Annotated in this window: 57 protein-coding genes; 52 read left to right on the top strand and 5 right to left on the bottom strand. The window is 29.4% G+C overall.

Translation table 11 applies throughout. The features are described from left to right. Positions 1 to 197: 197 nt before the first annotated feature. Positions 198 to 1,064 carry a LysR family transcriptional regulator gene (locus tag L1S49_RS19595; RefSeq protein WP_073017253.1) on the bottom strand — a complete coding sequence of 289 codons (867 nt, stop codon included), beginning with the start codon at positions 1,062 to 1,064 and terminating at the stop codon, positions 198 to 200. 202 nt (positions 1,065 to 1,266) lie between these two features. On the opposite strand from L1S49_RS19595, the gene L1S49_RS19590 reads away from it, so the two are divergent. From L1S49_RS19590 to L1S49_RS19580, 3 genes are read left to right on the top strand one after another with little or no spacing between them, the layout of a single operon-like run. After that, positions 1,267 to 3,012 (top strand): ABC transporter ATP-binding protein, encoded by a 1,746-nt coding sequence (locus L1S49_RS19590; RefSeq protein ID WP_238907058.1) that lies wholly within the window; start codon positions 1,267 to 1,269, stop codon positions 3,010 to 3,012. Between the two features lie 5 nt (positions 3,013 to 3,017). Then, on the top strand, positions 3,018 to 4,781 hold the full coding sequence (locus tag L1S49_RS19585) for an ABC transporter ATP-binding protein (protein ID WP_238907057.1): 1,764 nt from the start codon (positions 3,018 to 3,020) through the stop codon (positions 4,779 to 4,781). A 26-nt stretch (positions 4,782 to 4,807) separates the two neighbouring features. Next, positions 4,808 to 5,617: an undecaprenyl-diphosphate phosphatase gene (locus L1S49_RS19580; RefSeq protein ID WP_238907056.1), complete on the top strand. Its 810-nt coding sequence runs from the start codon at positions 4,808 to 4,810 to the stop codon at positions 5,615 to 5,617. 49 nt (positions 5,618 to 5,666) lie between these two features. Here L1S49_RS19580 and L1S49_RS19575 read toward each other — a convergent pair whose 3' ends face one another. Beyond that, positions 5,667 to 6,407, bottom strand: a complete 741-nt coding sequence (locus L1S49_RS19575; RefSeq protein WP_238907055.1) for a hypothetical protein — start codon at positions 6,405 to 6,407, stop codon at positions 5,667 to 5,669. Between the two features lie 184 nt (positions 6,408 to 6,591). On the opposite strand from L1S49_RS19575, the gene L1S49_RS19570 reads away from it, so the two are divergent. The 25 genes from L1S49_RS19570 (at position 6,592) to L1S49_RS19450 (ending at position 28,881) form a co-directional block, all read left to right on the top strand. Next, positions 6,592 to 7,365, top strand: coding sequence for an alpha/beta hydrolase (locus tag L1S49_RS19570; RefSeq protein ID WP_238907054.1), 774 nt, complete (start codon positions 6,592 to 6,594; stop codon positions 7,363 to 7,365). A 1-nt stretch (position 7,366) separates the two neighbouring features. After that, positions 7,367 to 7,834 carry a pyridoxamine 5'-phosphate oxidase family protein gene (locus tag L1S49_RS19565; protein ID WP_238907053.1) on the top strand — a complete coding sequence of 156 codons (468 nt, stop codon included), beginning with the start codon at positions 7,367 to 7,369 and terminating at the stop codon, positions 7,832 to 7,834. Between the two features lie 17 nt (positions 7,835 to 7,851). Beyond that, entirely contained in the window at positions 7,852 to 8,328 is a 477-nt protein-coding gene (locus L1S49_RS19560; RefSeq protein WP_238907052.1) for a GNAT family N-acetyltransferase, read from the top strand. A 67-nt stretch (positions 8,329 to 8,395) separates the two neighbouring features. Continuing rightward, a complete protein-coding gene (locus L1S49_RS19555; protein ID WP_238907051.1) occupies positions 8,396 to 8,866 on the top strand; it encodes a DUF2691 family protein in 471 nt (156 codons plus the stop codon). Between the two features lie 42 nt (positions 8,867 to 8,908). Then, positions 8,909 to 9,496: a GNAT family N-acetyltransferase gene (locus L1S49_RS19550; protein WP_238907050.1), complete on the top strand. Its 588-nt coding sequence runs from the start codon at positions 8,909 to 8,911 to the stop codon at positions 9,494 to 9,496. Positions 9,497 to 9,567: 71 nt separating this feature from the next. Next, positions 9,568 to 9,828 (top strand): hypothetical protein, encoded by a 261-nt coding sequence (locus tag L1S49_RS19545; protein ID WP_238907049.1) that lies wholly within the window; start codon positions 9,568 to 9,570, stop codon positions 9,826 to 9,828. Positions 9,829 to 9,847: 19 nt separating this feature from the next. Next, positions 9,848 to 10,102 (top strand): hypothetical protein, encoded by a 255-nt coding sequence (locus tag L1S49_RS19540; protein WP_238907048.1) that lies wholly within the window; start codon positions 9,848 to 9,850, stop codon positions 10,100 to 10,102. Between the two features lie 20 nt (positions 10,103 to 10,122). After that, positions 10,123 to 10,926, top strand: a complete 804-nt coding sequence (locus tag L1S49_RS19535) for a CPBP family glutamic-type intramembrane protease (RefSeq protein ID WP_238907047.1) — start codon at positions 10,123 to 10,125, stop codon at positions 10,924 to 10,926. A 57-nt stretch (positions 10,927 to 10,983) separates the two neighbouring features. Next, positions 10,984 to 11,382, top strand: coding sequence for a cytidine deaminase (locus L1S49_RS19530; RefSeq protein WP_238907046.1), 399 nt, complete (start codon positions 10,984 to 10,986; stop codon positions 11,380 to 11,382). Between the two features lie 54 nt (positions 11,383 to 11,436). Beyond that, on the top strand, positions 11,437 to 11,655 hold the full coding sequence (locus tag L1S49_RS19525; RefSeq protein WP_238907045.1) for a hypothetical protein: 219 nt from the start codon (positions 11,437 to 11,439) through the stop codon (positions 11,653 to 11,655). Between the two features lie 58 nt (positions 11,656 to 11,713). Then, positions 11,714 to 11,857, top strand: a complete 144-nt coding sequence (locus L1S49_RS19520; RefSeq protein WP_238907044.1) for a hypothetical protein — start codon at positions 11,714 to 11,716, stop codon at positions 11,855 to 11,857. A 53-nt stretch (positions 11,858 to 11,910) separates the two neighbouring features. After that, positions 11,911 to 12,477 (top strand): GrpB family protein, encoded by a 567-nt coding sequence (locus tag L1S49_RS19515; protein WP_238907043.1) that lies wholly within the window; start codon positions 11,911 to 11,913, stop codon positions 12,475 to 12,477. Between the two features lie 21 nt (positions 12,478 to 12,498). Then, positions 12,499 to 13,107: a histidine phosphatase family protein gene (locus L1S49_RS19510; RefSeq protein ID WP_238907042.1), complete on the top strand. Its 609-nt coding sequence runs from the start codon at positions 12,499 to 12,501 to the stop codon at positions 13,105 to 13,107. An 82-nt stretch (positions 13,108 to 13,189) separates the two neighbouring features. After that, positions 13,190 to 13,537 (top strand): cupin domain-containing protein, encoded by a 348-nt coding sequence (locus L1S49_RS19505; protein WP_073017212.1) that lies wholly within the window; start codon positions 13,190 to 13,192, stop codon positions 13,535 to 13,537. A gap of 232 nt (positions 13,538 to 13,769) precedes the next feature. Then, positions 13,770 to 14,252 carry a GNAT family N-acetyltransferase gene (locus L1S49_RS19500; RefSeq protein WP_238907041.1) on the top strand — a complete coding sequence of 161 codons (483 nt, stop codon included), beginning with the start codon at positions 13,770 to 13,772 and terminating at the stop codon, positions 14,250 to 14,252. 138 nt (positions 14,253 to 14,390) lie between these two features. Beyond that, complete coding sequence (locus L1S49_RS19495; protein WP_238907040.1) at positions 14,391 to 14,981, top strand: hypothetical protein; 591 nt, start codon at positions 14,391 to 14,393, stop codon at positions 14,979 to 14,981. Between the two features lie 164 nt (positions 14,982 to 15,145). Continuing rightward, positions 15,146 to 16,009: a MerR family transcriptional regulator gene (locus L1S49_RS19490; protein WP_238907039.1), complete on the top strand. Its 864-nt coding sequence runs from the start codon at positions 15,146 to 15,148 to the stop codon at positions 16,007 to 16,009. A 344-nt stretch (positions 16,010 to 16,353) separates the two neighbouring features. Beyond that, on the top strand, positions 16,354 to 18,390 hold the full coding sequence (locus L1S49_RS19485; protein WP_238907038.1) for a PTS sugar transporter subunit IIA: 2,037 nt from the start codon (positions 16,354 to 16,356) through the stop codon (positions 18,388 to 18,390). Beyond that, positions 18,391 to 18,843, top strand: a complete 453-nt coding sequence (locus L1S49_RS19480) for a PTS sugar transporter subunit IIA (RefSeq protein ID WP_238907037.1) — start codon at positions 18,391 to 18,393, stop codon at positions 18,841 to 18,843. A 1-nt stretch (position 18,844) separates the two neighbouring features. Beyond that, a complete protein-coding gene (locus tag L1S49_RS19475) occupies positions 18,845 to 19,900 on the top strand; it encodes a PTS fructose transporter subunit EIIC (protein WP_238907036.1) in 1,056 nt (351 codons plus the stop codon). An 18-nt stretch (positions 19,901 to 19,918) separates the two neighbouring features. Continuing rightward, complete coding sequence (locus L1S49_RS19470; protein WP_238907035.1) at positions 19,919 to 20,227, top strand: PTS fructose-like transporter subunit IIB; 309 nt, start codon at positions 19,919 to 19,921, stop codon at positions 20,225 to 20,227. Between the two features lie 164 nt (positions 20,228 to 20,391). After that, positions 20,392 to 26,283, top strand: a complete 5,892-nt coding sequence (locus L1S49_RS19465; RefSeq protein WP_238907034.1) for a GH92 family glycosyl hydrolase — start codon at positions 20,392 to 20,394, stop codon at positions 26,281 to 26,283. Positions 26,284 to 26,497: 214 nt separating this feature from the next. After that, a complete protein-coding gene (locus L1S49_RS19460) occupies positions 26,498 to 27,361 on the top strand; it encodes a MerR family transcriptional regulator (RefSeq protein WP_238907033.1) in 864 nt (287 codons plus the stop codon). 163 nt (positions 27,362 to 27,524) lie between these two features. Beyond that, entirely contained in the window at positions 27,525 to 27,866 is a 342-nt protein-coding gene (locus tag L1S49_RS19455; protein WP_181603104.1) for a PadR family transcriptional regulator, read from the top strand. 1 nt (position 27,867) lies between these two features. After that, entirely contained in the window at positions 27,868 to 28,881 is a 1,014-nt protein-coding gene (locus L1S49_RS19450) for a hypothetical protein (RefSeq protein WP_238907032.1), read from the top strand. Positions 28,882 to 28,935: 54 nt separating this feature from the next. Here the strand turns inward: L1S49_RS19450 and L1S49_RS19445 are convergent, their stop codons facing one another. Continuing rightward, entirely contained in the window at positions 28,936 to 29,502 is a 567-nt protein-coding gene (locus tag L1S49_RS19445) for a TetR/AcrR family transcriptional regulator (protein ID WP_238907031.1), read from the bottom strand. A 141-nt stretch (positions 29,503 to 29,643) separates the two neighbouring features. Between L1S49_RS19445 and L1S49_RS19440 the strand changes: the two genes are divergently transcribed. The 5 genes from L1S49_RS19440 to L1S49_RS19420 all read left to right on the top strand — a co-directional run bounded on the left by L1S49_RS19440 (position 29,644) and on the right by L1S49_RS19420 (position 33,390). Further along, on the top strand, positions 29,644 to 31,044 hold the full coding sequence (locus L1S49_RS19440; protein ID WP_238907030.1) for an aldehyde dehydrogenase: 1,401 nt from the start codon (positions 29,644 to 29,646) through the stop codon (positions 31,042 to 31,044). Positions 31,045 to 31,103: 59 nt separating this feature from the next. Then, positions 31,104 to 31,673 (top strand): GNAT family N-acetyltransferase, encoded by a 570-nt coding sequence (locus L1S49_RS19435; protein ID WP_238907029.1) that lies wholly within the window; start codon positions 31,104 to 31,106, stop codon positions 31,671 to 31,673. Between the two features lie 80 nt (positions 31,674 to 31,753). Beyond that, entirely contained in the window at positions 31,754 to 32,215 is a 462-nt protein-coding gene (locus tag L1S49_RS19430) for a spore coat protein (protein ID WP_073017179.1), read from the top strand. A 155-nt stretch (positions 32,216 to 32,370) separates the two neighbouring features. Next, complete coding sequence (locus L1S49_RS19425; RefSeq protein WP_238907028.1) at positions 32,371 to 32,934, top strand: GNAT family N-acetyltransferase; 564 nt, start codon at positions 32,371 to 32,373, stop codon at positions 32,932 to 32,934. A 3-nt stretch (positions 32,935 to 32,937) separates the two neighbouring features. After that, positions 32,938 to 33,390, top strand: coding sequence for a GNAT family N-acetyltransferase (locus tag L1S49_RS19420; protein ID WP_238907027.1), 453 nt, complete (start codon positions 32,938 to 32,940; stop codon positions 33,388 to 33,390). Positions 33,391 to 33,683: 293 nt separating this feature from the next. Here L1S49_RS19420 and L1S49_RS19415 read toward each other — a convergent pair whose 3' ends face one another. Continuing rightward, positions 33,684 to 34,910: an MFS transporter gene (locus L1S49_RS19415; RefSeq protein ID WP_238907026.1), complete on the bottom strand. Its 1,227-nt coding sequence runs from the start codon at positions 34,908 to 34,910 to the stop codon at positions 33,684 to 33,686. An 89-nt stretch (positions 34,911 to 34,999) separates the two neighbouring features. Further along, on the bottom strand, positions 35,000 to 35,146 hold the full coding sequence (locus tag L1S49_RS19410; RefSeq protein ID WP_175550848.1) for a hypothetical protein: 147 nt from the start codon (positions 35,144 to 35,146) through the stop codon (positions 35,000 to 35,002). Between the two features lie 126 nt (positions 35,147 to 35,272). On the opposite strand from L1S49_RS19410, the gene L1S49_RS19405 reads away from it, so the two are divergent. The 19 genes from L1S49_RS19405 to L1S49_RS19320 all read left to right on the top strand — a co-directional run bounded on the left by L1S49_RS19405 (position 35,273) and on the right by L1S49_RS19320 (position 49,041). Next, a complete protein-coding gene (locus L1S49_RS19405; protein ID WP_238907025.1) occupies positions 35,273 to 35,512 on the top strand; it encodes a PF20097 family protein in 240 nt (79 codons plus the stop codon). Positions 35,513 to 35,527: 15 nt separating this feature from the next. Continuing rightward, entirely contained in the window at positions 35,528 to 35,662 is a 135-nt protein-coding gene (locus L1S49_RS23435; protein ID WP_343074061.1) for a hypothetical protein, read from the top strand. Continuing rightward, positions 35,656 to 35,874, top strand: a complete 219-nt coding sequence (locus L1S49_RS23430; protein WP_343074060.1) for a VOC family protein — start codon at positions 35,656 to 35,658, stop codon at positions 35,872 to 35,874. The genes L1S49_RS23435 and L1S49_RS23430 overlap by 7 nt, the downstream gene beginning before the upstream one ends. Before the next feature lie 6 nt (positions 35,875 to 35,880). Further along, complete coding sequence (locus tag L1S49_RS19395; protein WP_238907024.1) at positions 35,881 to 36,543, top strand: 4Fe-4S double cluster binding domain-containing protein; 663 nt, start codon at positions 35,881 to 35,883, stop codon at positions 36,541 to 36,543. A gap of 16 nt (positions 36,544 to 36,559) precedes the next feature. After that, positions 36,560 to 37,102, top strand: coding sequence for a GNAT family N-acetyltransferase (locus tag L1S49_RS19390; protein ID WP_238907023.1), 543 nt, complete (start codon positions 36,560 to 36,562; stop codon positions 37,100 to 37,102). 13 nt (positions 37,103 to 37,115) lie between these two features. Next, positions 37,116 to 37,646 (top strand): NUDIX domain-containing protein, encoded by a 531-nt coding sequence (locus L1S49_RS19385; protein ID WP_238907022.1) that lies wholly within the window; start codon positions 37,116 to 37,118, stop codon positions 37,644 to 37,646. A 22-nt stretch (positions 37,647 to 37,668) separates the two neighbouring features. Continuing rightward, on the top strand, positions 37,669 to 37,836 hold the full coding sequence (locus L1S49_RS19380) for a hypothetical protein (RefSeq protein WP_175550854.1): 168 nt from the start codon (positions 37,669 to 37,671) through the stop codon (positions 37,834 to 37,836). 547 nt (positions 37,837 to 38,383) lie between these two features. Then, positions 38,384 to 38,947, top strand: coding sequence for a GNAT family protein (locus tag L1S49_RS19375; RefSeq protein WP_238907021.1), 564 nt, complete (start codon positions 38,384 to 38,386; stop codon positions 38,945 to 38,947). Positions 38,948 to 38,977: 30 nt separating this feature from the next. After that, the gene (locus L1S49_RS19370) at positions 38,978 to 39,430 is read left to right on the top strand and encodes an HIT family protein (protein WP_238907020.1); all 453 of its coding nucleotides are present in this window, start codon (positions 38,978 to 38,980) and stop codon (positions 39,428 to 39,430) included. A gap of 49 nt (positions 39,431 to 39,479) precedes the next feature. Next, positions 39,480 to 40,037 (top strand): NUDIX hydrolase, encoded by a 558-nt coding sequence (locus L1S49_RS19365; RefSeq protein WP_238907019.1) that lies wholly within the window; start codon positions 39,480 to 39,482, stop codon positions 40,035 to 40,037. A 78-nt stretch (positions 40,038 to 40,115) separates the two neighbouring features. After that, positions 40,116 to 40,976 (top strand): diaminopimelate epimerase, encoded by an 861-nt coding sequence (gene dapF, locus L1S49_RS19360; protein WP_238907018.1) that lies wholly within the window; start codon positions 40,116 to 40,118, stop codon positions 40,974 to 40,976. 172 nt (positions 40,977 to 41,148) lie between these two features. Further along, a complete protein-coding gene (locus L1S49_RS19355; protein WP_238907017.1) occupies positions 41,149 to 43,065 on the top strand; it encodes an HAD-IB family phosphatase in 1,917 nt (638 codons plus the stop codon). A gap of 222 nt (positions 43,066 to 43,287) precedes the next feature. Then, entirely contained in the window at positions 43,288 to 44,151 is an 864-nt protein-coding gene (locus tag L1S49_RS19350; protein WP_238907016.1) for an MBL fold metallo-hydrolase, read from the top strand. Positions 44,152 to 44,635: 484 nt separating this feature from the next. After that, positions 44,636 to 45,154, top strand: a complete 519-nt coding sequence (locus L1S49_RS19345; RefSeq protein WP_238907015.1) for a hypothetical protein — start codon at positions 44,636 to 44,638, stop codon at positions 45,152 to 45,154. Positions 45,155 to 45,284: 130 nt separating this feature from the next. Next, positions 45,285 to 45,908 (top strand): CatB-related O-acetyltransferase, encoded by a 624-nt coding sequence (locus tag L1S49_RS19340; RefSeq protein ID WP_238907014.1) that lies wholly within the window; start codon positions 45,285 to 45,287, stop codon positions 45,906 to 45,908. An 18-nt stretch (positions 45,909 to 45,926) separates the two neighbouring features. Then, positions 45,927 to 46,670 carry a hypothetical protein gene (locus L1S49_RS19335; protein ID WP_238907013.1) on the top strand — a complete coding sequence of 248 codons (744 nt, stop codon included), beginning with the start codon at positions 45,927 to 45,929 and terminating at the stop codon, positions 46,668 to 46,670. 113 nt (positions 46,671 to 46,783) lie between these two features. Further along, the gene (locus L1S49_RS19330) at positions 46,784 to 47,407 is read left to right on the top strand and encodes a class I SAM-dependent methyltransferase (RefSeq protein ID WP_238907012.1); all 624 of its coding nucleotides are present in this window, start codon (positions 46,784 to 46,786) and stop codon (positions 47,405 to 47,407) included. A 19-nt stretch (positions 47,408 to 47,426) separates the two neighbouring features. Further along, positions 47,427 to 47,825 (top strand): GNAT family N-acetyltransferase, encoded by a 399-nt coding sequence (locus L1S49_RS19325; RefSeq protein ID WP_238907011.1) that lies wholly within the window; start codon positions 47,427 to 47,429, stop codon positions 47,823 to 47,825. Positions 47,826 to 48,408: 583 nt separating this feature from the next. Then, positions 48,409 to 49,041, top strand: a complete 633-nt coding sequence (locus tag L1S49_RS19320; RefSeq protein WP_238907010.1) for a hypothetical protein — start codon at positions 48,409 to 48,411, stop codon at positions 49,039 to 49,041. Positions 49,042 to 49,335: the final 294 nt, after the last annotated feature.

The raw sequence follows: 49,335 nt of genomic DNA, 5'->3' as shown, positions 1-49,335 counted from the left end.
TATAAAAAAAAGCAGGGCATGTATTTCTACATACTCTACTCTTTGAGTGTATCATCTTAACTTAATGACATTGGTGGATAACCCCACCTATTTTTTTGCTATATTTAATCCTACATTAAAACTTTCACTAAGAATATAAACTTCATATATATAATTTATATGAAAATATAATTAGATATACAATTAGCATATATAAATTACTCCTGAAATAATTCAATAAACCTTTCTGCAAGTGGAGATAAGGAGGAGTTTTTTAGCCAAGTAACTGCAATTCTTGTATGCATTTTATCGTGAAGTATATCTTTAACTATAAGTTCGGAACAATCCATAGTTAAAAGAGCTGATCTTGGAACTATTCCTATACCAAACCCTTCTTTAGCCCAATTTAGGGTGGTTCTTGCGTCATCATTTTTGCAGCAGATAAAGGGTTTTATTTCAAACTCTTTAAAAACATCATAAATAAGCTCTTCAAATCTCCTATAGATTATTAGAGGCTTGTCTTTAAGTTCTTCAATAGTTATAACATTTTGAGCTTCTCCACATATAAATTTCTCTTTCATAACAGCAACCATAGGTTCTAATGAAGCATAACGGCACTCTAGCATGTTGTGTTTAAAGGGAGTTCTTATTATTCCAAGCTCAATAATACGTTTTTCTAGCATTTCTATAACAGAAAAAGTATTTCCCTCATAAATTTCAAAACGGACATCTGGATAATGTTCAGTAAATTCAAGCATATTAAAATTAGGAATTATACCACCTGATGAAGATATAGCACCTATGGATAATACACCAGACAATCCTTTTCCGCAGTTTTCAACCTCACGTTTAGTTATTGCAGCTATATCAAGTAATTGTTCTGCACGTTTATAGAGAAGTCTGCCAGCATCAGTTAATTCTATGTTTCTAGGACCACGTTTTACTAAAGTTACACCTAGTTCTTGTTCTAAAAGATTCAGCTGATAACTTAGTGGAGGCTGAGCTATATGTAGTTTTTTTGCAGCGGCTGTAATCTGCCTTTCTTCAGCGATAGTTAAAAAATATTTTAGTTGTTTTAAATCCATATAATCACCCTAAATTAAGTATACCATATTATTTTTGTATGGATCATAGCTAAAATAAGTATTTTTTATATATATGAAAAAACTGTATACTATATTTTAGTAGATAAAAATTAAATTTGATTATCCTTAAAAATTAGAATAGAACACTAGCTTTTTTGTAAAAATCTATTTATACATGTTTAATATTATTAGGAGTGGTGAGATGAGGAAATTATTAATTCATTTAAAAGATTATAAAAAAGAATCTATATTAGCACCTTTATTTAAGATGTTAGAAGCTGCTTTTGAATTATTTATTCCAATAGTTATGAAATCAATCATAGATGTTGGTATTAAAAATGGAGATAAGATGTATATCTTTAAGATGTGCACCATTATGATAGCTCTTGGAATAATAGGATTAGTTTGTTCAATTACAGCACAATATTATTCAGCTAAAGCCGCAGTTGGTTTTTCAACAATTTTAAGACAAAGATTGTTTGATCATATTCAAGCTTTAGGTTTTTCAGAGATGGATAAGTTAGGTACATCAACAATGATTACTAGAATGACAAGTGATATAAACCAGATTCAAGCTGGGGTAAATATGGTACTAAGGTTATTTATGCGTTCGCCATTTATAGTTATAGGTGCAATGATAATGGCCTTTACAATTGATGTTCAATCAGCACTAATATTTCTTATATCAATTCCTGCTCTTTCAATAATTGTTTTTGGAGTAATGTTTGTAAGTATACCTCTTTATAAAAAGGTTCAGATAGCTCTTGATACTGTATTAAAAAATACAAGAGAAAATCTTATTGGAGCTCGTGTAATACGTGCTTTTCATAAAGAAGAGGAAGAAATAGAAACTTTTAAGAAAAATAATGAGATCTTAAAGAAGCTACAGCTTTTTGTAGGTAGAATACTTGCCTTCATGAATCCAGTAACCTACATTATTGTAAATGCAGCTATTGTAGGGATTTTATATATAGGAGCGATAAGAGTTAACAGCGGTGCATTAACAACAGGAGCAGTAATAGCACTTGTAAGTTATATGTCTCAAATATTGATTGAGCTTATAAAATTAGCAAATTTAATCATTTCAGTAACTAAAGCCTTTGCATGTGGAAACCGTGTACAGTCAATTTTTGAAATTCATCCTAAGATTAATAAGGAAGATAACAAGGTGATTAATGTAGAAGAAAAAAATACTAAGAGTGCATTTATTGAATTTAGAAATGTTGCATTAAAATATCACAATGAAGGAGAAAATGCTTTATCCGAAGTTAATCTTAAAGTTGAAAAGGGAGAAACCATTGGAATTATAGGTGGAACTGGTTCAGGAAAATCTTCTTTCGTAAGCTTACTTCCAAGATTTTATGATGCTACTGAAGGGGAACTTCTTATAGATGGAGTAAATGTCAAAGACTATAATATAGAAGATTTAAGAAGAAAAATAGGGATAGTAATGCAAAAAGCTATACTATTTAAAGGTACTATAAAAGAAAATCTTTATTGGGGTAAAAAGAATGCCTCTAATGAGGATATAGAGGAAGCTTTAGAGATTTCACAATCAAAAGAGTTTGTTTTGAAAAAAGATAAGAGAATAGATAGCTTTATTGAACAAGGTGGAAAAAACTTATCTGGTGGACAAAAGCAAAGACTTACAATAGCAAGAGCATTAGTTAGAAAACCAGAGATTTTAATATTAGATGATAGTGCATCTGCTTTAGATTTTGCAACAGATGCGAAGTTAAGAGCTGCTATAAGAAAAATGAAAAGTAAGCCAACAGTGTTTATTGTATCTCAAAGAACTTCTGCCATTGAACATGCAAATAAGATAGTTGTGTTAGATGAAGGAAAAGTAGTAGGAATTGGAACACATCAAGAATTACTAGAAACTTGCCAAGTATATCAAGAAATATATTATTCACAGTATTCTAAAGCAGAAAGTGGAAGAGGGTGAAAAAAATGAGTAAGGTAAAACAACTGAAACATCAAAAAGAAACAATGGCGAAGGTATTAATCTATGTTAAGAAATACTGGACATATATAACTTTATCAATAATACTTGCAGCAGTATCAGTAGCCTCAACACTTTATATATTAACCTTAATTGGTGATGGGATTGATTGTATAATAGGTGTAAATCAAGTTGATACTAACGGACTTATAAAAGTACTTAAGAGTATAGGCTTATATACTGCAATAACGGCTTTATCACAATGGGGTATGAATATATGTAACAATAAAGTTGTTTATAATGTTATAAATGACATAAGAAAAGATGCTTTTGAAAAGATTGAGATATTGACTTTAAAATATATCGACAGCAAGTCTTATGGGGAAATTGTAAGTAGGGTTATAGCTGATGTTGATCAATTTGCTGATGGACTTTTGATGGGCTTCACTCAGCTTTTTACAGGAGTAATCACTATTTTAGGAACTCTTTTCTTCATGTTTAGAGAAAATGTATCAATAGCTTTTATAGTTGTATGTTTAACTCCAGTTTCTATATTTGTTGCTAGTTATATTGCTAAAAAGACCTACAGCATGTTTAAGCTTCAATCAGAAATAAGAGGGGAACAGACTGCTTTTGTTGATGAAATGATAGGAAATCAAAAGGTAGTTCAAGCTTTTAGTTATGAAGAAGAAGCTGCTAAAAACTTTGGAGAAATAAACTCTAGATTAGAAAAGGCATCTTTACATGCTATATTTTATTCATCGATAACCAACCCAGCTACAAGATTTGTAAATGGATTAGTATATACTGGAGTTGGAATATTTGGAGCGATTTCTGTTATAAATGGAAACTTGACAGTTGGAGTTTTAACTAGCTTCTTAAATTATGCAAATCAATATACAAAACCTTTTAATGAGATATCAGGAGTTGTAACTGAACTTCAAAATGCATTAGCTTGTGCTAAACGTGTATTTGAACTTATAGAAGAAAAAGCAGAAGTTCCTGATGCACCTAATGCAATAGAATTAGGTGAAGTAAAGGGTAATGTTGTTTTAAATGATGTTGATTTTTCATATACCCAAGATAAAAAATTCATTGAAGATTTAAACATCAAAGTAAAATCAGGACAAAGAATTGCAATAGTAGGCCCAACAGGATGTGGAAAAACAACTATAATAAATTTGCTAATGCGCTTTTATGAAATAGATAAAGGAAGTATAATGGTAGATGGGTATGATATTCGTGAAATAAGTAGAAAGAGTTTAAGATCTAATTATGGAATGGTTCTTCAAGAAACTTGGCTCAAGTCTGGAACAATAAGAGAAAACTTAACTATGGGAAAACCAGATGCAACTGAGGAAGAAATAATAAATGCTGCAAAACTTGCTCATGTTCATGGTGTTATCAAAAGAATGCCTCATGGATATGATAGTGTAATATCAGATGATGGCGAAAGTTTATCTCAAGGAGAAAAGCAACTACTGTGTATAGCAAGAGTAATGCTTTGTCTACCACCAATATTGATTTTAGATGAAGCCACATCTTCAATAGATACAAGAACAGAAGTCAAGATTCAAAAAGCCTTTGCAACAATGATGAAAGATAGAACTAGTTTCGTAATAGCTCATAGATTGTCTACTATAAAAGATGCGGATATAATACTTGTTATGAAGGATGGAAAACTAATAGAACAAGGAAGTCATGAAAAACTACTTGAAGAAAAAGGATTTTACTACAACCTTTATAACAGCCAGTTTGTTAAACAGGCATAAAATATATTATTATACGGAGGAGTTTCATGGAATTTTTAAAAGCACTGATATTAGGGATAATACAGGGGATTACAGAATGGCTGCCTATTAGCAGTACTGGACACATGATTTTGGTAGATGAAATATTAAAATTAAACGTAAGTTCAAACTTTATGGATTTATTTTTAGTAATAATTCAGTTTGGATCAATATTAGCGGTTATAGTTATTTATTTTAAAGATCTAGTTCCTTTTGAAGTAAAGGGTGGCTTTAAATTAGATATGGAAAAAATAAATATGTGGGTTAAAATCGTCATAGCATCAATCCCAGCAGGAATAGTTGGTGTATTATGGTCAGATGAATTAAATTCTCTTTTCTTTAACAGTAAAGTTGTAGCAATAATGCTTATATTAGTGGGAGTTGCATTTTTAGTAATAGAAAAATGGAACAAAAATAAAAGTCCTAAAGTTAATTCAATTGCAGATATAACATATAAATCTGCTTTTATAATAGGAGTTTTTCAACTAGTAGCAGCAGTTTTCCCAGGAACCTCAAGATCAGGTTCAACTATAATAGGGGCTCTTTTACTTGGAATTGCAAGACCAGTTGCAGCACAATTTACTTTCTTTTTAGCAGTTCCAATAATGGCTGGAGCAAGCCTTTTAAAACTAATCAAGTTTGAAGGAAGTTTTACTAGCACAGAACTTGGAATACTAATAGTAGGAATGGTAAGTGCATTTGTAGTTTCTATAGTATGTATTAAATTCTTAATGAGTTACATTAGAAAACATAACTTCAATGTATTTGGATGGTATAGAATTGTCTTAGGAATATTAGTTTTATTCTTATTAAGATAAAATTTGTTAAACAAATGAATTGATTTAATTAACATAAAGAAGGTAGTCGCTAATGACTACCTTCTTTATGTTTATACTCTGATATCAACCTTAGAGAACGCTGTGCTTCAGATTTTATTATATGATTTTCATTGCTAGCTATAATTTGGTTTAATACATCAATACTAGCCTTTGTTCTAAAAGAAGAGAGACAACATACACACTTCCAAACTATCAAGTTATTATCTGAATACTTGTCTAGGGTATCAGTGATTGATTTGAAAAAATTATCATTAACATGGTCAGGGTTATAGAATAATAAAAAGCCAATAGCATCAATAACTTCTGAAATTTTAACCTCATCATTACTAATTAACACATCAAATAATACAGGTAAAATTCCAAAGTTCATTTTTCCTAAACTTCTTGCAATAATATCCCTTGGTAAGGGGTAACTCTTTTTTTGAGAGACCTTTTCTGGTAAACATAGGTGCTGATTTTTTCCTATACAGCCTAAATAAGCAACCATCTGCTCTGCAGTTTTAATATCGCCTTTTTCAAGAGCATTACAAATTTCAATTTTTGTATAAAGAGACTTTTCGATACAAAGTCTATCTAATAACATTTTAACAAAATCTAAATCCTCAGTATGAGGTCTACTCGATAACAAGCTTATAGCAATTGATCTTTCAACAGAAACTTGAGAGTTTATTAGTAGAAGTAGCTCACTATTAGTTAAGTGCTGAAATTTAAGAATATCTTCTTTTAAAATAAAACCTCTTTTACGTAAATCTTCATTACTGCTTTTCATAATCAATCTCCCTTGAATAACGTCAATAACTATTAATAAATTAAATACATTATATACCAAATAGTTTATAAAACAAAATTTAAGAAGTTTAAGTATTGAAAGAATAGATCAAAACTACATAAAATTGGAAGGTGATGATATAATATACATATGTGTATCAGAAATGATTTAAGGGGATGTAATAATGAAAGAATTTATTTTAAAAGATAAAAAAACACGTATGAGATATCATGATTTCCCAGGAAAAGAAATGCCTATACTATTTATACATGGACTAGGATGCGCAGGTTCCTTTGACTATCCAGAGGTTGCAGCTCAAGAGGAATTAGCAGGACATAGAAAAATAATTATTGATTTACTTGGATCAGGATTTAGCGACAAACCAGATGATTTTGAATATAGTGTAAAAGCCCATGCAGAATACCTAAGTGATTTTGTTGAGTTTTTAGGTTTAGAAAAGCTTATTATATTTGCTCATAGTCTTGGAGGTGCTGTTGGAATCACATTAGCTAACTTGTGTAAAGACAAGGTACATAGATTAATTTTATCTGAAGCAAATTTAGATAAAGGTGGCGGATTTACAAGTAAAGCTATAGCTGAGTATGAGATGAATGACTTTATTAAGGAAGGATTTCAAGAAATTATAACTAGAAGCAAAAAACATTCAAGTGAAATATGGACAGGAAGTTTTTCGGTATGTTCACCTAAAGCTATGTACTTAATATCTAAATCTGCTATCGAAGGAGATATCCCTTCTTGGAGAGAGTTGTTATACTCATTAAATTGTCCAAGAACTTTTATATTTGGTGAAGAGTCTTTACCAGATCCAGATATGCAGGTTTTAGCTGAAGAAGGGATACATATAGAAGTTGTTAAAAATGCTGGACATTCAATGGCTTGGGAGAATCCTAAAGGTTTGGCTGAAGCTATAAAAAATGGAATTGATAGGAGAGAATAAAATGGATAATTATTTTAATGAAGCCATTTCTGTTATGAAGGAGCTATATGGAAAAGATGTAGCTATGTCTCTTGCTACAGTTAATGGAGATAAGGCAAATGTCAGGGTTATAAATGCTTATTATAAAGATAAAGCTTTTTATATTACAAGCTATGGGTTAAGCAACAAAATGAAAGAGATATCTAAAAATAAAAATGTTGCTTTAAACCATAATTTGTTTGTAGCTCATGGTACAGGAGAAAATATAGGAAATCCATTAGATAAAGGAAATGAGAAACTAAGAGAGGAACTAAAAAAGGTCTTTTTTGTTTTCTATGATAAACATGTAAATGAGAAGGATAAAAACACATGTATATTAAAGGTTACTTTAAGTGATGCTCTTGTCTTTGCTAATGATTATAAATATTTCATTGATTTTGAAAATGAGACATCAACAAGAGAGAAGTGTGTGGTTGATATTATATTTTGATGTATGGGGAGAGTATTATGGAATATGATGTAAGAAGATTAGAGTCTTGTGAACTAGAGGATGCTTTTAAACTGGCTTTAAGGACCTTTATGGAATTTGAAGTACCTGATTATGGTTTGGAAGGTGTAAATGCATTTAAAAAAGATGTAATTGAAAATGAAGAGTTTAAAAACGCTTGTAGAAACGGTAATAATCGTATGTGGGGAGCTTTTGATAATGATAAGTTTATTGGAATTTTTATTATGAGAGGAGTTTCGCATATATCTATGGTTTTTACGGATAAAGAGTACCATAGGAAGGGTGTAGCAGCTAGTATATTTAAGCAGCTAGTTAAAGATGTAAAAAAGCAAAACCCAGAGGTTAAAGAGTTAACTGTTAATTCATCACCATATGGCAAGCCATTCTATTATAATATGGGATTTACAGCAACAGATGATGAAAAAACAATAAATGGAATTCGTTTTACTCCTATGGTGTTTAATTTATTAAAATAGATTTTAAATATAATGGGAAGTCAAAAATAAAGATTATAAAAGTTTATTTGAGAAATGAGGAAATCAAATGAAGGATGTTGGAGTAATATTTGAAATTCCAAATGAGTACGGAAAATATTTATCGGAGATATTAGAACCGTTACCAGTAAGTTTGTATGATTGGGTAATAGATAATGATGAAATACACCTAGTAGACAATGATGAATTTTCAAATAAATTTCTATTTAATGAAAATGTTATGATATCAGGAGAAAAACTATATGAAACATCTAAAACTAATACTTACTATATGGTGTTTGTAACCTTAAAAGGATTTTTTAAAGATGGACACATTAAGGATATATCAAATTATGAAGAGTTTTTAAAAAGTGATTGTCAAATCATACTTGGAGTATATGATTGTTCTCAGGTTATGTTTTGGTGTAAAGATTCAAATTTAATATCTAATATGTATGTTTATGTGCAGTCAAAAGGATATGAAAATGTTGGATATATAAATGAAAAAGAGGTGAATGAAGGGAAATATCGTATTGAGTAGTAATTGTTGGAGCAAGAATTAATATAGAATGGAGAAAAAGAGATGACAAATTATATAGAAAAAATATCTGATAACAATCTTTCGGATTTTTTTAGTTTATTTAGTAATGACAAATGTGAGAATTGTCAATGTACTTTCTATTTTTCAGCAGATAATATAGATAAGTGGATGAATATGAATGTTGAAGAAGCTAAAGAGTTAAGAAGAAATATTACTAGCAAATGTAGTGATGGTTATATTTACTACATTGATAATAAACCAGCTGCATGGTGCCAATGTTTATCACCAAAAGATTCTCCTTATTTGAAAAAATTGATAGATATTAAGAGTGATAAAGATACAAGAGTTATATCATGCTTTTTTATTAAAAAGGAGTATAGAGGAAAAGGAATAATAAAAGACTTATTAAAAAAAGTCATAATACAATGCAAAAAAGAAGGTGTTAAGTTGATATATGGTATACCCGTTTATGATGGATTTCTTAAGAGTATTGATGAAAATTTGATAAATGAAAAGCTGCATACAGGATATAAAAAACTGTTTGATCAATTTAAATTTCATCGTATAGGAAACAATAGTAGATATTATTTCATGGAACTTAATTTAGATAAATCCATTGATATTAATTAAGAAAAAGTAGATATTATTTTTAAATACAATTTCTAAGCATACACATAAGAAATAATAGATGAGGTGTTAAGATGATTGGACAAATTATACAAGTGGTTTCTTATATAATATTAATAATCATTAATATTAGGTTATTTAGAGAGAAGAAAAAAATACATAACGTTATATTTGCCATTTTCTTCATGATTGAAGGGGTAAGAAGAGTTTTTCTGAACCAATATTTATCTGAAACCCTACAAGCAGGTGCAGAAGCTTTTCAACTAACATTGTTGATGGTAGCTTCATTTCTGTTTTTAAGAGATAGAAAGTTAGAAGATAAAGTTAGTGAGTGATTAATAAAGGAGTGTGGCTATGAGAAAAGTATGGAATAACAGAGTAGTTCAAGCTGTAGTGTTTGTGTTAATAGCAGCAACTATTGGAATAATTTATAGCAAAATTAGTTCACTACAATTTGTATTTGAAAATGCAGGTAAAATCGAGAGTTCAGTAGCTGAAAGTTCAATTAGTGATGCAAAACTTATAAAGGTTCTAGTCTTGATAATTGGTGGAATAGCAATAGGGTTATATTGTAATTTCACTTATTCAATAAATAGGAACAAACTATAAATTTAACTTGGAGAGTATTTATGAAAAGAAATATTGGATTAATAAAAATTTGGTCATTATTCATAGGGTTTGTTGCATTATTTTTAGTTAATTTCGGTTTAAAAACAAATATTGGATATACATCAATGATGTGGTTAATATTAGATTTTTGTGTACTTATACTATCTATCATAATTTTAATTAAAAATAAATTCCCTAGGAAAAATCAAGTATTGATTTCATTAGTATTTGGATTTTTAATGTTTGTAGCTTATCAAGGAATATCATTTTCATCCATTAAGGGGTTTTTGATTACTTTTTTAACATCTTTAGCTATGTTCAGTATATTTAATTTATATGAAAAAAACTCCTTAAAACTGTTAAAGGCCAATGATATAAAATCTATATTGATAACTATTGGGATTGGAATTATAGTCGGTGTTGTATTGGGAGGTATTAATCTTTTTATTAGTGGTAAAACGCTTAATTTCAATGTTAAGATCTCTTATTTCTTAGTTGCATTAAGTCCTGGGGTATATGAAGAAATTGCTTTAAGGGCATTTATATATTCATTATGCCTCTATATGCTTAAAGGTGAAATCAACACAAGGTTTCAATGGTTTACTTGTTATTTTATGATGACAATTCCTCATGTGATGATTCATACACCCGAGCAGTTTGTTAATCAAGGTGTAATTTCAGGAATCATGGCAATGATTATCTTAACAATTTTGTTTGGATTACCATTTGCTTTTTTACAAAGAAAAAGAGATATAAGTTCAGCAATGATTGGACATGGGCTTGTTGATGTCATAAGATTTTGCTTTTTAGGATTGCCTTACTAGAATGATTTTATAAACGATTATTTTGCTAGAAATATTTTGACTAAGGAGGAAAAGAAAGTGGGGAATTTAGAAGAAAAAGATTTAGAACTTATTAAAAGAGCCTCAGAGGCAATAAAAAAGAATTATGATAATATAAAGTTTAATCATACAGTAGGTGCAGCTGTTAGATGTAAAAATGGGAATATATACACAGGAGTAAATATCTATTCGATGCATGGGGCCTGTGCAGAGCTAATAGCTATAGGAGCAGCTATAACTAATGGAGAAAGAGAATTTGAATCTATAGTTGCCCTTAGAGGAGAAAATGGTGATGAGATTTTACCTCCATGTGGTAATTGCAGACAAGTTCTTATAGATTATATGCCAAGTTGCAAAGTCATTGTTAATGATAAAAGTGAACTTAGAAAAGTATCAGTAACTGAGTTGGTACCATTTGCTTATAATGTGCCTGAATAACATATAATGATAACTAAGTTGAAAACTCAAGGGGGAGATATGTAATTGGGTGAAGTGGATAAACGTAATAAGCTTGATGAAGAGCCTTTTTCATATAAAGTTTCGAAAGATAAAAAAGTTTTTATATATTGGGGTGGGAAACTTGTTACAATATTAAAAGAGAAGGAAAGCAGCAAGTTTTTGGTGCGAATAGAAAATACTGATGTAAAGTCAGGACAATTGATTATGGCAAAAGCAACAGGAAATTTTAAACATGGAAATGAAAAAAAGTAATGTCTATATTAATGTTACTAGGTAAACTAAAGAGAAATATGTTTAGGGGGCGGAATATGTGAAGTTATTTCTAACATCAAAAGCATTTGGAAATTCTGTTATAAAAAATAAAATCTTGAGCCAATTAAAGAAGGAGGTAGGAATAACGAGAATCCTTTTAATACCAACAGCTTTAAGTGGAACCTTTCCTCCAGATAAATAATTAATTCAAAAAATGGTTGCTAATAAATAAGTTTTAAATTGGAGTAAGTATCTATGAGTAAAAAATTATCAGAAATGAGCCTTGAAGAACTATGGCAGCTGTTCCCTATATTTTTAGTAGAACATCAAAACTCTTGGGAGAAGTTTTATGAAGAGGAACTAACGCATCTTCAAAGCACAATACCCAATACTCTAGTTGAAAAGATTAATCATATTGGAAGTACAGCTATAAAAACCATATGGGCGAAACCAATTATTGATATTCTTGTGGAGGTATCACAAGATTGCAATATAAGAGATTTAAAAGAAATACTTATTAATGATGGTTATCTATGTATGTCTGAGGAAGAAAAAAGAATTTCCTTAAATAAAGGTTATACAGATAAGGGATTTCAAGAAAAAGTGTACCATATACATCTAAGATATTTAGGAGATAATGATGAATTGTATTTTAGAGATTATCTTAATAAAAATCCTGATATAGCAAAGAAATATGAGGATTTGAAGCTTGAGTTATGGAAAAAGTTTGAGCATAACCATGATGGTTATACAAATAGTAAAACAGAATTTATTAAGCTTTATACCAATAAGGCTAAAGAAAAATACAAAAATAGATATTGATAAGGGGGGGGGTTATATAAAGTGAAGGTATTTATATCAAGACATGGGGATAAAGAGTTGGGGGAATATTACAATGAAATTTTAAAACATCAGGATGAACCATTGACTGAAAAGGGAAAGAAAATGGCAAAAAGATTGATAGATTTTTTTGAGCATTTAGAAATAAAAAGAATTATAGTAAGCGAATATATTAGAACTAGCCAAACAGCAAAATATTTAGCAGAGCATAAAGGGATAGCTATTGAAAAAGATAAACGGCTTAATGAAATTGATAATGGTCGAATAGAGTCAATGGATAAAAAAGAAATAATAGAGAGATATCCTGAGTTCTGGAGAAACTTCAGTTCTCATAATATGGATGTTAGATTTCCAGATGGTGAAACTGGTGAAGAGGTTATGATAAGACAAAAAAGTTTATTAGATGAAATCATAAAAAGAGGTGAAGATGTTTTTCTTGTATCTCATGAAGGTTATATTAGACTTTTAATATGCCATTTACTAAACGTTCCAGTTTATAAAAGACATGTATTTCAGGTAGATATGTGTGGAATAATGGAAATAGAGTACAATGAAGTCTCTAAAGAATGGAAAATAATCCGTTTTAACTACACTTTAGACATGCCATATTGAAGAATGTAAGGCATTTTTTTCAGAGGCAAATTATAGAGAAGTTAATAAGATTTTATAAAATTTATATTATAGGAGAGGTATTATGTTAGAAAAAGTAAATTTGAAATCAGCAGTAAATTCGGTTGATAAGTTGTATGTATATGACAAGATTGGTCAATTAAATGGACATGTTCTTAGTGTTGTCAATGTAGAGAATCGCACATTGGATTTTCATGTTCATGAAGGTTCAGATGAATTATTTTATGTGATTGAAGGTAGTTTTTATTTAGAAACCGATCAAGGATCAATTGAAGTAAATGAAGGAGAATTTATTATTGTTCCTAAAGGAATTAGACATAGACCTGTAGTTAAGAGTTTATCAAGATTCTTGATGATTGAGTTAGAAGGTACACTTAATAAAGAAAATAGTGGAGATTTATATGAAGATTAACTCACTTTGAAAATGATATTGAGGTAGATTTTATTAGGTTCATCAAAGGTACATCAGATTTATAAAGAAATATAATAGGCCCATCAAAAGGTACATCAAAATAAAGCGGTTCATGAAGTATAAGTATAGGACTATGAGTAAATAAGAGAGGCCCATGATGTAACATGATAAAAAAGAGGTTCATGAAAACTAAGAAAAGAACAAGATACATAAGGTGAAAGGAAGTTTGGGGATGTCAATAGAAATTAAGTTGGGATATGATAATAGTAAAGAAATTGCGGAGTTATTTTTAGAATATACAGAAATGGTTATATTTAATGATCCAAGTTTTGAAAAATACTTACAAGTTCAAAATTTTGATTATGAACTTAAACATCTATATAGCAAATATGGACTACCAGAAGGAAGGTTGTATATAGCCATATTTGAGAATGAAGTAGCTGGATGTATTGCTTTAAAAAAGATGGATAATGAAAAATGTGAGATGAAGAGATTATATGTTAAACCTAAATTTCGTGGTAAAAAGATTGCAAACAAGTTAGTAGAAAAGATTATTGATGATTCTAAAGAAATAGGATATAAGGTTATGCTCTTAGATACTTTTCCTTTTTTAGAAGGTGCAATAAAGTTATATAAAAAATTTGGATTTTATTATATAGAATCATATAATAACAGTCCTATGGATGATTGTATTTATATGAGATTAGATTTGTGATTTTAAAATATGTTTAAGGCAGAGCCCTATTATTTTAAAGTGGATATACTATGTTTGTAGATTGCAATATAAAAACCTATAGAAAGGTAAAATTGTGGTAATTAGATGTACTTCAAGTTGCTAGAAATACTATCTTATATGAGAAAGTTTGAAAAATTTGAATATGCGTACGGTTATATAGAAAATTATTCAGGAGAATTAGATACTTATACAATGGACGAGTTAGATAAAATGTCTACGGAACTACAAGAAAGTACTTCTGTGGTTATTAAATATGTAATATTTAAAGATATTGATTATGATGAACTGAAAAAGAAAATATTAAAAGAGAAAGAAAATATTTATACGGACAAATATGTAATATGTTTTTTATTATTAAATAAAGAAACATGGGATATTTATTTATATCCTAGTGAATTACTTTTATCTGTAATTAGTAAAAATAGTTTTGATACTATTTCGGATATATTTAGAGATACTTTTGAAAATCACAATATTAATAATAAGTTATTAGCGGTAGCAGAGGAGTTGGAAGATTTATTATATAAAAATGAAGATGAGATTATTAAGGTTAAAAGAAATAACAAAACAATTTTGCAAAATATTAGTAATATGATAAAGAGAAGAGAATATAGAATTGAAGATAATGAAAAAAATTATAGTGATTTGATTAATAATATAGATATAAATGACTTTTTAAATAATGACAAAAATGATAGTGAACGGTAAATAGAAAATTTAGATAGGGACAGCTATAGAGAAGCTTCTTCTGAAAAACAAAGTGTTCACTTATTTAAGAAGGGGAGTACGTAAAGAATTATTAGTCAAAAAACTAAAACCATATTGACTATCCCCTTAGGTGTTAGGTTAAAGTTAAACCAGAGGTGATAAGAATGTTAATAAGAGAGGTTTCTAAAGAAACTAATTTAACAAAAAAAGCTATAGAATATTATTGTGAACATGGATTAGTAAATCCGGAAGTCTTAGAAAATGGATATAGAGATTTTTCAAGTGAAGATGTAGAGGCACTTAGAAAAATTTCTCTATATAGAAGGCTAGGATTAAACATAGCTGATATAAAAGCTGTTCTAAAGAATCAAAAGCTATTACAGGATGTTGTTTATAGAAAATCTTTAGAATTAGATAGGCAGAAAGAAAAACAAGAAGTGCTAAAAAAATTAAGTAATGGAAGTAAATTAGAAGATGTAGAAAAAGAAATAAATTCTATAACCTATAAATCAACTATTTTAGAAAAGCTATTAGATATGTTCCCAAGTTATTTTGGAAGATTTTTTAGTATGAACTTTTCATATTATCTTAAGGGAACAATAGAAACTGAAGAACAAAAACAAGCCTTTGAGGAAATTATAGAGTTTCTAGATAACAGCCCTAATTTAAAAATTCCAAAGGATTTACAAGATTATTTAGACGAATATACAGATGGGTTTAGTGAAAATGATATATCAAAGATGATACAGTCAAAAGAAGAAAACATAAAAGATTATGAAAAATTTATAGAAGATAATAAAGAGATACTTAAAGAATATATTGAATACAAAAAGACCGATGAGTTTAAAAATTCTCCAGCCAATAAATTAGCAGAACTTACTAAAGAGTTTTGCAAAACAAGTGGGGATTATGATAAATTCATACCTGATATGAGAAAATTAAGTTCAGAATATAATAAATACCAAGGGAGATTATTAGAAGTAAATGAAAAATTTATTAAGGATTATCCAGAAACGAAAAATTGGTAGTAAGATAAATTTATAGAGTGCATAAGTTCCTAGATGTTACTATTGGAATGTATGCACTTTTTTCTATGCAATTCTTTCAAATTATAATTAAATGAAGTTATTAAAAGCTACCTATAATTATGAGAAAAGTATACAGGTATACAAAAACATATATCATGATATATGCTGGTAAAGAAATAAAGAAGTGCTTATAGCTATATTATAAAATCATTAAAAGTCTACTTGATAATATAAATATGGATTATAATATATGGAAAAAAATTTTACAAAACTTCTAACTTATATCGTCAGTATTATTAGTATATGATTGATATTGTAAGAGGTAATTGATTGGGGGGAATCAGGTGCTAAGTGGACGAATGTTAAAAGTAATGGATTATTTGCAAAATAAGAATAAAACTACATATAAGGAAATCGCAAATGATTTAGATATTAAGGAAAGGTATGTAAGATATGATATAGATCGAATAAATGATTTGTTGAAAGTTAAGAAGATGCCTACCATAGAGAAGTTATCTAAAGGATGTATTATTTTTCCAAAGTATATAGATAGTTCTATTCTAACAAAGGATGGCGATTTTATTTACTCTCAAGAAGAGAGAGCCTCTTTGATTCTACTAATTTTATTAACAGATAAACGAAGATTGAAAATGAATAAGTTAAGTTTAGATTTTCAGGTATCTAGATCAACTATAAAAAATGATATAAATTTTATTGCAGCAAATTTATCTAAATATGATATAAAGATAACTTATACAGATCACTTTTCTTTAGATGGTCCTAACAATAAGAAGGTATCTTTATTGAATAATGAATTAAAAAAGTATATTTATTTGTTTAAAGATGAAAATATAGAACCCAATGTTTTTGAATCTTATGCAGTTAGTATAATAGAAAGAGCATTTTCAGGAGTGGTACTTAAAGATGTAATAAAATGGATAGATAATTTATTAGAAAATATGAAATGTATATTAACAGACGATTCGTATAAATGGTATGTGGCAAATATCTTCGGAGTAATTCTAAGTGTAATAGAGGGAGAAGAAAATCCACTGGAATCTACAATAGATAGTCAATATTCCAATAGATACGACTATTTTATAAAAAGTCTTGAAAAAATTATAAATATGAAAATAGATTATAAAAAACAAAAGGTTATTATAAGATTGTTGAATTATATAAATAAAGATACAAGCTTGGATGGAGATTTTGATTTAGTTTACATAGAAACTATAGTTTCTAAACTTATTGAAGCTATGTGGAAAGAGATGGAGATTGACTTTTCAAAAGATAATATCTTAATCGATGGATTGTTAAGTCATATTGTGCTTCTAATTAAAAGAATTAGGAATAACATAAATATTTCTGATAAAGTATTCTCAGTAATTCCAGAAAAATATATGGATGTTGTTGATATATTATCAGAAGTGATAAAAGAAATAGATGAGCTGAAAGATATTAGAAATTATGATGAAATAGCATATTTAGCAATACACTTTATTGCCAGTAGAAAACGTTTGATAAAAGCGATAAATAAAAACATTTTACTAGTATGTGGACATGGATATGGAAGTACTAATATGCTAAAGGAAACATTATTAAGCAAATATCAAATGATTATTATAGATACGCTTCCAGTGTATAAATTAGATTCTTACAACCGTTGGGAAAAAATTGATTATATAATATCTACAACTAAATTGAATAATTTAAACAATAAAAAATGTATTGTTGTTAATCCACTATTATCTGATAAAGATTTTATGAACATTGAGAAAGCTGGAGTAGAAAGAAAAAATATGATACCAGATTATCATTCTATTAATAAGAAGTTAGATTTTTTACATCATAAGGATAGAATTAAAGTTCTGGAAGTTATAAAGATGGAGCTCGGGTATCAAAATGTCATAACACCATCAAAAACTAATGGGATTACAGATTTATTATCAGATAATTGTATAAAGATTATAAATGAAGAAATTGCTTGGAAGGAAGTAGTTAAAGAAGGAACTAGGTTACTCGAAGAACAAAACTTTATAGATTCCGGATATGAAAAAGACATAATTAGCACAATGGAGAATGTAGGGTTTTATTCAGTTGCCAACAATTGCTTTGCGCTATTACATGGTAAAGGAGGTGAGGGAATAAATTGTACTTGCTTTAGTCTAATAATAAGCAAAAAACCAATAAAGTTTGGACGGAAGAAAGCAAAGATAATATTTTGTTTAGCAAGCAAAGACAAGAAGGAGCACATTCCAGCAGTTGTAGTATTAATGAGAATGATTAAGAACACTAATCTAATTAAAAAATTGGAAAATGTAAACTCATTAAATGAAATTAAAGAAATACTATATGAAAGTGAATTAGAGGTGGCTTTTTAAATGGACTCTATTATAAAAAAAGAATGCATTATATTCGATATAAATGAAAAAGAAAAAGATAAAGCAATATTAACATTAGTAAAAAAGTTGAAAGAACAGGGTGCTATTACTGATAATGAAGTGTTTCTAGAAGATGTTTTAGCAAGAGAATCATTATCACCAACAGCATTAGGAAATGGTATTGGATTACCTCATGGAAGAACAGAAAACGTTTTGAAGCCAGCTATATGCTTTGGAAGACTAAAGAATGAATTGTTATGGGACCCTGAAACAAATGAGTTAGTAAATATAATTATTTTAATAGCTGTACCTGGTAATGATACAGAAAATACCCATATGAAAATAATATCAAGATTGGCTAGGCAGTTAATGCACAAAGAATTTATAGATAAATTATTAACTAGCAATGAAGAAGAAATTTATAATATGTTAAAGGAAGGATTAGGTGAATAATATGGATTGGAAAAAAAGCTTATCAGATTTGAAAAAACATGTATTAACAGGAACGTCACATATGATTCCATTTATAGTAGCAGGAGGAATTTTATTTTCATTATCAGTTATGTTAAATGATGTCCCTTCAACTCCAACTGAGGGATGGTTAGCAGGCTTAGCTCAAATAGGACTAGCTGGACTAACATTATTTATACCAGTATTAGGTGGATATATTGCATATTCTATAGCTGATAAACCAGGCTTAGCGCCTGGTATGCTTGGAGCATATCTAGCAAAAGAGGTAGGAGCAGGTTTCCTAGGTGGTATGGTTGCAGGATTTATTGCAGGTATTGTTGTTAAAGAGTTAAAGAAGGTAAAACTTCCTACTTCATTAAAAACATTAGGATCAATATTCTTATATCCACTAATTGGAACACTAGTTACAGGTGGTATCATGATTTGGGTAATAGGAACTCCAATTGCGTCTGTTATGAATGGATTAACAAATTGGCTATCAGGATTAGGTGATGTTGGTAAAGTTCCACTAGCTACAATTTTAGGTGGAATGACTGCATTTGATATGGGAGGTCCAATAAACAAAGTTGCAACATTGTTTGCACAAACTCAAGTTGACGTTTTACCTTATTTAATGGGTGGAGTAGGTGTTGCTATATGTACACCACCAATAGGTATGGGGTTAGCTACATTATTAGCTCCTAAAAAATATAACAATGAAGAAAAAGAAGCTGGAAAAGGTGCTTTATTAATGGGTTGTGTAGGAATTACAGAAGGGGCTATACCTTTCGCAGCAAATGATCCTATACGTGTTATTCCATCAATCATGGTAGGTGCAGCTGTAGGAAATATCATTCCTTTCTTACTTGGTGTATTAAATCATGCTCCTTGGGGTGGACTTATAGTTCTACCAGTTGTAGAAGGTAAACTTGGATATATACTAGGGGTAGTTGGAGGTTCATTAGTAACAGCAGTAATGGTAAATTTACTTAAAAAGGTAAATACTGACAAAGAAATTAAAGTTGAAGAAGATTTCGATTTAGAATTTGAAGAACTATAGAAAAGGAGAAGTAAAATTATGAAAGTAGTAGGAGTTACATCATGTCCATCAGGAGTTGCGCACACTTATATGGCAGCAGAAGCGCTGGTGTTATCTGGTAAAAATCATGGAGTAGAAGTTATCATTGAAACTCAAGGTGGGGCAGGAATAGAAAATGTTCTAAAGAAAAGTGATATAGAAGAGGCTGTATGCGTGATTTTAACTAATGATATATCAATTAAAGGAGAAGAAAGATTCAAAGGGAAAAAAGTTATAAAGATGGGTGTATCTGATGTTATAAAAAAATCAGATGCAATAATAGCAAAGATAGTAAGGACATTTAAATAATATATAAACATCTTTAGAATATTGAAAGTAGATATTGATATTAAAAATATTTTGTCTACTTTCTTCTACTTATAAAAGCTATTGATTAGAAAGAAATGAAAATATAAATTTTTTATGAAAGGAAAAATTAATTAACTCTAATTCAAAGAGAAGGGAAGAAAATAATGAAAAGTAATAGAATAAAATTGCTTACAATTTTTTTAGTTACTACCTTAACGGTTACTAACATAAGTTATTTTAAAGTTTTCGCAGCTACAGATAAACTTGTTTCTGAAAGCCAAGAGAAAAAAGTACTGTTTGAGACATCTTTTGAAGATAGCGAAAACGATAAACAATTTTTAGAAACTACTATTGATACGAAAAAAGGTAGTAGCAATATATCAAGTTTACCAAAGCAAGTAGTTATTGATGGTAGTATCAATAACAAAATAATCTTATCTAGCGTTAAATCAAGTACAAGACTAAATGATAATGAGATTGCAGTAAACTTATTTGATGATTCAACCAACACAAAGTTTTTAGGAAATAACTCAAATGGTATAAATAGTGAAAATCCTGTTTGGGTATCATTTGAAGTAAAAGAAAAAGTATCAATAGATAGATATCAAATTGCAGCAGCTAATGATGCTCAAGAACGTGATCCTAAATCTTGGGAATTGTTGGGTTCAAATGATGGAGTAGCATGGAACGTTTTAGACTCTCAAACTAATCAAAGTTTTTCAACAAGATTCGAGAGAAAAGAATATAAAATTAATAAGACCACTGAGTATAAATATTTTAAGTTAGAAATTACTGAAATTTATGGATCCAGTGGTAAAATGGCTCAATGGTCAGAGTTAAACTTAGGAACTGGTGAAAAACCAACTGAAGAAACAACTAAAAAAATGACAACAGCCATTACAAAAGGACCTTCATCAACCTGGAATCAAGCTTCAGGTAAAGGATGGACTGGAGCTAAAGTTGTTGAAGTTTCAGGAATTCATGAAGGCAAGGGTAAAGCTTATTCTTATAATACAATATATAAAGATTTAAATATTGAAGTAAATAAGGATACTAATATAAGCTATACAATTTTCCCAAGTATGCTAGATGAAGCAGATTACGATTATGATTATACACAAATGCATATTTCTGTTGACTTAGAATTTACTGATGGAACATTTTTAAGTGGGTTAGGAGCAATTGATCAATATGACACAAAATTGAATCCTCAAGCACAAGGTGATAGTAAAATACTAACTACAAATCAATGGAACTATATCGCAAGTAATATAGGTAGTGTTGCAAAGGGAAAGACAATAAAGAATATTTTAATTGCATATGATAATAATGATAATCCAAAAGAAGTTGATGCAAAATTTAAAACTTATATCGATGATCTAGAGATTTATGATGAAAAAGCAGTTGAATTCGAACATAAATCTGACTATGTAAACATTTTACGTGGTACAAATGATTCACCAGGTTTTTCACGTGGATTAACTGCACCAGCTGTAACAATGCCACATGGATTTAATTTCTTTGTGCCAGCAACTAATTCAAATGATAATAAAATTTACAATTACCAACTAAATGGAAATACATTAAAACACATTACTATTTCTCATGAGCCATCATATTGGGTTGGTGATCGTGGAACATGGCAGTTTATGATTAACACTTCAATTGATGCTAAAAAGGTAAATAATGGAGAGCAAATAAATTCATCAGCACGTCAAGCTGACTTTACTCATGAAAATGAAACAGCTAAGGCTCATTATTATTCTGTAAAATTTAATGAAGGATCAAATGCAAGCAATTCTAAAATGGAAGTTACACCAACTGTACATGGATCAGTTGCAAGATTTACATTTGATAAAGATTCTACAAATAAAAATATAATATTTGACTCTACAAGAGCAAATGGAACATTAAAGTTTAATAATGATGGAACATTTGAAGCATCAAGTAATCATACTGGTAATGGTATGCAAACAATGTATGTTTATGGTAAATTCTCTGAAAAGCCAAGTAATACAAGTGTTCAAAATACAAAACAAGGTATAGCAAGCTTTAATAGTGAAGTTGTTGAAATGAAACTTGCTACCTCATTTATAAGTGTTGAGCAAGCAAAGAAAAATCTTGAATTAGAAATTACTGATAAGGATAATTTTGATTCGATTTTCACTGACGCACAAGATACTTGGGATGAAGTATTGGATAAGGTTGAAGTTAAGGATGCAACAAAAGATCAATTAACAACATTATATTCTAGTATGTATAGATTAAATGCTTATCCTAATTTATTATCAGAAAACACTGGAACGGCTAAAGACCCAGTATGGAAGTATAAATCTCCATATGGTGATAATAAAGTAACTGATGGAACGTTATACTACAATAATGGTTTCTGGGATACTTATCGTACAGCATGGGCAGAATATGGATTATTTACTTCTGACAAGGCAACAGAACTATTAGATGGTTTAGTTCAGCACTATAATGATCAAGGATATGTACCAAGATGGATTGCACCAGGTGGAACTAACTCAATGGTTGGAACAAGTTCAGATGTTATTTTTGGGGATGCTATTGCAAAAGGAATAGACTTTGATTGGAAAAATGCTTATGCATCTGCAATAAAAAATGCAGCAGTTGCAGTTGATTCTAATAATTTAACAAATGGTGGACGTGCACAACTAAATACATCTATATTTGAGGGATATACAGCACATAATGCACAACATGAAGGTTTCTCATGGTCAATTGAAGGATATATAAATGACTATGGAATTTCTCAAATGGCTAGTAAATTAGGGTATGAAGATGAAGCTATATATTATTTAAATAGAGCATTAAATTACTCAAAATTATTTAGTTCTACTGGGGACAGTGTAGATAACAAATGGTTTAGAGGAAAAAATGTTAATGGAGATTGGTCATATTCAGATGAAACCTTTAATCCACTTTTCTGGGGAGATGACTATACAGAAACCAATGCATTTAATATGTCAGTTTCTGTACCACAAGATGGACAAGGTTTAGCTAATTTATACGGGGGAAGAGCTGCTTTAGGTGAAAAGATTGACACAATCTTTGAAAACAACGGGCATTACGCAGGATATGGAGCTGTAGACAGCGTAGGTGGTATCCACGAGCAAAAAGAAGCAAGAGAGATTAAATTAGGACAATATGGACATTCCAATCAACCTTCACACCATATACCATATATGTATAATTACGCTGGACAACCATGGAAAACACAAAAATATGTAAGAGATATATTAGATCGTGCATATGTTGGAAGTGATTTTGGACAAGGATATATTGGAGATGAAGATAATGGAGAAATGAGTGCATGGTATATATTTTCAGCACTTGGATTCTATCCAGTATCAATGGGAAATGATGAGTATGCAATTGGTTCACCATTATTTAAAGAAGTGAAAGTTGAGCTAGATAATGGAAAGAGCATTACAGTAAAGGCAAATAACAACAGTGATAAAAATATTTATATTCAATCTATGAAGTTAAATGGGAAAGAATATAATAAAAATTATATAAAGCATTCCGATCTTGAAAATGGTGCTACAATTGAATTTACAATGGGAAGTACTCCAAACACAAGCTGGGGATCAAGTGAGGATTCTCTACCTACATCAATTACTAAGGGAGATGAGTCACCAAATCCATTAGAAGATGTAACTATAAAAGGGGTACAAGAAGTTAAGGAACATTCTGAAGATGTAGCTTCTGACAGTGTTTATTCTAATGTAAAGGATATTAAGAATCTTTTTGATAATGATTCTAATACTTCTGTAGCATTAAACACTAGTAGTAGTGAAATTATTTATAATTTCACAAAACCAACAAAGGTAAGTATGCTTACTCTAACATCTGCAAAGTCAGGAAAAGCACCTACTTCTTATAAGTTAAGTGGTAGATCTGATGGAGAAGAGTGGAGTGTAATTGATGAGAGAAAAGATTTAGAATTTGAATGGCAGCGTTATACTAGACCATTTAGTTTATCAGAAGAAAAGAGTAAAGCATTTACTCAGTATAAGATAGAACTAGTAGGTGGAGATGCATTATCAGAAATAGAACTTATGGGACAAGAAGGAGATACTTCTGGAATTGATGTAGGAGTATTAAGTAAATTAATATTAAAAGCAAAAGCAGTTGACCAAAGCAATTTAGTACAAGCTGCTAAGGATATATTATGTAATGCAATTAAAGATGCAGAAGCTGTTAGTAATAGCCAAAAACCTGATGATAAGGAAATTGTTACTCAATACAATAACTTAAGCAATGTTATCAGAAGAGTGAATTCTGTAAAAATAGCTAAAAACAAACTAGAAGCAGAAGAATTTAGCTCAGCACATTCAAGTATTGTAAATGACGGAAAGAATATTGGAGGAGTAAAGAAAAATACTTGGGTTAAATATAATGATGTTGTATTTGATGGCAATGAAGATAGTTTAGAAATATACTATGCAGCTCAAGAGAAGGATGCTGGTGGATATGTAGAAGTACATCTTGATAGTATGGATAGTGAACCAATTGCTAAGATAGATGTTCCAGTAACAGGTAATGACTGGAGTAAATATGTTTTAGTTCAAGGAGATCTAATAAAAAATGTTGAGCTAGGATTACATGATGTATATTTAGTATTTAAAAATGATACTGTTAAAGCTTATGTGTCAAATGTAGACTACTTTAGCTTTAAAAACAAAATTGATTTAGATGTTACTACGATTGGTGAAGGAAAAGTAAATCAAGGAGTAGTATATGAAGGCAGACCTTATACAATAACTTTTGATGGAGAAGTTAGCAAGGTATTTGTTGATGGTAAATCAGTAGATTTTGATAAGGTAAATAATTCATATTCATCAGAAAAAGCAACTAGTGATAGTAAGATTGTTGTAGTGTTTGGAGAATTACCTTCTCATAATATAACAAAAGATATCACAGGGGGAGAGGCAACAGTTGAATTAGATAAGAATGAAGCCTCATTATATGATGAAGTAATATTAACAATCAAGAATATTGAGGAAAATAAAATTTTATCAGCAGTAAAAGTTAACGGAGAAGCAATATCTATTCCAGATAGTGTAGACGGAGTTTACACAATAAAGCTTATAATGCAAAATGAGGATTTAAAAGTAGAAGTAGCATTAGAAGAAAAAGTGGATATGGTTAATGTAAAAGTAAATCCTTCAGAAAATGGTAATATTTCTACATCAGCTGTAGACAATAAAGTTCAAAAGGGTAAGGACTTAATAATCAATGTTAATCCTAACAATGGATATAAGTTAGCAAGCTTAGCTGTTAATGGAAATGACATGACAAGTAGTGTACAATCTAATCAATTAGTTTATAAAGGTGTGGACAAAGATATAGAAATAAGTGCTACCTTTGTAATTGATACAAATAAACAAGAATTACAAAAAAATATTGCTTTAGCTAATGAGGTAATAGAAAAGGGATTATTACAAGGTGTAAGTAAAGAACTTGTTGATGAATTCAATGCTACATTGCTATCAGCAAATAATGTAAATAAAAATCCTAATGCTACTCAAGAGGATATTAATAAATCAAACACATCTTTACTAGTGGCAATAAATAAAGTTTTAGATTTTGAAGTTGTTAATAAAGATGAATTAAAGAACTATATAAATGAAGTTGAAAGTCTTGATTTAAAACTCTATACAGAAGCTAGTGTCACTGAGTTTAATAAAGCATTAGATAATGCAAAAAATACATTAAATAATGAGGCTGCAACTCAAGAGGAAGTTAATAAAATATTAAGTGAATTAAAGAGTGCTAGAAATGCTTTAATTAAGATACCAGAAAATCCAGGTACAGAAAACCCTGGAGAAGAGAACCCAGGTACAGAAAACCCTGGAGAAGAGAACCCAGGTACAGAAAATCCTGGAGAAGAGACTCCGAGTAAAGAGGATCCAGATACAAATGGAACTTTACCTAAAACTGGTAATATGTCTGATGCAAATAAGTATCTGTATGCTGTTATTACTATAAGTGCTGGATTATATTTAATATTAAAAAAGAAAAAATAGAATAATTTAAGATGGAAAAGGTTCTTTGTTTAATAATTACTTATATAAACAAAGGACCTTTTTTAATTCCACAAAGTAAGTTACAAGTTTTAAGAATATGGTATAATTGATTCAAAATAGTAAAAAAACTTTTATTATTGCTTAAATAAATATTAGAAACACCCTTGACTATCCCCTTAGGGTTTGGGTTAAAGTTAAACCAGAGGTGATGAGAATGTTAATAAGAGAAGTTTCTAAGGAAACTAATTTAACAAAAAAAGCTATAGAATATTATTGTGAACATGGGTTAGTAAATCCGCAAACATTGGAAAATGGATATCGAGATTTTTCAAGTGAAGATATAGAGAAGTTGAAAAAAGTTTCTTTATATAGAAGATTGGGATTAAATATATCTGATATAAAAGCTGTTCTAGAAAATCAAAATCTGTTAAAGAGTATTGTTTATAAAAAATCTTTGGAATTAGATAGGCAGAAAGAAAAACAAGAAGTATTAAAAAAGTTAAATGACGGAAGTAAATTAGAAGATGTAGAAAAAGAAATAAATTCTATAACAGCAAAATCAACTATTTTAGAAAAATTACTAGATATGTTTCCGAGCTATTATGGAAGGTTTGTTAGTATGAATTTTTCCTATTATCTTAATGGAACAATAGAAACAGAAGAACAAAAGTACGCCTTTGAGGAGATTATAGAGTTTTTAGATAATACTCCTAATTTAGAAATTCCAAAAAAATTACAAGATTATTTGGATGAATATACAGATGCTTTTAGTGCAAAAGATATAACAAAAATGATACAGTCAAAAGAAGAAAATGTAAAAGACTATGAAAAATTTATAGAAGATAATAAAGATATACTTAAAGAATATATTGAATACAAAAAGACCGATGAATTCAAGAATTCTCCAGCAAATAAACTGGCAGAGCTCACTAAAGAGTTTTGTAAGACAAGTGGTTATTATGATAAATTTATCCCTGCAATGAGAAGATTAAGTTCAGAATATAACAAATATCAAGAAAGATTATCTGAAGTTAATGAAAAGTTTATTAAGGACTATCCAGAAACAAAAAATTGGTAGTAGAAGGTGCATGAGTTCCGAGATATTGGAGTTGGAACTTAGGCACTTTTTTATTTACAAGAAAGTTGTTTATATTATACTTAGCTCAATATAAAAATAAATTCAATATTAATGAATTGACAATAGTGTACGATATACAGTATAATAATTTTGAGGTGATTACATGGATTCAATAGATGAACTTATGGCTTCACTACTTGTTGAACTTAGAAGAGGGACATTAGTGCTTTCAGTACTTAGTCAGCTTGATAGTCCGGAGTATGGTTATTCTCTTGTTCAGAAACTTGAGGAAAAAAATTCTCCAATAGATTCAGGGACATTATATCCACTACTTAGAAGACTAGAAAAACAAAAACTTTTAACTAGTGAATGGGATACAACAGAAAGTCGTCCAAGAAAGTTTTATGTTTTAAGTAATGAAGGAAAAGAAGTATATAAGCGTTTAAAAAATGAATGGAAACTTATTTCTAGTCAATTAGATATATTGCTGAAAGAGGGGGATTAAAATGAATTTGATTGATCGTTATGTTTATGCTGTAACTGAAAATTTGAAGGAAGATATAAAAGAAGATGTAAGCAGGGAACTTCGCACAAATATAGAGGATATGCTACCAGATGAGCCAACAGAAAATAATGTGAGAGAAGTTCTTGAAAAGTTAGGAAATCCTAAGAAGCTTGCAAGTGAATATGGTGATAGTAAGAGATATTTGATAGGACCAGAACTTTATGATAATTATATCTATGTTCTTAAACTTGTTACGGGAATTGTTGCTGCAGTGGTTGTATGTGCTTCACTTTTAGAAAAGATATTTTCACTTTCACCTGATGCTGGTTTCTTAGGAACTGGAATTGGAATTTTTGCAGGTGTGATTTCAGCTGGTATTGAAGGTGCTATTCAAGGAGCATTATGGGTTACAATTGTATTTATTATTTTAGAGAGAACAGGAACAACAAATGTAAACTATGGAAAAGGAACTGGGCTTAAGAATAAATGGTCAGTAAATGATTTGCCAGAGATTCCTGTAGGGGGTAAAGGAAAAATTTCACGTGGAGAAACTATATTTTCAATGATATTCACAGTTATATTTACTGCTTTAATATACACAAATGCTCATTTTATAGGTATTTATACTACTTCAGAAGGTGGACTTACTCTTTCTGAATCATTGTTTAACGATGAACGTTTGAAGTTCTATATGCCTATGTTTTTAATAGTTGCATTATTTCAGTTTGGTGTTTATGTTTGGAAATTTGTTGCTGGAAGATGGAATACCCCACTTGCAATAGTAAATTCAATATTTAATGTTGCCTCTTGTATATTGATGTATGTAATGGTAAAGGACTCTACTCTCATTAATGAAGGCTTTATAAACAAATTAACTAGTTCTATTGAAGTTGCAAGTTCTAATATAACTATAGCCTGGGAAAAAGGTATAAATATTTTTATAGCAATCTTTGTTCTGATTGCTTTATGGGACAGTATAAGTGGATTTTTAAAATCTAAGAATTTGTTAAAATAAATAAGAAAACAGCAGTTTCATTTAATTATGGAGCTGCTGTTTTTATAATTTAATTCAGTTTTTTATGGTTTCATAAATAGAAGGGTTTATAGAACCAATCACAAGATCAGCAAGTTCTTCTGGAGTTTCTTTAAAGCCATTTTCCATCCAATGAGTTTTTACCTGAACAAGTCCACCAAATAAGAAATACTTTACGTATTCTATTTCAGCAGCAGATTTTCCATGTAATTTCATTATGGATTTATCAAAATAATCGCTCATGAAAGGATAATAAAAGTCCATAATATTGTAGTTTAGTTTACACTTAATGACTAACAGCAAAAAATCCTTGGTTTTATGCCAATAATCAAAATAAGTTATGAAGATATTACGTATATTTTTTTCAGCCATTTTATCTATTTCATCAAAACAGTCTTTATATAATTTACTGACATATTCATATAGTACATTTTCTTTTGATTCAAAGTTTCTATAAAAGGTTTGGCGTGTTAAGTCAGCTTTGTTTATTATTTCAGTAATTGTGATTTTATCAAAATCTTTTTCCTTCATTAAAGCTAATAGGGATTCAGTAATCCAAGCTTTAGATTTTAGAGCAGTTATGTTTGTTGTTTCCTTCTTCATAAACTGTTACATTCCTCTCATTTTGTATAACTTAAGTTTAGGATATTGACCAGAGAATAATAGTAGTATATTATATTCTCAAATAAGTTACAAGTGTAACATTTTTGATGTTTATCATGGGTTGTATGAAGGGAGAATATTATGAGTATAAATGAGTTAAGTGCAAAAGATGTAGAGGTTATTTTGGAAGAACAAAAGAGATATTTCCATACTCAAGCTACAAAAGATTTGGATTTTAGAATAAATCAGTTAAGACTATTAAAAAAGGCAATAAAAGAATATGAGAAGCAAATACTAGAGGCTTTAAATATAGATCTTGGAAAACATAAAAATGAAGGTTACATGACTGAGGTTGGTTTTGTTTATCACAGTATAGATTTAACTATAAAAAATATCAAAAAATGGGCTAAACCAGAAAGAAGAAAAACCCCTTTTTATTTAATGCCAGGAAGAAGTTATATATTAAGTGAGCCTTATGGTTCAGTATTAATAATAGGACCTTATAACTATCCATTTCAACTGCTTGTTGAACCTTTAATAGGTGCATTATCAGCTGGTAATACAGCAGTTTTAAAACCATCTGAAATGACTCCAAATGTTTCAAGAGTAGTAAAAGAACTTATTAAAACTACCTTTGATAAAAGGTATGTGGAATGTGTAGAAGGTGGAATAGAGACAAACACTTCGCTTATAAATGGGAAATTTGATTATATATTCTTTACTGGAAGTGTTCCTGTAGGAAAAATTGTTATGGAGGCAGCGGCTAAAAATCTTACTCCTGTTACATTAGAGCTTGGAGGAAAAAGTCCAGTTATTGTTGATGAAAGTGCTAATATAAAGGAAGCGGCAAGAAGAATAATTTGGGGAAAAACAACTAATGCTGGGCAGACTTGCATAGCACCTGATTATGTTTTAGTTCATGAAACAGTAAAAATTAAGCTTATTGAAGAGCTGAAAACTGCTATTAGAAGTTTTTATGGAGATGACATAGAGAATAATGATTCCTTTGGGAAAATCATAAATGAGAGACACTTTAATCGTATAAAAAACATGATTGATAAAGATAAAGATGGTATTGTATTTGGTGGAAATTATAATGAAAAAGCAAGATACATTGAACCTACTTTAATAGAAATATCATCCCTAGATGCAGCAAGTATGCAGGAAGAAATATTTGGACCAGTTCTTCCTATTATGACTTATGGAGACTTAAATGATGCAATAAAGCAAATATTAAATGCCCCTAAACCTTTAGCCCTATATCTTTTCACAACTAATAAAGCTGTTGAAAATAAAGTTTTAAGTGAAATAAGTTCTGGAAATGCCTGCATTAATGATACCATTATGCATACAGCTAATCCTTATCTTCCTTTTGGAGGGGTTGGTAATGCTGGAATAGGTGCGTATCATGGAAAGGATAGTTTCATTACATTTTCACATAGAAAAGGGGTACTAAAGAAACCATCAGGATTTGGGACATCTCTTATGTATCCATCATATACCGAAAAACAGTTGAACCTAGTTAAGAAGATTTTTAAATAAGGGATAAAGATGGTACAATAGCTATATCGATTTTAAATATTAGAATAGGGGGTATAATAATGAAACATTTAGGAACGGTAGAATTAGAAACAGAAAGATTGATATTAAGAAGGATTAAGAGTTCAGATGCAAAGCCTATGTTTGATAACTGGGCAAGTGATGATGAAGTTACAAAGTACTTAACTTGGCCTACTCATAGTTCAGTTGATATATCTAAAGATGTAATATCAGAATGGATTCAGAATTATTCAGATAATAAGTTTTATCAGTGGGGAATTGCTTTGAAAGATAATGTTGATGAACCTATAGGAAGTATCAGTGTTGTTCATATGGATGATGATATTGACATGGTACATATTGGGTACTGTATAGGAAGAAAGTGGTGGCATCAAGGTGTAACATCAGAAGCTTTTAAAGAAGTTATTAGATTTCTCATTGAAGAAGTTGGAGCTAAACGTATAGAATCACGTCATGATTCTAATAATCCAAACTCAGGAAAAGTGATGCTTAAATGTGGATTACAATATGAAGGTACATTAAGAAATTCTGACATGAACAATCAAGGTATATGTAATTCTGTTATGTATGGACTTTTGGCTGAAGATTATTATAAGGAAAAAAGCAACTAGGGGGAAGTACTATCTATCTAGTAAAACTTTATGTATGGAAAAAGAAAAGTTGCACAAAATAAAACAGGAGGTGTTTTATTATGCAAATAACTTTAAGCCAAAAAGAAAGACTGTTACTAGAAGATCTAAAGAGCCATGAGGAAATCTGTATTCTGAAATATTCAAACTATGCGAATCAAGCACAGGATACTCAATTAAAGCAGCTTTGCAAAAATAATGAGCAAATTGAGAGAACTCACTTAGATACCATTAATCAGCTTTTAAATGGTACTGTTCCTCAAATGAACCAACAGCAAAATCAAAATTCTACTCAAACTCCAGAAGTAGCAAAGCAAACTCAAAGCAATATATCTGATAAAGATATATGTTCAGATTTATTAATGGCTGAAAAATATGTATCAGGAACCTATGATACAGCAATATTTGAATTTAAGGATACAGAGGTTCGTGATGTACTAAACCATATACAAAAAGAAGAACAAAAACACGGTGAATCTATATTTAAGTATATGGAAAGCAAAGGTATGTACAACGTTCAATAAAATTAGATATCATTAAAAGCACAAGAAAGTTTAGATTAGAAGTCTAAACTTTCTTGTGCTTTTATATAAAGAAGAATTATACTGCTTCATGAAAGAAATGGTATAATATACATATTGTTGAATGATAAAGAGAATATTTTATTGGGGGCATAGAAATGAAACATCTAGGAACAGTACAATTAGAAACAAAAAGATTGATATTAAGAAGATTTAATATATCAGATACACAAGCTATATTTGATAACTGGGCTAAGGATGATGAAGTAACAAAGTATCTTATGTGGACTGCACATACTTCAATCGAAATCACTAAAAGTCTTCAAGAAAGACGAATGGAACATTACATAAATGACAAGTTCTATCAGTGGGCAATCATATTAAAAGAAAATGGAGATGCGCCAATAGGAATCATCAGCATGGTTGATATGGAAGAGGAAATTGATATGATGCAAATTGGCTATACTATAGGGAGAAAATGGTGGAATCAAGGAATAACGTCAGAAGCATGTAAAGAAGTTATCAGATTTCTTATTGAAGAAGTTGGAGTTAAGCGAATTGAATCACGTCATGATCCAAGAAATCCAAATTCGGGAAAAGTAATGCTTAAATGTGGATTGCAATACGAAGGTACCTTGCGTAAAGCTGATAGAAATAACCAAGGAATTTGTGACACTTCTGTGTATGGACTTTTAGCTGAGGATTATTATAAGGAGAAATAGAAAATGAAGATTATTAAGACTGATCCTTGGAGTAAAGATGCAATAATGCTTATGGAAGAGTTATCTAAAACATTAAAGAAAATAACAGGAGATAGTGGTGAAAAATCCTTTGATCCTAAAGATGTTTGTGTACCACATTCATTATTTGTTGTTGCATATGACCGTGAAGAAAAGGCAGTAGGTTGTGGTGCATTTAGACCAATCAATGAAGCTGTGGCTGAAGTTAAAAGGATGTTTTCAAAAGAAAAATCGAAAGGTGTTGGAGGAGAAATTTTATCTTATTTAGAAAAAGAAGCCTATAACATGGGTTATTCAAAGCTTTGGCTTGAAACTAGAATAATAAATGAAAGAGCTGTAGAATTTTATAAAAAAAGAGGGTACCATCAAATATCTAATTATGGAAAATATGTAGAAAATGAAAAAGCAATTTGTTTTGAGAAGATACTGAAAAATTAGTGATTTTATTTCTATTATGTTTAATAAGAAGTTAAGCACTTCTAATCTGTAGTAGCTTCTTCTCAAGCTACATAAAAGTCATTGATTGATAGTTATGTTTAATAAGAAGTTAAGTACTTAAATAGAAAAGTAATTAAATAGAAAAATAGAAAAGTACGCAATTTTTTAAATATTATTTTACTAAGATGTTATGAGTATGGTTAAAAAGGAAAATTTAGCAGAAAAAGAAATAGTGGATATAAGAAACGAGCTGTCGCACTAGCTCTTTAGTGCGACAGCCTCCTTTTTAATATCTAAATATCTAACATATTTATTGTATTTTTTACCTTTAACAAACGAGAGGTATATAAAAACAAAAGAAAAAAGATTATATAATCAACAAGTATTATAAAATTGATTTTAACTATTTCAGCTAACAAACCGGCAATAACCATACCAGCAGGCATTAATGCTGAGGATAAAGTTCTCTGAAAGGCAAAGGCTTTTGATCTCATATTATCAGGTACGGTAACTTGTATACTAGATTGAGTTAATGAATTATTTACTGCAAGACAAAATCCATTTATAAAAAACAATACAGAAATCAAATAGAAATTAGTAGTCAGAGAATAAAAAATCATTGTAAGAGATATGATTACTCCGCTTAAAATAAAAAACTTGAATCTTTTTTCTGTTTTTATATCAATTGCAGATAAAAGTGAAAATCCTAAAAACATTCCAGCACCATTAATAGCCATAGAAACTCCATATAAACCTAAACCTAGATTGATGTTTTCTTTAAATAAGGGCAAAGTTAAAGTCATGGACATAGATGCAACAAAGTTACAAAAGCAAGTTAAAATATATATGTACCTTAATCCTTTTGATTTACTGATAAAAAGCAAACCATCTTTTAAATCTTGAAAAAAGTTAACCTTTTTTGATTTGATTTCTATTTTAGGTACCATCATAAACATCTCAGAAACTGCTGATATTAAAAAACTAAATCCATTTAACAAAAAGGATATAGGAGCTCCAACAATTTGTACCAAGAAACCACCAAAAGCATTTCCCATCATGTCATCGCTTGTACTAATTAATGAAACTACTGAATTAGCTTTTAAAAGTTTAGATTTTGGAACAATATCAGGCAAAATAGAATTGATAGTGGGATTAAAAAAACATCCACAAATCCCTACAATAATGCCAGTTGAAACTATCATCCAAAGTTGTAAAAGGTCTAACTTAGCCAATATACCTGTAAAAATTAAAGTCATGGCACAAATCATGTCACAAGAAATTAAGATGATTTTTCTATTATGCCTATCAATAAAGGTTCCAGCAAAAGGTGATATCACTATCCTAGGTACAACTGAAATCGCCATAAATAATCCCATAATGGCAGTTGAACCTGTTTTGCTAAGAATCCAAACTCTAAGAGCTATGTCATAGATATTATCTCCAAAAATTGAAAACAACTGTCCTTGTAATAATAATATAAAGTTTTTATTCCATAAAGGTTCCTTGTTTATAGTTTTCATTGTTATTTCCCCCTAGTACTTTGTAATTAAGTTCGTGCATTAAAGAGCTTCATAAAAAAATAGCAGTCTCCATTTTTTTTATGAAGCTGCTATTGTTTATTTCTTTCTTTTTCATATATGTAGATATCAAGAGCTCTTATTCCTCTATGAGCAAGTTTTATAAATAAGATAAATGAGTAAATTCCCAGAGCAAATATGGGAATGTAGAATAAAAGTAATACAAGTCCACGAGCCATAAAGCCACCTCCTATAAATTTCATAAAATTATTATAACATATAACTTGGTACATATGTTAATGTTTATGTAATAATATGATTTAAATGGTATAATATTCATATAAGCAAGTGTAGGAGATGGTTACATGGTACAATGTCCATATTGTAAAAGAGACATGAAAAAGGGTTTTGTAGAAGGCGATGGAAGAAACGATTTAATATGGGTGGAAGAAAATAAAAAGAGAAATTTTCTTGATAATATGCTTGGGAAAAAGTGTGTAATATTAGCAAAAAGGGAAATATGGGTAAGGAGTAGCGTTGATGCTTACTACTGTGAAGATTGTAAGAAAGTAATAATTGATGTAACTGACAATGAAGAAGATTAAGATTTGGAGGACGATATGAAATTAGGTGAGGTTGGATTATTAACAAATGATGTTATAAGATTGGCAAATTTCTATAAGAAGTTGTTAGGTATGATAATAATAGTAATGACAGTGTACATCAAACAATTATTTCTGAGGAAACTATGTTAACAATATATAATGATGGTTCTATAAAAAACAATTGTAATCAAAATATTTGTATTGCTTTTTCTGTTGATAATATTGATGAAGAATATAAAAAAATAATTGAACTTGGAGTGGAGATTATAGAAAAACCTAAAACACGTCCATGGGGGGCAAAGAACATGAGCTTTTATGATCCAGATAAAAATACAATATATTTACGTAGTATAGTTGAGTGAGTTGATTTGGATAACTTTTATAAAGAGTTAGTAGAACTTTTTGAAGAGAATTCTGATATAGTATGGGGCATTTCAAATATTGATTTCAGTGAATATAAGAAGTTTTATAAATGCTCATTAGTTATGGCAATACCACATAAAGAAATCATAGAAATAAGCAGTTATAAGGAAGAAAAGTTTGAAAAGTTGATACACGAAGCAAGAAACAGAATTAATGTAATTTTAGAAGATATCAAGGAAATATTAGAAAAATATAAAATTAAATACTATGTACCACCAGTTGCTCAATCAAGTGAAGAAACACTTGTTGCACCATTTTCATTTAAGTTTGCAGCTATTAATGCTAGACTTGGATGGATAGGAAAAAATGGAGTTTTGATAACAGAAAAGTATGGTCCAAGAGTAAGACTTTCCTCAATACTTATAGATTATGATCTTACTGTTGGTACGCCTATAACTAAAAGCAAATGTCCAGAGGGATGTAATTTATGTGTAGACATTTGTCCATATAAAGCTTTGATTGGACATACTTGGAACATTAATTCCAAACGTGATGAGTTGATTGATTATAAGTTGTGCAATGAAAAAAGAAGCCTTTATATAAAAGCACATAATAGAAAAAATTCCTGCGGATTATGTATGGTTGTATGTCCTGTTGGGACAAAATAAGAATGGAGTAAATATTATGAGAATAGAAACAAAACGAATAAAGATAAGAGACTTTGAAAGGAAGGATGCAGATAATCTTTATAGAATCGTTAGAGAAAAAGATATTCTTAGATTTATGCCTGATTGGGCTGAAAATGCCTCTTCGCCTAAAGAGTATTTTGAATATATTGATTGGCATCAAACTCAAAAAGATTCAACGGATATTTATGAAAATAAAAGATATGTAATAGCATTACCTGATACTGATGAAATGATTGGAATGGTAGGCATGGGACTCGAAGATACATTAAATGAGATTGAGATCGCTTATTTTATGAGTGAAAAATATAAAAACAAAGGATATACAAAAGAAGCTGTAGAAGTTTTAGTAGAATGGTGCTTCAATGTATCAGATGTAAACTACCTTATTGTGACTATTGATTGTGCTAATATCCCTTCATGTAATCTTGCTGAGAAATGTGGTTTTGAACTATTTGAGAAAAGAACACCTATAGGACATAGGCAACCGAATATGGAAAGTGATAGCTATTTTTATTATAGAAAATACAGAACTTTATAGGCAGGTGAATAAAGTGCTTTTTAATTATACATTAGGAATCAAAGAGGAAAATGAAAAGACAAAAACAAATTATAGAAAAGCTGTGAGAGCAGTTATTTTAAAAGATGATAATATTCTCTTGGTACATACAAACAAAGGGGATTTTAAATTTCCTGGTGGAGGAATGAACAAAGAAGAAAGTCAAGAGCAAACATTAATAAGAGAAGTTAAAGAAGAAACTGGATATATAGTAGGAGATGTAAAAGAAAAAATCGGAGTTTTTATAGAAAGAAGTTTAGATAGATATAGAAAGGATTTTGTTTTTGAGATGATTTCTACTTATTATTTATGTGAATTAACTGATGGCATAGCTGATCAAGAATTAGATGACTATGAAATTGAGTTAGGATTTAAACCAGTTTGGGTAAATCTTAATGAGGCAATTCGTGTAAATGAGGAAATAATTAAAAATGATAGTTTAGATATAAATAAATGGATATATAGAGAAACCAAGGCTTTGAAGGCTGTTAGTGAAAACTATGATAGTTTGATTAAAGGTAAATAAGTTAGATGAAGATGGGGGTTACATGTTTATTGGAGGCTGGTCTATTTTATTTGGAATATTTATTTTTTCGTTTTTATATTCAATTTATAAGATTGTCAATAAAGAAAAAGGTAGTATTCTTTGGATTATAATAACATCAGTGGTTGCAATGTTTTTATTTAATATTGTTTATGTTATTAATGGACTATAGGGAAATGAGTAATTTAGAATTGTTGAAGATCGTATCTAAATATTAAAGAATTTGCTTAAAAAACAAAAAGTAATATATCCAAATAGCATTAGTATTATTAATATAGATATATATAATTTCTTTTTAACTGGTTTTAATCTTAAGTGATATATAAAACCAAAAAAAAGAGCAATTAAAGCAAAGTATAGGCCAAATAATAAATATTTATATAGAGTAAATACACCAGTCATATTTTTATGTAGAGAAAAGTTTTGATAATAGAGAGAATATTGATTTTTTCCAACAATAAAAAATATGGTGAATATGATTAACGGGATAATTACTAAAGTAAATGCTTTTATTAATTTATCATTCATAAAAGATACTCCTATAATTTTTAATACTTGTTTTTCTATAAGAATTTTAAGTGCAAGCCCTAGATATTCTAAGTTTGTGATATATATAGTATATCAATAGAAATATAGACAATTCAAGCAAGGGGTTTAACTACTTTTGATTATTTTGAGTTATTAATAAAATTTAGATTTATTTACGTAAGGAGAAAACCATGGATAAAACAAAATTATTTTCAGAGTTTCCACTTATTAAAACAAGTGAAATAACTCTAAGAAAGATAGAAAAAGATGATTTAGAGGAACTTTATTCAATATATAGTAACGAGAATTTATTTAAATATAGACCTGGCTCTGCAAAAAAGAATAAAGCTACAGTTGAAAATATGATTACTCATTTTGAAAGAGATTTTGGTAAAAAGAAAACCATATTTCTTGGAATTTGTAGTAATGAAAATACTGAGAGAATCATTGGAGTTGGGGAAATATTTGATTTTGATGACAAGGTAAATATGGTTACTTTTGGATATACTTTAAATGAGGAATACTGGGGAAAAGGTTTTGCAACTAAGGCAGCTGAGGCAATGAAGGATTATTTAATAAATGTAATTGGAGCAAATAGAGTACAAGCTTTTGTTATGCCTGAGAATATTAAATCTAAAAGTGTATTAGAAAGATGTGGATTCACAAAAGAGGGGACTATAAGACAAGGAACAATTTGGACAGGTCAAGGAGTAGTGGATTTAGATTTATATTCATTTTTAAAGTCTGATTTGTAAAATAGATTTTTATTTAATGGAGGTATAGATATGGGATGTTTAATTTGTGAGAGAATTGAAATGATAAAACAAAAGGTGAATCCATATTTTGTGATGGAACTTGAAACTGGATATGTGGTTATAGGAGATCATCAGCATTTTAAAGGGTATACATTATTTTTATGTAAGCATCATGTTAGTGAATTACATGAGTTGCCTAATGATTTTAGAGTTAAGTATCTCGAAGAAATGAGCATTGTTGCAGAAGCGGCATATAATGCATTTAAACCTGAAAAGATGAATTATGAATTGCTTGGAAATGGAGATTCTCATGTTCATTGGCATCTATTTCCTAGAGTTACAGGAGATACACCTAAAAAGGGACCTGTATGGTGGCTGCCAAGAGAAGAGATGTATGATGACTCAAAGCGTATAAAGGGTGATGAACTTAAGAAAATGGTAGAAAAGTTAGAGAAAGAACTTAAGAATTTACTGTCAAAATAAGTATTGCTTTAATATAATGGTATTCTCAATAATTTAAGGGAGAAAGTACATGGAAAACTTTGAATGGGAGATAGTAAAATCTGAACATATTGTTAAGGATAGATGGATTTCTCTACGTGCAGATACCTGTAGAATGCCAAGCGGAAAGATAGTGGAACCCTATTATGTGTTTGAATATCCGGCTTGGGTAAATGTTGTTGCAATAACTAAAGAAAAAGAAGTTGTACTAGTTAAGCAATATAGACATGGGGCTCAAAAAACTCTTTTAGAATTGCCATCAGGAGGGGTTGAGCTAACAGATAAGGCACCAGTTGATGCTATAAAAAGAGAATTAATTGAGGAAACAGGATATACAGCTAAGGAGTTTGTTCATACTTGTACTATTTCTGCTAATCCCGCAAACCATACTAATCTTACTTATTGCTTTCTCGCTTTAGATGCAGAATTAACCTCAGATACTCATTTAGATGATACAGAACAAATAGAGGTTGTTTTAAAACCTTTAGATGATGTAATCTATGACCTTAAGGAGAATAAATTTTTACAAGCTTTGAATGTTACAGCTTTATTTCATGCATTGATGCATATTAATATGATAAAATTTTAATATAGGTACGTAACACCGTATTATTTAAAAAATTTTACGGTGTTTTATATTATAAATGTAGATTGGGGAGAACTTGATATGAACAATTTTGTGAAAACACATGGATTAGGAAATGAATACATAGTTTTAGATGAAGAAAATATAAGTTTTAAGTTAACTGAAAAAGCAATACAAAGAATATGCAACGTGAATTTTGGAATAGGATCAGATGGAATTTTACTTAAAGTGAAATCAGTTAAAGCAGATTTTGGTTTAAAGATTTTTAATCCTGATGGTTCAGAAGCAGAAAAAAGCGGAAATGGATTAAGAATATTTTGCAAATATGTTTATGATTATGGATTTACTAGTAATAAGGACTTCACAGTTGAGACAAAAGGTGGAATAGTTAGAGCTAATATAGTTGAAGAAACTTCAAGTAAAAAGGCAAAGAGGATATCAGTTGATATGGGTAAGGCAAATTTTAATTCTAAAGAAATTCCTACAAGTTTTATTATGGAAGAAGTAGTAGGAGAAAAGTTAGAAGTTGATGATAAGGAATATGAAGTAAACTGTGTATCTATGGGAAATCCTCATTGTGTAATCATTAAAGATAATTTAGATATTGATGAGATAAAAACCTATGGTAAGCTTATAGAAAATCATGAGATGTTTCCTAATAGAACTAATGTCCAGTTTGCAAAAGTTTTATCAAGAAATGAAGCTGAAATTCTTATATGGGAAAGAGGAGCAGGTTTTACCTTAGCATCAGGAAGTTCTTCCTGTGCAGTAGCTAGTGTTTTAAAAAAGAAAAATCTAGTTGATAATGAAATAAAAATAAAAATGTTAGGGGGAGAGCTTATTATTGAAATAGATGATGGGTGGAATGTAAGAATGACTGGTGAGGTTAGACAAATAGCAGAAGGTGTTTTAAGTGATGAACTTATTGAGGATTTTAGTTGATTTATTTGAGGAACACTCTATTATTCAGAAATGGATTATAGGGTGTTTTTCTATATTAACTGTAATTATATTTTAAAAAGACTAAAGTAATAACATGAATTAAATGGTATAATATCCATATTATATATGAAAATTAGAAGTGTAAATTATTATTTTGTGATGGGGTGATGAAATGGATTTAAGATTAAAGTTTAATGAAGATCCATTAAAATATGACAAGTATAGACCAACCTATAGTGAAGAATTATTTAAGGATATTATTGATTATGGGAAATTAAATAATTCGAAAAGTGCACTTGAAATTGGGATAGGAACTGGACAAGCTACTTTACCATTTTTAGAGGCAGGCTGTAGTGTTACGGCTATTGAACTTGGAGAGGATTTAGCTAGATACGTTAAAGAAAAATTTTCTTCTTTTAGGAATTTCGAGGTTGAAAATATAGGTTTTGAAGACTTTATTAGTGATAAAAATCAATATGATCTTGTATACTCTGCAACAGCATTTCATTGGATACCAGAGGATATCGGATTTAAGAAAGTTTATGATTTACTAAAGCCAGGTGGAACAATAGCTTTGTTTTGGAATCACCCATTTGTAAATCGTGATGATGATAAAATACATAGAGAAATCAGAAAAGTGTATGAAAAGTTCAAACCATCAGATAAGGAGCTTACTGAATTTAGTGAAGATTCTTGCAAAAAATATACACAAATATTAGAGAAGTACGGATTCACAAATATAAAAAGTAAGATTTACAGAAAAACAAGAAAATTAAAAGCTAATGAATACATATCTCTACTAGAAACTTATTCAGATCATAGACAGTGTGCTGAGGATTTAAAAAACAATTTATATAATGGAATAACAGAGGCTATAAATAAGTTTGGAGGTGAAATTAATATTTATGACACTATGGACTTGTACTTAGGAAAAAAGCCTTTAAGTGATTATGAAATTAAAAAACATAAACTTGTTTGTTTTGATTTAGATGATACATTGATTAGAGAAATACACTCTGTAATGTTGCCTTGTATTTTAAATGGCATGGAAAAAGAACATTCCTTAATACAGGAGAAAGAAGAAGAAGGCAAAATTGATTATATAGAGGCAGATTATCTTAGAGCAAAATTACTTTTGGGATTAGAGGAAAGTGAAATTAAACATTCATTTCTAGAGATTGTAAAGCCACTAAAAAATATTAGAAGTGTAATTGAATTATTACATAGCCAAGGTATTAAGTGCATTGTAATTACTGTAGGACCAAAACAAGTAGTTAAAGTTGCATGTGATATTTGGGGTTTTGAAGGCTATTATGGAAGTGAGTATGAAGTCAGAGATGGGATATTCACTGGAGAGATTATAAATTATATTAAATCAGAAAATAAGGTTGAGTATTTAAAGGATTTTTGCATGAAAAATAATATAAATCCTGAAGAGTGTATAGCAGTTGGTGATGGAACAACAGATATTCCCCTGTTTAATTTCTGTAGTAAATCTATTGCAATAAATGCATCTAAGAAGGTTAAAGAACATGCAAGTTATGCAGTTGATACTGATGATTTGATGGATATTATGAAATATATAGTAATGTTGGATGAGAAAAATATGACAGAAGAATTTGTTCCTAATGAATTTATAGTTCCTAAAGCTTTGGAAACAGAGAGTTTTAGGTTAAGAAAGTTAAGAGTAGGGGATTTAGAGAAAGATTATGAAGCAGTAATGTTCAGTAGAAAGCACATTAGAGAGCTTTATTCAGAAATAGATGATGATACCTGGCCAGAAGAGAATATGAAAATTGAAGAAAATTTAGAGGATTTATATAGACATGAAAAAGAGTTTGAAAATAGAGAAACATTTGTATATACGGTAATGACTTTAGATGAAAAATTATGCTTAGGTTGTGTTTATATAAATCCAAGCGATAAACAATGTTTTGATGCAGAAGTATATCTGTGGGGCAGAGAAATTGAGATAGAGAGAGCTCTTTATAAAACAGTTGAGAAATGGATTAAAGAGAACTGGCCTTTTAGTAATGTTGCTTATCCAATTTTTCAGATAAAAGCTAGTGAGTGGAAGAAATTAAAGTAGATTAAGTAGATGAATTAAAGGGGGCAATTATATTAAAAGAAACAAATGAGCGTATAGGGAAAATTGCTTATTTATTAATAGATAATAATAACCATTTTGGAGAAATTGAATAATGTTTAGGGAAAAAATTTCAAAACAAAGGCCTTGTAACAGAAATTACAAAGGCTGTTATTCAATTTTGAGAGATGAGTTTGTATCTAGAATACATGGTGAGGGATAGGAATGAGAAACTTTACGGTTAAGGAATCAGAATTTAAGGAATGGGATTCAGTGTTTAAAAATTCTTCTTCAATTAGCGTTGAAACTTTAAAAACTGGAACAATTATTTGTAAAATATCAGGATTGATTAATTTAAAGAATAAAGAAGCTAAACAAATAAAAGATGGGTACGCTAAAATACCAGTACTTGCGCATATACTTAGGCATGAAAAATATGGGGACTATTTGATAGACACAGGATTTGACAGCACTTTTTCAAAAAAAGCTGAAGGTAATTTTAAAGGTATTCTTAGTAAATTTTATTTTAAAAAAAAGCATTTTCAAGAAAAAGATTCAGAGGGGGTTGAAAAACAACTTGAGAAAAGATCTATAAATTTAAAGGGAGTTTTTTTAACCCATATTCATGAACATGCAGCAGGAATACCATCATTGCCAAAAGAAATACCATATATATATGGATATGGAGAAAAAGAGGTAGGGATTTTTCCGTTAGTATACTCTGACTTTTTTGCAAACAAGATAGATATACAAAAAATAGATATTCTACAGGGACAAGATATGCCTATATTGGGAAAATGCATAGATATTTTTGGAGATGCTTCTCTTTGGGCAATTTCTACTCCAGGACATACGGAAGGACACATTTCTTATCTAATTAATGGTCAAGATTCAAAAGTTTTAATTATGGGTGATATTTGTAGCACCAAAAAAGGATTCGAAATTGGAGTTGAAACTGGCAAATATTCATCAAACCTTAAGGAAGGGAGAAAAAGTTTCCTAAAATTAAAAGAGTTTGTAGATCATTATCCATACATAGAGGTTGTGTTTGGACATGAGACTGATGAATTCAAAGTGGAATACAGATAATTTAAAGGGGGCTAGTTTTATTAGTTGCTTTTAAATTCAAGATATATATTGATGTAGCAGCGAAATTTGATATTCCAATAATGATCTCAACACCAAGTAGAAGAGCTAAAGAGTAAATATCCATCACAAAAAATATTTGTAGGAGGATTAATGGGTTGTGTTGGAGATGCTTATAAAGGGGAAACTATCTTTGATGAAAGGTCATCAGAAGAGTTCCATTTATGGCAGACTAATCTATTTTAGGCTTACAAGCTAATGCTTCAGATTTTGAATTAGAGGAGTTAGATAGTTCTAAAGAACTGAAATCAAAATCTCCTGAGGAATTAGCATCAAAAATGAGGTTATTGTATAATGTTGTGGTAATAATCAGGCGCATTTGGAGGTTATAGCAGGCATATTTAGAGGAGAAGAGCAAATTAAGATTAAAAGGTTTTAAATAATATCTGTAAATTAAGACAAAGTATATAGGAAGGAGGAATTGATAATGAATAAGCTCAAATGGGCTCTAACATTGGTAATAACTGCTTCCCTGTTATTAGGTTTAACTGGATGTAGTGAAGAGAAAAATGAGATAGGTACCTCTGAGCCAAAGACTGTAGTAGAAACTGGTAATAAAATCGAGGATGATAATAAAATAAATATCAATACTCTTAAATTTACATTACCTACAAGTTGGATGAAAAGAGGAAATGAAAGCGAGATTTTTTTTGATGATGAAAATAAACAAACAGTTGGAGGAATTTCAGTAGTCGGATATTATGGTGATTATGGTACCTCTTTGCCTAACCATAGTAAAATATTAAGCACAGAAGAGGTTGATAGTATCTTCGGAAAAGGAAAACTTTTTACTCTTGAACGAAGTAATCCTGCTGCGTCTAATAATTCTAAAATGTGGAATGAAGTACATGTTATGATACCTACTAATAACAATAGCATGGTTTATGATATATGGGTAAATGTGCAAAAAGATACTCTTATAAATATTTTAAAGAGTTTCCATTAGGGAAGTATAAAAATATACAATAAAAAATTAAGATAGCAATAAATAATATTCTTATTACATGAATAAGCGTTAAAGAATAATAACTTAAAATTATATAAAAAAGAGAAATCTTAAATTTATAGGAGTTAATATGAATTGTAATAAAATTTATCCTAGAAGAAATGACAAGCAAACAATATACTTGAAGCCAACCATTACAAAGTCCAACATTATGGTTGGAGAGTATACAATTTATAATGATTTTGTAAATGATCCAAGGGACTTTGAGATAAATAATGTATTATACCATTATCCTGTAAATAAGGACAGCTTAATCATAGGAAAATATTGCTCAATTGCCTGTGGTGCTAAATTCATTTTTACAGATGGAAACCATAAGATGTCCTCATTATCAAACTATCCGTTCCCAATATTTACTGAAGACTGGGGAATTAATGATGTTAATGTAACAGAAGCTTGGGACAACAAAGGAGACATAGTAATAGGAAATGATGTGTGGATAGGATATGAAGCTGTAATTATGCAAGGAGTTCATATAGGTGATGGCGCAGTAGTTGGTACAAGAGCTGTTATAACCAAGGATGTTCCCCCATATACAATAGTAGGTGGGGTACCATCAAAAGAAATCAAGAAGCGTTTTTCAGAAGATGTAATAGATAAGTTAATGGAATTACAATGGTGGAATTGGGATGATGAAGTTGTTCAAAGGAATTTAGAAAATATTATTAGTGGGAATATAGACAAGTTGAATTAATTGCAGGAGTGTTTTGATATGGCAAATGATATAGATTTTAACGAGATAGATAGTCAGAAAGAGAACGCATTAAATTTAGTAAAAGAAACTGATAATTTTATTGTTTATTATACGGAATTTGATGAGAGGTGTATAGTTAAAGTACTAGATGATCTTGAAAAAAATTATCATAGAATAACAAGTAATTTAAATCAAAAGCTTGATGATAAGTTAGTTATTGAAGTTTATTCGGATTTGAAGGATCTTCATCTTGCTTTAGGGCTTTCTGATGCACCTAATTGGATAAGAGGGGGGCTTCGTGATGGTGAAATTATAATAGCATCACCTATGAATCCTCCACCAGGTTCAGATTTTGATAATGTATTAAAAACAGCAGTTCATGAGTTTGTACATATCATAGTTAACAAGATAAATAAAGATATACCAAGATGGCTAAATGAAGGTATTGCATGTTTTGAGGCTAAAGATAATAATGATGATTGGATTAGGGAAACTGTAGAGAATGGATTAATAAATAATAAAGTCCCAACATTTAAAGATTTAGATACCGGAGATGATTTTTCAACGTTTTTTGATCGTGATGGATATCAATATTCATATACAATAATAGAATCAATAGTTGAGGAGTTTGGATATGATAAGTTGCGTAATTTAATAAAATACCCAAATGAATTTAAACGTATTTTTATGATAAATGAAAAACAACTACAAGATAAATGGATAGATTTCATCAAAAAGAATTATTTAAAGGTAGATTCATGAGGTGCATCAAGAGGCCCATCAAAACATAAAGACTTAAAGAAGTATTTGGAACATAAGAATTAATATCAAAAAAGGCCCATCAGAATATGAGTTATATAAAAGAGGTGTAATATATGAAAACTTTAAATAAAGGAATTCTGTATGACAAGATGATTCAAGAGAAATCAGATGATGAACTTGGATTATTTGATAAATATGAAGAAACTTTTGTAAAGATAAGAGAGAAGATTTTAAGTTATAAAGTGAAAACTATAGTTGATTTTGGTTGTGGGACAGGTAATCTATGTGGACCATTAAGTGAAAAGTTAACTATTATTGGTATAGATAAAAATGTTGAAATGATTGAAGTTGGTAAAGGAAAATATCCTAACATGAGCTTTGTTGAAAGCAGTATTTTTGATGTACCTATCATAAAGCAAAAGGCTGATATCGCAGTATCTTCATATGTGTTACATGGACTTAATGAAAAAGAACAACAACAAGTTCTTTCTAATATGTTATCAATTAGTGATAATAGTAGAGTTATCTTGATAGATTTCATGTTTGAAAATATGCACCTTAAAAAAGAGCATAAAGAAAGCTTTCTCAGAAATGATAGAGAAGATTTATGGGATTTTATAGAAAGTAAGAACTTTTTTATAGTTGAGGATTTAAGAAAATACATGGAACAGATGGGCCTAATGATTTCTTTTGAACATGTAGGAAATTTTACATGGATTGCGGAGATTAATTTATGATAGCTGAAAGGAGAAAAAGATGAAAGATATAATCTTTTTAGAAAAGTTTCCTTCTGCAAAAGACTATAATAAGTTAAGAAAAGAAATTGGATGGAGAACTTATGATGATGAAATTGTAAGCAAGGGGATTAAAAATTCAAATTACTGTTTATGTGTTGAGTGCGAGGATGAACTTATAGGATTTGGAAGAGTAATAGGAGATGGCGCGACTGCTATCTATATACAAGATGTCATGGTATTGCCTAAATATCAAAAAGTAGGTATTGGAAAGCAAATAATGGAAAAAATAATCAAATACATTAATATAAATTATTCTGATAAGATATTTGTAGGACTTATCGCAGAAAAAGGTCTTGAGAAATTTTATGGGAAATTTGGATTCTCTCATAATGACATGAACTATTTTTATCGTTATTAGAATTAAATAATTGAAATTTGTATCTGAGAAGAAGTTTCATTTAACTATGATTTCATTTAATATAAGAGCAAATAAAGTATAAAAAAACAGGTTTTCATAAACTTAGATAACAATAAAATTTTGGTTTAATGAAAGTAAATATGTTTTTAATAGCAAAGTTAAATAAAAAGTTTAAATTAATTAAAAAAGAATTTGATTTTGAGTATATTATCATTTAAAATAAATTATGTAAATAAAAATGGATGTAAATAAGTTATTTGCTATTTTTTGAATATTATGAGAAAAAATGCGAAGAGAGCATCTGTTATTATTAAGCATAGAAAAAAACTAAAGGGAGTAGATTTTATAAGTTTTAATTATAACCTAGTAAAAAAATACTATGCAAAGTGTGAGATTAAAAAATCAATATGATATGAAATAGTAAATATGTAGTTGGTTTATAATTGTACAAGCGTATTGTATAGTAAATAGAAATAGTAAATTATTATAAACCTTAGTTAATTGAGATAAAAATGGTTAATGATATGAGTTTTAGATTGAAAATATCAAAATATATAACATAAATAAGAAAGGTAAAAAACATATGAGAAAGAAAATAATAGCTAGTATAATAGCAACATTGATGGTAGTATCTTTAAGTGGATGTGGATCTAAAAAGGTTGATTCATCAAAAAGTAATGAATCCAAAGTGAAAAATGAGCAAATGCTAGAACAAGATAAGGTAAACGATGAAGTTAAAACAGATAATACAGAAACTAATGAGTATGTTGAAGTTCTTCCAGATCCAGATTTTTTTAAAGTAGCTAGTGAAAAAGAATCTGCTGAATTAGCATATAAGCCTGGACAATACAAAGAGGTAGATGGTGCTTATAATATATTAAAAACATATTATGTAGAAGGCGTAGATAAGATTTATGACCTTATTGTTGATTTTGAGTATGACGAAAATAAGGTTTTATTCATGCCGTTAGGTGATGAAAAAAAAGAAGACCTTAAAATGGAATACGATTATATGAAGAGAAAAATACCTCAAAAAATTACAGGAATAAAGGTAGAGTATTATAATTGGTCAACTTCAGTATCAACAGATCCAAAAAATCAGTTATCTATTTATTTTAGTTTAGTGTTAGAAACTGAAACAGGGGATTCATATATGACAGGTACAGGACTTACTGCTTTTAAGGATAAAAATGGTGAGTTAAAGTTTGCTTTTTAAACCAGATTTGTTAAATTAGAAGTATAATAATTTACTCTTTAGGAGATTTTTCTTAAAAGTATGCATTGATGTCTTAATATGTATTAAAGAAATAGTCATCATAAAAATTAGAAGAATTTAAGTTTTTTGTAAGTTAATAAAAATAGTAGCAACCTAAATGGGTGCTGCTATTTTTTGATTGTCTAGAAAACCTCCGGCTATGCCGGTGGACAAAAAGGCTTTAGCTCTGAGCAGAAAAAAACTCCTATGATAAAATGAAAGCGACTGACAATCGCAAAACAAATAAATCATAGG

Origin of the sequence: Clostridium sp. YIM B02506, assembly GCF_022324845.1 — a bacterium.
Classification (GTDB): Bacteria; Bacillota; Clostridia; order Clostridiales; family Clostridiaceae; genus Clostridium_T; species Clostridium_T intestinale.
Note: the sequence above shows the minus strand (reverse complement) of the source record. Positions and strands in the feature narration are given on the sequence as shown.

What these genes read in the sequence shown, in the direction of transcription:
- L1S49_RS19365 (WP_238907019.1), top strand. Translation starts at nt 39,480, where the DNA reads ATGGAAAACTTTGAATGGGAGATAGTAAAATCTGAACATATTGTTAAG.
- L1S49_RS19570 (WP_238907054.1), top strand. Translation starts at nt 6,592, where the DNA reads ATGAAAGAATTTATTTTAAAAGATAAAAAAACACGTATGAGATATCAT.
- L1S49_RS19590 (WP_238907058.1), top strand. Translation starts at nt 1,267, where the DNA reads ATGAGGAAATTATTAATTCATTTAAAAGATTATAAAAAAGAATCTATA.
- L1S49_RS19435 (WP_238907029.1), top strand. Translation starts at nt 31,104, where the DNA reads ATGAAACATTTAGGAACGGTAGAATTAGAAACAGAAAGATTGATATTA.
- L1S49_RS19585 (WP_238907057.1), top strand. Translation starts at nt 3,018, where the DNA reads ATGAGTAAGGTAAAACAACTGAAACATCAAAAAGAAACAATGGCGAAG.
- L1S49_RS19575 (WP_238907055.1), bottom strand. Translation starts at nt 6,407, where the DNA reads ATGAAAAGCAGTAATGAAGATTTACGTAAAAGAGGTTTTATTTTAAAA.
- L1S49_RS19595 (WP_073017253.1), bottom strand. Translation starts at nt 1,064, where the DNA reads ATGGATTTAAAACAACTAAAATATTTTTTAACTATCGCTGAAGAAAGG.
- L1S49_RS23430 (WP_343074060.1), top strand. Translation starts at nt 35,656, where the DNA reads ATGTTAACAATATATAATGATGGTTCTATAAAAAACAATTGTAATCAA.
- L1S49_RS19350 (WP_238907016.1), top strand. Translation starts at nt 43,288, where the DNA reads ATGAGAAACTTTACGGTTAAGGAATCAGAATTTAAGGAATGGGATTCA.
- L1S49_RS19565 (WP_238907053.1), top strand. Translation starts at nt 7,367, where the DNA reads ATGGATAATTATTTTAATGAAGCCATTTCTGTTATGAAGGAGCTATAT.
- L1S49_RS19490 (WP_238907039.1), top strand. Translation starts at nt 15,146, where the DNA reads ATGTTAATAAGAGAGGTTTCTAAAGAAACTAATTTAACAAAAAAAGCT.
- L1S49_RS19330 (WP_238907012.1), top strand. Translation starts at nt 46,784, where the DNA reads ATGAAAACTTTAAATAAAGGAATTCTGTATGACAAGATGATTCAAGAG.
- L1S49_RS19500 (WP_238907041.1), top strand. Translation starts at nt 13,770, where the DNA reads ATGTCAATAGAAATTAAGTTGGGATATGATAATAGTAAAGAAATTGCG.
- L1S49_RS19355 (WP_238907017.1), top strand. Translation starts at nt 41,149, where the DNA reads ATGGATTTAAGATTAAAGTTTAATGAAGATCCATTAAAATATGACAAG.
- L1S49_RS19375 (WP_238907021.1), top strand. Translation starts at nt 38,384, where the DNA reads ATGGATAAAACAAAATTATTTTCAGAGTTTCCACTTATTAAAACAAGT.
- L1S49_RS19415 (WP_238907026.1), bottom strand. Translation starts at nt 34,910, where the DNA reads ATGAAAACTATAAACAAGGAACCTTTATGGAATAAAAACTTTATATTA.
- L1S49_RS19320 (WP_238907010.1), top strand. Translation starts at nt 48,409, where the DNA reads ATGAGAAAGAAAATAATAGCTAGTATAATAGCAACATTGATGGTAGTA.
- L1S49_RS19380 (WP_175550854.1), top strand. Translation starts at nt 37,669, where the DNA reads ATGTTTATTGGAGGCTGGTCTATTTTATTTGGAATATTTATTTTTTCG.
- L1S49_RS19480 (WP_238907037.1), top strand. Translation starts at nt 18,391, where the DNA reads ATGGACTCTATTATAAAAAAAGAATGCATTATATTCGATATAAATGAA.
- L1S49_RS19390 (WP_238907023.1), top strand. Translation starts at nt 36,560, where the DNA reads ATGAGAATAGAAACAAAACGAATAAAGATAAGAGACTTTGAAAGGAAG.
- L1S49_RS19460 (WP_238907033.1), top strand. Translation starts at nt 26,498, where the DNA reads ATGTTAATAAGAGAAGTTTCTAAGGAAACTAATTTAACAAAAAAAGCT.
- L1S49_RS19465 (WP_238907034.1), top strand. Translation starts at nt 20,392, where the DNA reads ATGAAAAGTAATAGAATAAAATTGCTTACAATTTTTTTAGTTACTACC.
- L1S49_RS19515 (WP_238907043.1), top strand. Translation starts at nt 11,911, where the DNA reads ATGAGTAAAAAATTATCAGAAATGAGCCTTGAAGAACTATGGCAGCTG.
- L1S49_RS19420 (WP_238907027.1), top strand. Translation starts at nt 32,938, where the DNA reads ATGAAGATTATTAAGACTGATCCTTGGAGTAAAGATGCAATAATGCTT.
- L1S49_RS19540 (WP_238907048.1), top strand. Translation starts at nt 9,848, where the DNA reads ATGAGAAAAGTATGGAATAACAGAGTAGTTCAAGCTGTAGTGTTTGTG.
- L1S49_RS19335 (WP_238907013.1), top strand. Translation starts at nt 45,927, where the DNA reads ATGGCAAATGATATAGATTTTAACGAGATAGATAGTCAGAAAGAGAAC.
- L1S49_RS23435 (WP_343074061.1), top strand. Translation starts at nt 35,528, where the DNA reads ATGAAATTAGGTGAGGTTGGATTATTAACAAATGATGTTATAAGATTG.
- L1S49_RS19440 (WP_238907030.1), top strand. Translation starts at nt 29,644, where the DNA reads ATGAGTATAAATGAGTTAAGTGCAAAAGATGTAGAGGTTATTTTGGAA.
- L1S49_RS19555 (WP_238907051.1), top strand. Translation starts at nt 8,396, where the DNA reads ATGAAGGATGTTGGAGTAATATTTGAAATTCCAAATGAGTACGGAAAA.
- L1S49_RS19495 (WP_238907040.1), top strand. Translation starts at nt 14,391, where the DNA reads ATGAGAAAGTTTGAAAAATTTGAATATGCGTACGGTTATATAGAAAAT.
- L1S49_RS19445 (WP_238907031.1), bottom strand. Translation starts at nt 29,502, where the DNA reads ATGAAGAAGGAAACAACAAACATAACTGCTCTAAAATCTAAAGCTTGG.
- L1S49_RS19545 (WP_238907049.1), top strand. Translation starts at nt 9,568, where the DNA reads ATGATTGGACAAATTATACAAGTGGTTTCTTATATAATATTAATAATC.
- L1S49_RS19470 (WP_238907035.1), top strand. Translation starts at nt 19,919, where the DNA reads ATGAAAGTAGTAGGAGTTACATCATGTCCATCAGGAGTTGCGCACACT.
- L1S49_RS19560 (WP_238907052.1), top strand. Translation starts at nt 7,852, where the DNA reads ATGGAATATGATGTAAGAAGATTAGAGTCTTGTGAACTAGAGGATGCT.
- L1S49_RS19535 (WP_238907047.1), top strand. Translation starts at nt 10,123, where the DNA reads ATGAAAAGAAATATTGGATTAATAAAAATTTGGTCATTATTCATAGGG.
- L1S49_RS19475 (WP_238907036.1), top strand. Translation starts at nt 18,845, where the DNA reads ATGGATTGGAAAAAAAGCTTATCAGATTTGAAAAAACATGTATTAACA.
- L1S49_RS19325 (WP_238907011.1), top strand. Translation starts at nt 47,427, where the DNA reads ATGAAAGATATAATCTTTTTAGAAAAGTTTCCTTCTGCAAAAGACTAT.
- L1S49_RS19430 (WP_073017179.1), top strand. Translation starts at nt 31,754, where the DNA reads ATGCAAATAACTTTAAGCCAAAAAGAAAGACTGTTACTAGAAGATCTA.
- L1S49_RS19450 (WP_238907032.1), top strand. Translation starts at nt 27,868, where the DNA reads ATGAATTTGATTGATCGTTATGTTTATGCTGTAACTGAAAATTTGAAG.
- L1S49_RS19410 (WP_175550848.1), bottom strand. Translation starts at nt 35,146, where the DNA reads ATGGCTCGTGGACTTGTATTACTTTTATTCTACATTCCCATATTTGCT.
- L1S49_RS19370 (WP_238907020.1), top strand. Translation starts at nt 38,978, where the DNA reads ATGGGATGTTTAATTTGTGAGAGAATTGAAATGATAAAACAAAAGGTG.
- L1S49_RS19550 (WP_238907050.1), top strand. Translation starts at nt 8,909, where the DNA reads ATGACAAATTATATAGAAAAAATATCTGATAACAATCTTTCGGATTTT.
- L1S49_RS19340 (WP_238907014.1), top strand. Translation starts at nt 45,285, where the DNA reads ATGAATTGTAATAAAATTTATCCTAGAAGAAATGACAAGCAAACAATA.
- L1S49_RS19425 (WP_238907028.1), top strand. Translation starts at nt 32,371, where the DNA reads ATGAAACATCTAGGAACAGTACAATTAGAAACAAAAAGATTGATATTA.
- L1S49_RS19455 (WP_181603104.1), top strand. Translation starts at nt 27,525, where the DNA reads ATGGATTCAATAGATGAACTTATGGCTTCACTACTTGTTGAACTTAGA.
- dapF (WP_238907018.1), top strand. Translation starts at nt 40,116, where the DNA reads ATGAACAATTTTGTGAAAACACATGGATTAGGAAATGAATACATAGTT.
- L1S49_RS19345 (WP_238907015.1), top strand. Translation starts at nt 44,636, where the DNA reads ATGAATAAGCTCAAATGGGCTCTAACATTGGTAATAACTGCTTCCCTG.
- L1S49_RS19580 (WP_238907056.1), top strand. Translation starts at nt 4,808, where the DNA reads ATGGAATTTTTAAAAGCACTGATATTAGGGATAATACAGGGGATTACA.
- L1S49_RS19405 (WP_238907025.1), top strand. Translation starts at nt 35,273, where the DNA reads ATGGTACAATGTCCATATTGTAAAAGAGACATGAAAAAGGGTTTTGTA.
- L1S49_RS19505 (WP_073017212.1), top strand. Translation starts at nt 13,190, where the DNA reads ATGTTAGAAAAAGTAAATTTGAAATCAGCAGTAAATTCGGTTGATAAG.